The sequence below is a fragment of the Spirosoma radiotolerans genome, assembly GCF_000974425.1.
Taxonomy (GTDB): domain Bacteria; phylum Bacteroidota; class Bacteroidia; order Cytophagales; family Spirosomataceae; genus Spirosoma; species Spirosoma radiotolerans.
This window is the reverse complement of record NZ_CP010429.1, coordinates 4,208,863-4,266,533: the sequence shown is the minus strand read 5'-3', so window position 1 is coordinate 4,266,533 and position 57,671 is coordinate 4,208,863. Positions and strand designations below refer to the sequence as shown.

Below are 57,671 nucleotides of genomic sequence, written 5' to 3'. Positions count from 1 at the left end.
CGTGGCAACGGCCAGGAATAATGGTCTTACTTACGGTATTCAGGCGTCGGTACCCATTTTTAACGGATTCAACCAACGGCGGCTCAACCAGGTAGCTGCTGCCAACGCACTCTCAGCTGAGTATCAGGCCAATGATCAGCGTGTACAGCTCGATCTGGCCCTAACGCAAACCTATCAGCAGTATAAAACCAACTTACAATTGCTATCGCTTGAAATTCAGAACTTTAAGATTACCACCCAGAACGTAGACATTGCCTATGACCGTTATCGCCTGGGAACGCTGACCGCTGTTGGCTTTCGCGACGTGCAGCGTAACCTGTTAGATGCCCAGCTTCGGTTGATTGATGCCGAGTTCAATGCCAAAACTGCCGAGATTGAACTGCTGCGGTTAAGCAGTACCATTACCCAGGAGCTTGGCCGCTAGATAACCCGTTCAATCGGTTCGGGCGTTCATTCGTTAAGAGGTTTGTTAGTGAATAGAATAGGTACGAACTCCTTAACGTGTGATCGACATGCCCTGGACAAAGAAAGAATACCCTGTTTCGTTGAAGAACTTTATGGCGCCGGTTCGGAATAAAGCCATTGATATTGCCAACGCCTTGCTGGCAGAAGGTACGGAAGAACAACGTGCTATTGCCATTGCAACGGCCAAAGCAGAAGAGTGGGCTTCAAACCGAGGCATAAAAGTCCGTAAGGACAATGCGCCGGAAGTAAAAAAATAAAGGTTGTCTGTCTCCTCGGCCCGTGTCCTCACGGGCCGTATATCCGACGAGCAAATCTGCTTAATAGGAAATAGTGGTCCGTGAGGACACGGACCGAGGAAACGGTTGTCTTTCTTCGGTCCGTCAACCTGCTTTATTTTTCAACCGTCTTCTTGATCTGGTCTTTCAGAAATTTAAGAAGTAATTTCTCAATGCCGTCGAGTCCATAGGGACTACTCTGCCTGAAGCGGGCTTTTTGCTTGATGTATGGGTTTAAATCCTGGCACTCATATGCTTCCAGAATTTGCGGATGTACGTAGTGTTTCCGGCAAACGGTCCGGGTATTGCCCAGTTTATGAGACACTTCGTCTAAAACGGTGTTGACGTTTTTCTTTAACTCCTTTTCGGTTTCGCAGGGTTCCAGTTCGGCCAGAAGCCGCAGCGCGTTTACCGTACCGGCCCAGGTGCGGAAATCTTTTGCCGAAAAATCGTCGCCCATGGTTTCATGCAGGTAAGCATTGACCATACCCGAGTCAATCGGATGTCGGTCGCCATTCTCGTCAAAATATTGAAACAGCTCTTTTCCCGGAATATCGCGGCACGCTTTCACCAGGCGGGACAACCGCCGATCATGCAGGGTAATGTCATGATAAATTCCTTTTTTGCCCTTGAAGCTAAAGCGCATTTCAGTACCTTCCAGCTTCACGTGCCTGTCTTTAAGGGTCGTTAGGCCATAAGAACCATACTCCTTTTCATAAGCCGCATTGCCTACCCGGATCAGGGTTTGCTCCATCACGCTGAGGGCAATGGCAATCACTTTTTCGCGCGCAAGCTCAGGTTTCTTCAAATCCTTCGCCAACCGTTCACGAAGCAGGGGCAGGGCTTCGCCGAAGGCCACCATCCGAAAGAATTTCGTCTGGCTCCGAATGGCATTCCATTTCGGATGATAACGGTATTGCTTTCTATTTTTGGTATCAATGCCCGTTGCCTGCAAGTGCCCATTTGCTTTTGGACTAATCCAGACATTTTGCCAGGCGGGCGGTAATATCAGGCTGCGGATGCGAGCTAGTGTATCAGGATTGTCAATGACGTTGCCGTGTGTATCGACATAGTTAAACTGATCCTTCGCCTGCTGGCGGCTGATTCCCGGCATTGTATCGCTCATATAGACCAGGCGGGCTGCCCTGGCCGTTTCGACTGGGTCGTGAGCTAATTCCAATAAATCCACGTTCGTTGAGTATAGGTCTTAAGTGATTGAGTAACTGGTTTGGTAAGGGATTAGTTAACTGGTTAGGCAACTTTTTGCCCATCTCGGGTGCCGAAGGTTCCCGTTGTTTTCACTTACTGATTCCAGCCCGCCAGTCAGATGCCTTTCCAAAAAACCACAACGCCAGCGTGGTGGCATAATGATAGAAATCTGTTGGATGAATGAAGCCGTCAAATGAGTCGGCTTTCGTCGCCAATCCCATCATCATAGCAGCCAGAACGACCCAAAGCCCTCGCTTATTTCGCTGGAGAAGCGAAAAAACAGCCAGCAACATGAGTATTAAAATTCCCATAGAAGGAACGATTGGCGTAAATACGCGAACATCGGGCAACAACAGGCTGATGAACAGAAACAAGCCAAAAAGCACCGTAGTTACGAAGGAAATCAGGGTAAGCGTCTGTTGATTTAATAGAGCGTAAACTGCCGTGACAACGCACACAACACCCAGTGAATCAGCCAGTACGATCATGGACCGATGCAGCGGTTCGAGTGATTCATTCCCGGCGAAATGAAGAACGCCAATGAGGGCCGCAACGGAGGTTGTCAGCAGAAAGAAACCCCAGAGAAGCCGGTTAAACAAAGAAATGCGTCCAAAAAAGTGCCAGAACACTCCGACGCCCGCCCCGGCCAGAATGGAGCCGGAAAGGATGTGCGAAAAAATCATCACGTAATTTACGAAGTTTCGGCTACTTTTGCCCAACTTTTTAAGCGGAATAAGGCTACTGAACCAAACAGAAAAGAAGGTGACTCGTCACAAAATGCGTTCTAGTTTGTTAGGCAGGCTTTTTTGCAATTAACCGTATCGCCAACGATTTACAAACCGTCATGAGTGTTTTAGTCAACAAAGACTCCAAAGTTATCGTCCAGGGCTTTACCGGCTCGGAAGGCAGTTTCCATGCCCAGCAGATGATTGAATACGGCACCAACGTTGTTGGGGGTGTAACACCTGGTAAAGGTGGCCAGACGCACCTTGATCGGCCCGTATTTAATACAGTTCTGCAGGCTGTCGAGCAGGCAGGCGCCAATGTTTCCATTATTTTCGTACCGCCAGCTTTTGCGGCCGATGCCATCATGGAAGCCGCCGAAGCGGGTATTAAGGTGATCATTTGTATCACTGAAGGTATCCCGACGGAAGACATGGTAGCTGTAAAAAATTACCTGTCAGACAAAGACGTTCGGCTGATTGGCCCGAACTGTCCGGGTGTCATGACGGCTGAGGAGTGCAAAGTGGGAATCATGCCTGGGTTCATCTTCAAGAAAGGTACTATCGGTATCGTTTCTAAATCCGGTACGCTGACTTACGAAGCGGTTGACCAACTGACGAAAGCGGGTTTAGGCCAGTCGACGGCTATTGGTATTGGAGGAGACCCAATCATCGGGACGACGACGAAAGAAGCCGTCGAATTGCTGATGAACGACCCTGATACGGAAGCCATCGTTATGATTGGTGAAATTGGAGGTGGTATGGAAGCCGAAGCTGCCCGCTGGATCAAAGCAGATGGCAACCGTAAGCCCGTTGTCGGCTTCATTGCAGGCCAAACGGCACCAAAAGGACGCCGGATGGGACACGCCGGAGCTATTGTTGGCGGTGCTGACGATACGGCAGCGGCCAAAATGGCGATCATGCAGGAGTGTGGCATTCACGTTGTGGAATCGCCCGCCCTCATTGGCGACACAATGCTCAAGGCATTAGGGAAATAAAAGACTAAAAGAGTGAAAGAGCGAAAGAATGAAAGAGTGGCTATACTGAGGTGGAATTTTAGCCTCATCGCACCCTTTCATTCTTTCGCTTTTTCTATATCCGTCGCGTCACTCGTTCACTCATTCGCTCTTTCGCTTTTTCTCTTTTTCCCCGCCACTGCCCAGCCCCGCGTTACGGGCGTTGGCCCCGAAGGACGGTATTATCCTGTTCACGATTTTCGCGACGATTTTCAGGTGTATGATGAAGGAGCTAAAGCGTACATTCCATACATACTTGAGCAACACGCAGGTCAGACGGCCTTAAGCGCCTACGTTGATCTGGAAAGCAACCGACATTATAGCTTGCTGATTTCTACCCGACGGGACGGGTATTTATTCATCAATGCTGCGCTCAAGCGCAAACTTATCGCCGACCGGTGGGAGGTTCTCAGCATTGATAGTTTATTCAGAGTGTATCGTCAACCGGAAATTTTCCTCACAATTTATGGGGCGCCCGGTCTAGATGACAAGCGGGTATTTATTGGCTATCCCAAGTCGGCTACCCAGAAACAGGTTGTGCTGGGGGACGACAATCTGAGCGTTCGGCCTCGTCCACAAACGATCTACGATAATTTTCTGAGCCTCGGTCTGTTGTTTTTGCTAGCCACCCATGCCTGTCTGTTTGCCCTTTATCACCGGGCTTTTCTGCGGTTTTACAGCTTGCAGGATCTGATCTCTTTTCGAGCGCAGGAAGAGTCATTTCTTATTAACAGACCGTTGAGTAGCACGAACCTGCTGTTCACGCTCAACCTCGGCTTCGTTATTGGGTACCTGATCATATTCGTACAAAGCCGCAACCTCGATGTTTTTGCTTCACGCACCTTACTGCTTGGCGAACAGCATTTTGGCTGGCTCATTGGTGAGTTCTTTCTGGTCAGTGGCGTAGCTTTTTTAAGCCTCATCGGGAAATATGTTTTGCTGGAAGTGATGGGCGGTTTATACAAACTACAGGACATAATTCATGTTCATTACTTCAAGATAATACAGTCGTCGTTGTTGTTTTTTACGGCGCTGGCGCTCCTGTTGTCCATCATTCAGTTCAATGCGCCCATGTTACCATGGGTGCCCAACATGCTGCTTTTACCCTTGATTGGGTTCTATCTGGGCCGTCTATTCCTGCTTTACCTTGTGATCCGAAGCCTTGAACCTATCAAGAATCTTTATTTATTTTCGTACCTTTGCATCGTTGAATTGATTCCACTCATAATCGGTTTGCGCTTCGCGCTTTGAGAAAAAGTGGTCAGTGATAAGTGAGCTATATTCACTTTTAAGTATTCTTGAATGCGTTAAAGGAGAAAATTAGCTGTTGAACCCAGTAGAGATTCAATGAACGAACCCAGCATGCAATCCACCGAAAACCGGCTCACGAAAGTAAACCGGATGTTAGTGACCCAATCCCGACCAGCCGACGAGAAATCTCCTTATTTTGATTTAGTTAGCAAGTACAACCTTCAAATCGATTTTCGGCCTTTTATTCAGATTCAGGGCGAGTCGTTCAAGGATTTTCGGCGTCAGAAGATTAATATATTAGCGCATACGGCCATTATTTTTACCAGCCGGAATGCTATTGATCATTTTTTCCGGATCTGCCAGGAAGGTCGCGTTGAGGTGCCTGCCGATATGAAGTACTTTTGTATTTCGGAGCAAACGGCCAACTACCTTCAGAAATACATCGTCATCCGGAAGCGCAAAATCTTCAACGGTACCAAGACAGCTTCCGAATTATTTGATTTGATCAAGAAACACAAGAACGAAAAGTTTCTGTTTCCCTGTTCAAACATCCGTCGGAATGATATTCCGGAATTTATGGATACAAGTGGTCTTCACTTTACGGAGGCCGTCATGTACGATACCGTACCCACCGATTTATCGGACCTCGATATTCAGAGTTACGATATAATCGCCTTCTTTAGTCCATCGGGTGTCAGTTCGCTGTTGAGCAATTTTCCGAACTTTAATCAGAATGGCACTCGCATGGCTGCGTTCGGCCCAACAACGGCCAAAGCAATCAAAGAGGCAGGCCTAACGCTCGATATTGAAGCGCCATTGCCGAATGCGCCGTCCATGACAGGTGCCCTGGACCTGTATCTAAAAAAGGCTAACAATCAATAAACCGTAGCCGTTATACGAAAAGCTAAATGCCGGAACGGAGTAATAGGCTCACGTCCGGCATTTAGCCTTTAATTGAGGCAAATAATTTGGCTTTGCAGGCGTTTAGTTGTAAACTGTGATATTGTTTACTGGAACGCTGGTTTAATTGATAACCCTTGTTCTGAATTTTGGTCAGGTCGTATGATTCGCACACTCTACGTTTTTGCTTTTATCCTGCTAACGATTGTTGCTCCAACCGCCTTTGCTCAGCAGGACCCGCAATTTAGCTTGTACATGTATAATCCGCTCTATTACAACCCAGCCGCGGCCGGGTCGGAGGGGGTATCGCGTATTCAAATCACGCAACGGACACAATATCTGGGTTATCAGACCAGCGGTACTGGCGACGAGAGTGCTGCGCAAAGCACACAAATGCTGTCGTTCAATATGCCACTCGCCAGCATTAAAAGTGGCATTGGGATTTATGCGTTGAATGATAAATACGGGCCCTCTATTAATCAGGCAGTGCAGCTATCGTATGCTTATCGACTTGCTCTGAAAAGTGGGACGTTGTCGATAGGCGTTCAGGCCGGTATGTTTAATCGGGGATATGATTTTAACCAATTTCGTCCCGGTGATCCGGGTGACCCATTGCTACCTAGCGGCCGAATCAATCAATTTAAACCAGACATTGGCGCAGGCGTATATTATAATACGACCGATTACTGGCTGGGTGTAAGTATGACACACTTAAACAAGGCCAAATACAGTTATGTAGCTGATCGGTTAACCGACCCTTCCGACAGTAAGGCGTATCTAACGGCAGGTTACAGGCTTGGAATGGGGTACAATATTGATTTACAACCATCGATTTTAGTACAGTACAGTACAGCTGCTGGCCTTCCAGGATCTACAGTTGCGCTAAATCTGCTAGGAACGTATGACAATCGGATATGGGCGGGGCTGGGATATCGGTTGAAAGACGCTATTATGGTCACCGCAGGAATAAACTTAATGCGGAACAACGCGTTGAGAGTTGGATACGCATTGGATATTGTGACGAGTGGCAGCCAGGTAAAAAGCCCGACATCACACGAAATTCTTTTATCGTATGCATTGCCTGCACCGGATGCTCGTAAAAAGCCTATTATTAGGACACCACGTTTCCGCTACTAGGTAATCCATAGAGTAATTAATTTCTTGGATAAGTTTAACGTAAAGTGCCTATTTGGCAATATTCTTGTTAGGCAGTTTGCAGTGTGAATCTTATTTTTGACCGAATTGATGGCGTTCTGATTATAAATCTCTGATTCGCACAAAAATGATGCAGAGAAAATACATTGAACCCGAATTTAACATACAATAACCAAACAGATTTTCGTTTTTAGTCTGGTCTCGCACAAGAAGAAGGTAAAAGTTCGACAATGATGAAGTATAACTGGTTAACAGTCAACGCAACCCGGTTAGTGATGGGCGCAGCAGTAGTACTGCTTATGCAAGGTTGTGGCTTTCTGAAGTCAAAATTTGGCGGTAGTGGTGGTAAAGGAGGAGAAGTAGGCATTACAAACGGTGAGATCACAGCTACCGGGCGTAAAGGCTGGAAACAACCAACCCCCTTTGGCATGGTGCTGGTACCCTCAGGTTCGTTTATTATGGGGCAGGCAGATGAAGATGTAGCCGCCACACAAATCAACATGAACCGGCAGGTTACAATTAGTTCGTTTTATATGGACGATGCTGAAATCTCGAATCACGAGTATCGGCAATATGTAAATGCCCTGCTGGCTGACTCCGTTTCGACATTGGGCGAAGAGGAGATAATGTCAAAATACTACCCCGATACAACGGTATGGAAAAACGACTTTACTTATCACAACGGTGATCCGATGCTTGAGCATTATTATGGACACCCGGCTTTCGATACGTATCCTGTCGTTGGTGTAAGTTGGATAGCTGCCAAGCATTTCTGTAAGTGGCGCACCAATACACTCGATGATTTCCGGACAAAAGATGGTGGCTATAAATCGTTTGGTTTCCGGCTCCCATCGGAGGCTGAGTGGGAGTGGGCTGCACGGGGTGGTAAAAACGGCGCGAAATATCCATGGGGTAACCCGTACGTAGCGAATGGTAAAGGTTGTTACCTCGCTAACTTTAAACCCCAACGCGGTAATTTTGATGCAGATGGTTATCCGTATACAGCTCCGGCAACCGCCTACAATCCAAACGATTACGGGCTGTATAACATGGCGGGTAACGTAGCTGAATGGTGCCGTGATGCTTATGCTGACAATACCAATGCCATTGTTTGGGATATGAACCCGGACAACCAGAATGCCGACGAACCACGGAAAGTCGTTCGTGGTGGTTCCTGGAAAGACATTGCCTACTATCTGGAAACAGGTACTCGTTACTATGAATACGAAGATCAGAAGCGCTCTTATATTGGTTTCCGGTGTGTAATGGATAACCTGGAAGGACGTACGGCTTCTGGACGAGTTGGCGGTGGCGGTAAGAGCAAAGCGCCTAAGAAAGCTTCGGCCAAAAAGGCTTAAGCGATAACAGCATATCGATCATTCTTCAGCGTACAATAAAACAGTACCCACCTGAGTTAATTACCTATTCCAACCAACAATAGTTTATCATGGCAGCAGCAAAGTCATCAAGTTTTTTTTGGGATCGTTTAGTACCAACCATTTATAGTGCCGGAGCGGCCGTCGTAATCGCCGGAGCTTGGGCCAAAATTACCCACAATGAACAATTCGGTTGGCTCTTAACCGCCGGCCTTTTAACGGAAGTAGTAATCTTTATTTTGTATGCTGTTCAGAGTTTTACAATGCCTGCTACAGCGGACGACGGTTATGCCTGGGAACGTGTTTATCCAGAATTGGCTGATGACTACAAAGGAGAAGCCCGCAAACCTGCACCGCAGGCAAATGGTCTGACCGGAAACATGGATCAGATGTTGGCACAAGCGAAAGTGACACCAGACGTATTCGAACGGCTAGGCTCAGGGTTCCGCAATTTGAACGAGACGGTGTCGAAGTTAACCGATCTTACCGATGCCACCGTTGCGACCAACGATTACGCCCGCAACGTTAAATCGGCGTCTAACTCGATTGGGGAAATGAATAAGTCATACGGTACGGCAATCACCGCAATGAACTCAATGGCGGATGCCACAACAGACGCTAAAGATTACCGTGATCAGTTCCAGAAAGTAACTAAGAATATGGGCGCTTTAAATGCCGTATACGAACTGGAGTTACAGGATACCAACAAGCATTTGAAGGCAATGAACGCTTTTTATGGTAGCTTGTCTGCTGCCATGGAGAACATGAGTGACGCGAGCCGGGATACACAGCAGTTTAAAAACGAACTGGCTAAATTAACGGGTAATCTAGCCTCACTAAATGGCGTTTATGGCAGCATGTTGACAGCCATGCGTGGCAACTAAGAAGAATTGTATTGTAGCGTGTAGCGTTGTCAGATACTGAATTAAACATCCGTAACTGACAACGTTACCCTTACTTTGTCCCAACTGTATAACCGCTACGGCGGACCTTTCCACAACTTATATTATTACTACCATAGTTTATGGCAGGCACAAAAGAGACACCCCGTCAGAAGATGATCGGGATGATGTATCTGGTTTTGACCGCATTACTGGCTCTGCAAGTCACGTCGGCCATTCTGGAAAAATTCGTTTTAATTAACAATAGTCTGGAGCAGTCGATCGGCGCTGTCAGCAAGGTAAACCAATCTACATTTGATAACATCCGGGCAACTGTTGAAAAATCTGGTAACCGGGCTGCGGATTTAGCTATCGTTAAGCAAGCCGATGAAGTACGCAAGTTGACCGCTGAGATGAGTGGCGAACTTGATAAGCTTAAAGACCAGATTGTAACGACGAGTGGTGGCCGTGACGAATCCGGTAACATCAAAAATCTAAGCGAAGAGGAATCAGTAGCTCAACTCATGATCGGTACTAACCGGAATGGAGCTGCCTTCAAGCTAAAAGATCAACTAAATAATTATACTGAAAACCTTTCCCGGCTTTCAGGAAATAAGTATGCCCCAATGGCGCTTGATGGCAAGGATGATCCCATTGCCAGTCTTTCTCCAGATCAGAAGAGAAAAGATTTCGCTGAATTAAACTTTGCTCAAACTCCCGTACCAGCTGCCTTAGCCGTGATAAGCCAGAAGCAGGCCGACGTTCGTCGTCTCGAAGGTGAAGTGCTGGACGTGCTTGCCAGTAAGGTTGGTGCGCAGGACGTTAAGTTTGATAAGATCATTGCGATGCTAAGCATGGACTCGAAGGTTGTTGTGGCGGGTACGAAGTTTAAAGGCCAAATGTTTCTGGCTGCTTCATCATCGGGCATTCAGCCCCGGATGAGTCTGAATGGTGGAGCCGTTCGGGTTCAGGATGGACAAGGTCTTATTGAGTTCACCGCTCAGGGTGGTGCTTACGATAAAAATGGCCTGGCGCGCCGGACACTGACTGGATCGATCGCTTACCAGACGGCAGCCGGTTTGAAAACGGTTCCTCTGTCGGCTGAATATTATGTCGCGAAGCCATCTTATCAGATCGAGACGGGTACAATGCCTCCTTTGTATCTGGGTTGCGCTAACAAGCTTAGCATTCAAAGTCCGCAGTTAGGTGCTTTATGGAATCCAAGTTTCTCTGCTGATGGTGCTTCAGTTGTATCATCAGGAGAAAAAGGAAAGATCACAGTTGTGCCAAGTTCAGCGAACGTATCATTGAACATCAGTAACTCAGGAAGTTTACTGGGTACCGAGCGTTTCCGGGTCAATAAGGTACCTAGGCCAACCTTAGAAGTTTTTGTTGGTGGTACTCGCGCCAATGATCCACGCGGGGTTCCTGTATCATCGGCACGCAGTGTACGGATTCAGGCCGTTCCTGATCCTAGCTTTGCGGCTTACTCTCCTGATGATGCTAAATTTCGTACAAGTAGCTCTACTGTGTCGCTGGTACGTGGTACCAAACGGGTTCAATTCGTAACCGTTGGTCCTGGAGGTGGTTCTATTGCTTCGTTAGCTGCTGAAGCACAGCCTGGTGACCGACTCGTTATTCAAATTGAAGGCGTACAGCGTCAAAACTTCAGAGGTGAAGTTAGTGACGTACCAATGGGTAATACACTGGTACAGGTTTCGCTCTATTGATGCACTAAAGCGGTCAATTGGCCGTTAACTAACTGAATTGACAACAAGTAGTAGCCATGACACAAAATAGAACGATAGGATATGCTGGTGTGCTAGCCGTAGCTGCGCTGGCGCTGGCAGGAGGGGAGGCCCTGGCTCAGGAAAAGGCGAACACTGGCGTAAACGCAAATTCTGTTCGTGCCATTAATGAGAATGACATCATGATGAAGAAGACCCTTTGGCGTCGGATTGACCTGAAGGAGAAACAAAATCAATCGATGTTCTCGAAGAATAACGAGATCTCCAAATATTTGATAGAGGCTGTGAAAGCTGGCTTGATAGATGCCTACACGAATGATTCGTGTACGACAAAAATATCAGCGGATAAATTTCACGAAAACATGCTGATTCCTAACACCGGTGGCGGCTTATCTGCAGAGGAAAAAGCAGCTGGCTTTACGGAAGATGGTAAAACAGCTGGTGCTGACGATGGCTGGGGCGGTCCTGCCAAAGACAAGAAAAAGCCAGCTGATGACGGTTGGGGAACGCCTAAAAAAGCAGCTGCTCAACCAGCGGATGATGGCTGGGGAGCGCCGAAGAAAAAATCGGTAGCCAGTACTAAGAAAGGTAAGAAAGGTAAAGTTGTCGCTCCTCCAGTTGTTGAAGAAGTGAAGAAGGATACGGTTGCCGCAGCTGCACCGGCCTTCTCTGGGGATGAATATTTTCCTAAAGAATTAAATATTCTTGAAGTAAAGGAAGACTGGATTTTTGACCGCAAACGGTCACGTTTGTATTACGATATGCAAACGGTGACCCTGCTGTTACCCGCCGATAAAAACCAGGCTGGTTACGAAAAACCAATTGCTTCGTTCAAGTATAAAGACCTGGATAAGCTGTTTCGTAGTGATCCGAAGAAATTCATCTGGTATAACCCGCAAAATCAGGCCCAGCACAAAAACCTGGCCGACGCATTCGACTTACGGTTATTCTACGGTCGGATTACGAAAGTAGCTAACCCGGGTGATACGGATCTTGTCGGTATGTACGGTGACCGCGAAGGCTTGCTGAAATCCTATCAGACAGAATACGAATTAATGGAAACCGAGCACGGTCTGTGGGAATATTAAGACGGGTTTGCTAATAGCTAAGTTAATAAAAAGGCATCTGATTCGTTCAGATGCCTTTTTTATTACCCTTGATTGACATACAAGAGAGGTTGCTACTGCTCAATGGCGTCGAAGTATTGCTTTAGTTTGTCAGCGCGGTCTTTGCCAACAACTTCGGCTACTTCATCGAGAGAGGCTTCCCGAATTTTTGTAACACCTTTAAAATGCTTGAGAAGTTTGGCCGCCGTTTTCTTCCCAACTCCTTCTACATTTTCTAACTCACTGATCAGACTATTCCGGCTGCGTTTGTCCCGGTGATACGTAATCGCGAAACGGTGCGCTTCATCCCGAATTCGCTGAATAAGTTTGAGCGACTCTGATTTCTTGTCAATATAAAGTGGGAGGTTATCCTCGGGAAAATAAATTTCTTCCAGCCGTTTGGCAATGCCTATAATCGGTACCTTACCGTATAAATCCAGGGCCTTAAGAGCATCACAGGCAGCACTCAACTGGCCTTTACCGCCGTCAATAACAATCAGATCAGGTAGACCCGTATCCTCGGTTAGAACGCGTGAATAACGCCGGGTAACGACTTCATACATACTGGCAAAATCGTTGGGACCAACAACGGTTTTTATAGAGAAATGCCGGTATTCCTTATTCGCTGGTTTGCCACCAATGAAGCACACCATAGCCGATACAGGGTTAGTGCCTTGGATATTGGAGTTATCGAAACATTCGATTCGGTTTGGTAGTGATTTTAACTGTAAATCCTGCTTAAGCCGAATGAGTACTCGATCTTTCTTGCTGGCATTGGCGGTTGCTTCAGCGGCTGTCCGTTCCTGACGTTCGCGCCGGAAGTACAGCACATTCTTCAGCGACATATCCAGTAATTTCTTTTTGTCACCGATCTGCGGAACAGTCACCTCTGCCTTCAGGTCAACATCAAGTGGAATATTAGAAATTATTTCCTTTGCCGGACTTCCATATTGATTCCGAAACTCGACGATCATCATGGCCAACAAGTCAGGGTCAGTCTCGTCGAGCTTTTTCTTAATCTCCACGGTATGCGCCTGAACGATCGTGCCATTGACTACTTTCATAAAATTAATGTACGCAGCTGACTCGTCGGAGGCAATGGAGAACACGTCGGCATCGGCAATTTTGGGGTTAACAACGGTTGATTTACTTTGAAACCGTTGCAGAACGTCCATCTTCTCTTTGTATTTCTGCGCCTGTTCAAAGGCCAAATCGTTGGCTGCTTCAACCATACGATCTTTGAAGTACTCCTGGGCTGGTTTAAGATTACCCTTTAGAATATGATGTACCTGTTCAATATCACTGTTGTAATCACTCTCGTCCTGCTTTCCCTCACAAGGCCCTTTGCAATTACCAATGTGGTATTCCAAACAAACTTTGTATTTACCTGCTTCAATGTTCTCGGGAGCCAGGTTGTAATTACAGGTGCGGATTGTGAAAAGCTGACTAAACATATCCAGCACCGTGTACATGGGTTTCAGGTTCGCGAAGGGGCCATAAAATGTGCCTTGTTTGCGATCGATACGGCGGGTGGTTATAACACGCGGGAAATGCTCATTAGTAACACAGACAAAAGGGTACGTTTTGTCATCCCGAAGCAGAATATTGAACTTCGGCTGGTATCGTTTGATGAGCTGGTTTTCAAGCAACAGAGCGTCAAACTCCGTGTTTACGATGGTGAACTCAATTTTTCGGATCTGGCTAACCAACCGTATCGTTTTCCGGTCGTGTCCTTTCGAATTTGTGAAATAACTACTGACCCGATTTTTAAGGTCTTTTGCCTTCCCTACATAAATTACCTCACCCGTAGCATCGAAATACCGGTAGACGCCCGGTTCATGCGGAACCTTACTTAATTCTGTTTTATAATCGAATTCGGGCATACGATAAAATTGACCGGATTGGTTAGCTATTAATTATGCTATTGTGACCAGTGTTGAGTACTATAAAACAAGCAACACAGCCTAAAGGTTGCTTGTTATAACGAACAAAAAAGGCCAGCGATTTGCTGGCCTAACTGATTTATTGTAAGATTTCCTCTTCGCCTTCAGGCACAACCTTCGGTGGAATATACCGCTGCGAAGAGTCGATGTGGTAACCGCCACAATCAATCTTAAAGTTATTTGGTTTTCGGAAGGGTTCTGGCCGATATTGGGTTAGTGTCGGATCGTTGTAAATTTTCTGCATGTACATGGCCCAGGCGGGCATGGCAAGTCGGCCACCTTGTCCTAATTCAATCGACCGAAAGTGAATCGGCCGATCATCGCCACCAACCCACAGGCCCGAAACCAGGTGCTGTGTCATGCCCATGAACCAGGCGTCTGAATAGTTGGATGTAGTTCCGGTTTTGGCCGCAATTTCATTGCCACCCTCCAGCAGTTTGTATTGTGTTCGTAACCGTTGTGCCGTTCCGTTCGGATCTTCGACGGCTCCGCGCATCAGATGCAACATTTCATAGGCGCGGTTGGCGCTAATTACCTGTTTGGCATCCGGTGTAAAGTTCTTCAGCACGTTCCCATTTTTGTCTGTAATCTGAATGAGCATCATCGGTCGAACGCGGGTACCACCGTTGGCAAAGGCGCAATAAGCCGATACCATTTCATACACGGACACATCGCCCGTGCCCAGGCAAAGCGTTGGGTTATCGGGCAAATCTTTACTTTCGATGCCCATGTCATGGGCATAATTAATAACAGCTGCTGCCCGAGTCTTCTTAATCAATTGGGCACTCACTGTATTGATGGATTGCCCCAAGGCTTCCCGTAGTGATAAACTCTGCCCACTATACCGTCCAGTCGAATTTTTGGGCATCCACGGTGGTCCATTGTTATTATCTTCCCCATGCGCAAACACGGTGGGCTGATCCGTAATATGACTGCAGGGCGTTACAAATCCCTGATCCATCGCTGTTAAATAAACGAAGGGCTTGAAGGTGGAACCCGGCTGACGTCGGCTCTGGCGAACGTGGTCAAATTTCATGTATTTGAAATTAATGCCGCCCACCCAGGCCTTTACATAGCCATAGCGCGGGTCCATAGACATAAAACCCGTGTTGAGGAGTCGCTTGTAATACCGGATCGAATCCAGCGGACTCATCGTCGTATCCTTGTCGTTGCGTCGGCCGCCATACACAAAAACCTTCATTTTTATAGGCTTGCGCATCTCCTGCCAGATCGCTTTCTCGTCGTCGCCATAAGCCGCTTTCAGTTGTTTGTACCGAATCGTTCGGCGGGCTACTGATTCGATGAAGCCAGGTATCTCTTTGTATTTTTTAGTGCGAGGGTCTTTCTGGACCCAGGGATTCCGACCGCGCCAGTGCTCATAAAACTTCTTTTGCTGATCGCGCATGTTGGTCATAACGGCCTCTTCAGCATAAGCCTGCATGCGGGAGTCGATGGTGGTATAAATTTTCAGGCCGCTGGTGTACAGATCCAGATCGGCGCCTGGATTTTCTTCATTATACTGGCGTATCCACTTTTTTATATCGTCCCGAATAACGGACCTGAAATAAGCGGCCATACCTGTATTCTGGTTCTCAACACTAAAGTCAAGTTTCAGCGGCTTATTCTTATACATGAAGAACTGCTCCTGCGACAGTAGTTTGTACTTTTTCATTTGGCCCAGCACCACATTCCGCCGTTCTCTCGTGCGATCCTCAAACAAGCGGGGGTTGTAGAACGTAGGGTTTTTGAGCATACCGACCAGCAGCGCGGCCTCTTCAACATTCAGATTCCAGGGCTCCTTGCTAAAGTAAGTTTTAGCGGCTGTCTTAATGCCATAGGTATTGTTGCCAAACGAAACCGTGTTGAGGTACATCATCATTACCTCCTGCTTGGTGTAGTTTCGCTCCAAACGCACGGCCAGAATCCACTCTTTCGTTTTGGCGATAATCAGCCCAACGACAGGAATGTAGCCCAAGACACCCCGCAGTTCTTCCTGACGGGTGTCGAATAAGTTCTTGGCCGTTTGTTGGGTCAGCGTACTGCCTCCCCCCGAACTCGATGCATCTTTGAACGTCAGGAAGCCCCCCACCGCCCGAAAGAGTGAGCGTGGATCAATACCGGAGTGTTTAATGAAACGAGCATCTTCAGTAGCCAGAAGCGCCGAAGTTACATTCGGTGATACCTGCGAAATCTCGATGGGTGTACGGTTTTCAACGTAATATTTACCCAGTAGCTGGTGGTCGGCTGTGTATACTTCAGACGCTTCTTCGCTTTTTGGGTTCTCCAGCGCCTTCAGACTGGGCATACCGCCAAAGAGCCACAAAAAATTGTAACTAACAGCGAGGACATACAAGACTAACAGAACAATGCCTAGGAGCGAGAACCGCCAGAGGCTTCGGATTATCTTCCGGTAACGACCAGGAGCAAAGTCAATCATTCGTTTTTTAATCAGTTATTTCAGGATGCACATTGCCAAGAAGGAAGCGTAGTGCCTTTAACCTCGAGTTGTACTATATAAACTCATTTTCTCTTCGCTGTTAACAGATCGGCAGCTGCCTGCATTTCCTTCACACGAGGCAATAGCTGGCTACCTGGATAATCGCGAATAAACTCATTCATTGCCTGCCGATAATCATCTACGCTTTTTACTTTACCGACTAACATAAGCCTTAGTAAAGCCAGCTTATCTTCCAACTGGCTCCCGGCAAAACTACCAAGCGCTGCATCGGCACGAGTAAGTGCTTCAACGTTGTTATTTGCCTTGTAAAGTTCATAAATAGTGGTGTATGTTTTCAGGGCCTGCGCTTCGGAATCGGTTGTCTGGGCGGCTACCTTTCCCGTTAAACGGGCGTAGGACGTATTTGGATACTCGGCCAGTAGTTTATCTTTCCAGGGAGATGTTTTCCCAAGTTGCTCATTGGAGAGATGCAACAAATAATAAACTTCCGGTTTTTGAAGCGTATTCGGGTAGCGCGTTAAGAGTTGCTCAAACGTTGGGATCGCATCGGCGGGCTGGTTGAGTTCAAATTTGTAGAGCTTGCCTAGTTTATACAACGCATTCTCGATCCGTTGGTTTGCCATCGCCTGAGCTTCTTTTGAGAAAGGAACTTTAGCCCTCATCGCGTCTTTCTGCGCTTTCTGTGTAGCGGCAGGGCTATTTAGGGCAACAGGTATACCGCCTACTGTTGCATCCGCCGGTTGTAAAGGAGCGTTCGGATTCACTGAATTGGCCGGCGACGCACCATTCAATGGACTATTATCTGCTGCCATGGCTCCCGATGTTTCTTTATTGCTCCGACGCCAATTGTCTTCGAGGGGTCTGTTTCCCCAGCGCACCGCGAATTCCTGTTTTCCCTGGCTCAGGGCAACCGGATTGTAAAGTACCCAACGTTCAGCCGGTTGCAGGTTTGAGTTCGTTGCACCCGGCATTGAACTACCACCACCTCGGGTGGCCTGGTCAATGATCTGCTGGGCCAGTGCCGCCTGGGCTTTATCTTCTTTTTCTCGTTGAGCGATGGTCTTGTCAAATACGCGATCAAGCGCTGCGGCATCTAATTTTGACAACGCCAGCAAACTATCCTCGGTTTGTATCGTCGTTTTGTACAGAACAAAATCGTCGAGTATTTTTTTGCGATTTAATAAGGCGGCATAGTCCGGCGATTGCTTGGGCATGAGCGCCAAAGCACTGTCGTAATACACCTTCGCGTGATTGTAATCGGATTTCTTTTCGAAATACAGCTTGCCAATCTCTAAGTAGGTGTAAGGCACCTGAGTTGTATTGGTGCCTGCCGCCTGAATGGACTGGCTATAATACTTAATGGCCTTATCAACACGACCACTGCGCGCTTCGAGCAGACCCATGGTAAAGTAGACTTTATCTTTCAGGTCAACGTTCTTCCGGTCATTGAGAAGATTTTCGAACGTTTCGGCCGACTGGGCTATTCGCTTCTGATCACCCGTCAGGCCGTTGCTTTGAATGGCGTAGAGGTTTGCGTAGAATGACTGGTCATACGTGGGCCGGGATTTTAGCACCTGTCGGTAATGATCAACAGCTTTAGTGGGCTGGCCGATCAAATCATATAATTGACCGGCAATAAGGTGAAGCCGTGCCGTCGACTCTCCTTTTTTCAACATCGGAAACGTAGCGTCCAGAATACCAGCCGCGACGGCATACTCGCCCTGTCGTTCGTGCAAATAGGCTTTTGTCAGGTAAAAATCGCGGGTATTTAGTTTGTTAAGCGGCTGGTTGCGAAGGTACTCCGCCACATTCAGCGCATTGGTGTAATCATTTCCCTCCACATAGGCCCGCATCAACCCAACCAGTGCCGTATGTTTATCGTCTTCGTTGGTTCCTTTGGTATTGACGTACTTAAATACTTCTATCGCATTTGGCAAATCCTGTTTTATCAGCCGTGCCCGACCAATCAGCACATAGGCGTCATCGAGCCATTTGCTATTCTGATGTCGTTCGGGAATAATGGATGCTTTCTTGATCGCGTCGTCGATCTGGGGCTTCACCGGCTGCATACCCATCGAATCGACCGGGAGGAGAATGGGCATCAGTTGGTTATAATTCTCCTGTCTCGCCTTGAAGATGATCTGTTCGGCCTGGTTGATCTGGTCCCGCGCAATCACGTACGCATTAAAATGGGCCGTTAGGTTATGATATCCTTTGCTAACGGGCTTTGTACTGTACTGCGAGCATGACACCAGGCCAGCAGTCAGAAAAAGTACCGCTGGAAGTAGTAGAAAGGGGACGGTGCGTAAATAGCGGGACATTCGAAAAATAACACGTGGTCACTCGTACTAAAACGTTTCCAGGTGTCCTGATAATATGGAACCTTAGCCCAAATTAACGAATTTTGCATGGTATATAACATGACTGGTACGAATTCTATGGAAAACACACCCGACCAACCCAACCACAATCCTGCGGATAAACCTGTTCGGGAAGAGGGTTCACTGAGAAAGGCCACCGAGAAAACAACATCGTTTGTTCAGTTTAGCGGAATTGCCTTCCAGATGCTGGGCACAATTGGACTGGGTGTTTATGCCGGTATGAAGATAGATGCCTGGCAAAATAATCATCGGCCTGTCTGGACAATTGTTCTATCCTTAACGGCCATTGGCGCTTCTCTCTACTTATTTATTCGCCAATTAACAAAAAGATAGGGTATCTATTATAGCCTTTTACTTATCGAAAATGTCATACAATTGCCCCGCATGATTCGAGTTAGTTTGTTCACCGCCTTTTTGGCAATTGTATTTTTCGTAGCCGAACGATATTCGGCCGCTGCCTGGGTACATCCAAACTGGAAGGTACTACTGCTCTTTTTTCTGAGTGTCTCTTTTTTAACGCATCGCCTGGTAGAGACTGGTTTACAGGGCGATCAGGAACGATTCATTCCGCTTTACATGGCCGCAACAGTAGCCCGTCTGATACTGGGGCTGGCTCTGGTTGGTTTTTTTCTATTCAACCACATTGAGCAGCGTCGAATCTTTATTTTGGACTTTCTTGTACTATATATATGTTATACAGGTTTTGAGATTTGGACCGTTACTCGTAACTTGCGACGCGATTCGTAAAATGGATCTGTCACATCATATGATGCGTTCGACAATTAAGAAAGTTTTGTTAGCAACGGCTCTCATTCTGAGTTCGTTAGTAGGTGCACAGGCACAGGAGCATGACCACGAGGGTGAAGCGCATGCCAAACAGGAAGGCGAAGCACACGCCACGAATAAGAAATTCGATGTGGGATCGATGATCATGCACCACATTAAAGACGATCACGGTTGGGAGTTCGCCCACGGTGTTACGCTGCCATTACCCGTCATTCTGTATTCTAAGGATCGTGGTCTGGAAGTCTTTTCTTCGGCAAACTTAGCCCACGAAGCTACTTACAATGGCTACAAGAATGTACACGGCAAAATTCACCGGGTCAATGAAGCGGGCGAGGTTGATCACGAAGCGAAAGTCTATAACTTCTCGATCACTAAGAACGTAGCGTCGTTGTTATTAAGCGCTGTTATTATGTTGCTTGTTTTCTCGGCAGTTAGCCGGGGTTATGCAAAAAATAAGGGCAAAGCTCCCAGTGGAATTCAGTCGTTTCTGGAGCCGATCATCCTGTTCGTTCGGGACGAAATTGCCAAGCCAAGCATTGGGCCTAAGTACACCAAATATCTGCCCTACCTATTGACGTTGTTCTTCTTCATTCTGGTGAACAACCTCCTCGGTCTGCTGCCCGGTGCGGCTAACCTGACAGGTAACATTACGGTTACGCTGGTTCTGGCGGTTATTACCTTCCTGATCGTTACGTTCAGTGGTAACAAGCATTACTGGATGCACATCCTGAAGCCAACGGGTGTTCCGGTCGCGCTGCTGCCGATCATGATCCCGGTTGAGATCGTCGGTGTGTTCATGAAGCCTTTGTCGCTCATGATCCGGTTATTTGCCAACATTACAGCGGGTCACATTATCATCCTGAGTTTGCTGGGTCTTATTTTCATGGCCAACAACATGGGTGGTATGGGAACAAGTGTGGCGATTAGCCCCGTCGTTCTGTTCTTTACACTGTTCCTGAACCTGATCGAACTGCTGGTCGCTTTTCTACAGGCGTTTATTTTCACGCTGCTTACCGCCATGTATATCGGTAGTGCGGTAGAGGATCACCACGAAGCTGATCATGGTATCGGTTTTGAAGGCACAACGTCGGAGTTAGGGTAAGGCTATCGCCTGCGGTAATGGTTTCTTTCTGAAGGACCAGTACTGACAATCAATTTGCAATCTTTTGTTTTACTAATAAATACGTTGATTACTATGTTCGCAATGTTGTTTTCTATGCTGTTAGAAGCTACGGGTAGTGTTTCAGTTATGGGTGCTGCCATTGGCGCTGGTTTAGCGGCTATCGGTGCTGGTCTTGGTATCGGTAAAATTGGTGGTAGCGCTATGGAAGGTATTGCTCGTCAGCCAGAAGCGGCTGGTCGTATCCAAACGGCCATGCTGATCATCGCGGCTCTTATCGAAGCCGTGGCTCTGTTCGCAGCTGTAATTTGTCTGCTTGTTGCTACGGCTTAATCCGGCCCAGGCAAGACACCAAATCCGAGTAGGCTGGTTGCATTAGGCACTGGCATCCCTGCTCATCTGATTTCTGGAAAACGTTCGCCCGTTTGGGATTGCCGGCAGGCGAACGTTTTCTAACAAAAGATTGACTCAATCCAAACTTATTCGACTTATCCATATTTCACACGCATGGACTTACTTACCCCCGATTTAGGTCTTTTATTCTGGCAGGTAGTTGTTTTCCTTGGCCTGTTCCTCATCCTTCGTGCTTTTGCCTGGAAACCCATTACGGAGAGCCTGAGCGAACGCGAAAATAACATTCAAAGTGCGCTTGACCTGGCCGAAAAAACCCGGCTCGAAATGACGGCTTTGAAAGCGGACAACGAAAAATTGCTGGCCCAGGCTCGTGTCGAGCGGGATGCTATCCTGCGTGGCGCGAAAGAAGCCGCTGACAAAATGATCGCCGATTCTCGTGATAAAGCATCTGTCGAAGGACAACGGATTCTGGAGCAGGCGCGCGAGTCGATGAATAACGAGCGTCAGGCATTGATCGCCCAAATGAAAAAAGAAGTCGTTACGCTTTCCCTCGACATTGCTGAAAAAGTACTTCGTAAAGAACTCAGCGATAAATCATCGCAGGAGAAACTGGTAACGGACCTGGTCTCTAATTCACGCTTAAACTAATTCGGTCATGGCAATTGATACAGTAGCGGCTCGCTACGCCAAGTCGTTGTTAGATCTGGCGCAAGAACAGGGGCTGACCGAGACGATGTATAAGGACATGCAGTTCTTCAAAAACACAGTTGACCAAAGCCGTCCGCTGATGTTAATGCTGAAGAACCCAATCGTTCGTGCTGAGAAAAAAAGTGCCGTCATTAAAGCGGCTTTCACCAATCGGGTGAACCCGGTCACGATGGCGTTTTTTGAGATTATCGCCAAGAAAAATCGGGAAGGTATCATGGATGCCGTTGCCGAGCAGTTCATTAAGCAGTACAATAAATTGAAGAGTATCGAGCGGGCTACCGTCATAACGACAGTGCCATTGACAGCTCCCCAACGGGAGAAATTCAAGGCAATGGTTCTTCAATCGACAGGTGGTAAACTGGTTGAATTAGAAGAAAAATTAGATTCAAACTTAATTGGTGGATACGTTCTTCGCTTAGGTGATCGGCAGGTTGACGGTTCAATCCGCAGCCAGTTGAACGATCTACGATTGAAGTTTTTGAATTAACAGTCAATTCGGATTACCCGAATTATGATAAAAGCGGCCGATTTCTCCCGGGAGAAATCGGCCGCTTTGGGTTTATGAGTTACCAGCCTACCACCACTTTTCGTAGCCTGGTGCTGGTTTCCAGGTCGACTTCGGCTCAAAATGATGCCATAGAATGGCCGAGACAGTGCGTAAGAGCACGAACCCTTCATTCGTACGCTCCCAGGTTTCATCTTTCTGGTTTTTGGTCATGATGCAATAAACGTATTCGCCATGCGGGGCATGCACAAACACAACTTCCGAACGGGACTGGTTGACCGCCCCATTCTTACAGGCCGTTTTTATCTCGGGCGGAATTTGGGATAAACCGTCATTGTCCCAAAATTGACGTCCCAGATTTCTGTACATTTCTTCACTGGCATCGGGGCTAACCGCGCGGCCTTGTCGAATGTAGGTCATCAGGTCAGCCATTTCGCGTGGGGTCGTTTGGCCCCACCCATAGCGGGTTCGGTGGGCTTCGCGGCCTGGGGTTCGGGAGTTAACGCGCGTCTGGTGAAACCCGTTGGCATCGAGCCAGGCGTTAATCGTTGAACCTCCTCCCGCAAGCGCCTGGCACCAGAGGCTACCGGTGTTATCACTGACAGTTTCCATAAGCATAACTACCTCATTAAGTGGGATTTTGGCCCCATCTTTCAGGGAACCAACAATCCCGTCATCGTAATGTAACGAGTCTTTATAAACGATTGGATTACCGTACTTCAGTTCGCCTTTATGAATTTTGTCAAACAGACCGCATTGAATGGGAATCTTAATCGTGCTGGCGGTCGGAAACAGCGTATCGGCGTTGATGGCGACGGTTTTTCCGGTTCGTAAATTATGGACGTAAATACCGGCCTCACCCCGAAAGCCAGTCAGGGCCGCCCGGAGCTGGCGTTCAAGCGTTACGTCACGCGTTGAGGAGGATTGCCCATTCGTCAGAAGAGCATTTGTTATGAACAGCAGGCACAGGAACGTAAAGCGCATCAGGCGTGTAGGGGTTTAACTAGTTTAAGGTGCGTTCGGATAAATAGTTCGCGTTCGTAAAATCGGATTGTATCGAGACGCTTTTGGTTGGTCGTCACTTCCAGATTGATGAAGTTTTCCTGTAGCGCTAGCATATTCAGCGCGGCCACAAGTTGGCGCCCAATGCCCTGACTTCGAAGCTCCGGCCGAACGAACAGTTCCTGTATTTCGCCAACTTTACCGGTATGATGTAGTAGGTATTGTACATGGCAACTCACAAAGCCGAGCACTACGCCCGATCGTTCGGCCACTAAATAATGGACATTCGGGTTGGCAAGATTGTGCTGGTAAATAGCGTTGAACGCGTTTACATCCAGGATACTATCTTCCAGCAAACAGATAAAGTCATAAATAATGGAAGCGTCCTGTTCAGTAGCGTCCCGGACGTATACATCCGTTGGTAAAGTAGATTGGGTAGGCACTGTGATTTATATTGATAGACACTTTAGAGCGCCCTGAAGCGATCAAGTTCGTCATTTTTTGCCTTGCTACTTGTATGACCATGCACAAAATTATTGCTTTTGTTTGGCTGGGTTTAGTCGTGGCTTGTTCGGGCCGGAAGTCGGCAACCAGCGATGCGCAAACCAATAGCCCCACAATGGAAACCAAATCACCTGATTCCAGCGCGTACGCCGAAGACCGGCGGTTTTTGCAGAAACACCATCCGGATTTGGTCGAGCTACAGCTTGGCGAGGCACATGCGCTTGTTTGTCCGGCTTATCAGGGCCGGGTGATGACCAGTAGTGCAGATGGAAAAGCCAGTTATGGCTGGATTAACTATGACCTGATTGAGTCTGGCAAATTGCTGCCGCACATGAATGCGTTCGGGGGCGAAGATCGGTTCTGGCTCGGTCCCGAAGGTGGTCAGTTCGCCTTATATTTCAAAAAAGGGGATCCGTTCGACGCGGCCCATTGGCAAACACCAGCGGCTATTGATTCGGAGCCATTTAGGCTGATAGCCAACACAAATACTTCTGCCACGTTTTCCCGCGATGTATCACTGACTAATTATTCCGGAACCCGCTTTGACATTAACATCGAGCGAACCGTTCGGTTATTGAATAAAGCAGCCATTGATAAGTTGTTAGCTACAAATACAGATTCGCTTAAGGTCGTTGGCATTCAATCCGATAATGTCATCACAAACAAAGGCAAACAGGCCTGGACACCCGAAACGGGTATGCCATCTATCTGGATTTTGGGAATGATGAATGCGTCCCCCAAGGCAACGATTATTGTACCATTTCGGCCAGGAGCGGGGCAACCCATTAACGACTCGTATTTTGGCAAAGTACCGTCAGATCGACTGCGCGTGGGGAAAACGTCGGCGTTATTTACGGCCGATGCCGGGTACCGGAGTAAGATTGGCGTATCGCCCATGCGGGCGACCAATTGGCTGGGCAGTTACGATCCGAAGACAGAAACGTTGACGCTGGTAAATTACGACTTCGACCCAAAAGACCGACAATATGTGAATTCGGCCTGGGCGCAGCAAAAAGAACCGTTTGCGGGCGATGTAATCAATGCCTATAATGATGGTCCGATGAAGCCCGGTCAACCGCAAATGGGTACCTTTTATGAGTTAGAATCCTCATCGCCAGCGGCACAGGCCGCACCCGGTGGTAAGCAGCAGCATCGGCATACTACAATTCATATTCAGGGTGATCGAAGCCAGCTAAGTAAACTGGCTACCCAGTACCTGGCGACCGATTTGTCAACCTTATAAACAAAAGGTTAGAAATCGACCGATTTAGGTACAACCCATTGTATTCTTACGGGGTCTTGTGGGTAAATAAACCCCTATGCCATGAGACCATTTTTGCTCGTCGTTTTAGTCGCTCTCAGTTTAAGTTGCCAAAAAGATTTTGACAATCATGACCGGCTTTACGGTAAATGGCTTTTACTAGGTGGATCAGCGTTGCAGTGGAGACAGGCTATTGTTAAACAGCCAATTTATTTTACGTTTTCATCGACGGGTAGCGTTGAATCAAACTGGTCAAGCTGCTATTCATACAAATTTGGAAACCCAGGTGAATTGCTGGTTCGTAATGGGTGCGTCGATTGCGCCGTCGTCGGTTGTGATGAGTCGGTTTGGCACTATACGTTTACGCCAGTCAATGGGTTAAGCATCGAATTTAAGGCGGGCGATACCGGTATTTTACAAAGGCAGTAAATGCCTTAAAAATTCTGCAAAACGTCTGATTCGAAAATATGCTTGCCCGTCAAGCCTTCCTGGGTAGTTGTAATCATGGCTGTCGCCACTTTAGCGGCATCAATGCCTCTGTATTTAGCCGGAATCAGGGGTTTGAATAACCGCATTGCGCCTTCTGCCAAACGTTCGCCTAATCGGTTCTCTCCGCGGTTCCCAATCAGAAGAGAGGGTCTGTAAATCAGCAGGGTTGGGTAGTTCAGACGGGCCAGATCACGCTCGACTTCACCTTTGACCCGATTATAAAAAAAGGATGATTCAGGGTCAGCGCCCATCGACGTAACAATAGCAAATTGTTGAGCCCCATTTTCTAAACCCAAACGAGCGATTTCAAGCGGATATTTATAATCTACTTTTTGGAAAGCATCTTTTGAACCGGCTTTTTTCATGGTTGTTCCCAGGCAGCAAAAAATATCATCAGCCTGCGTCAAAAGTCCATTGGGGTGATCAAATTCAAATTGAATTTCCTGTAAACGAGGGTGTTGCCAGGTTAACGATTTGCGGACCAAAACTTTAATATTGGTGTAAATAGGTGAATTGACCAACTGTCTGGTTAAAAGATTACCGATCAGACCTGTTGCACCGAGGATTAGAGCTGTTTTTTGGGTAGGTATAGTCATGTTTAAAAGAGGGTATTTTTGCTAAATTAGGCACTTCATTGAAAAGAACGTATCCATCACCAATTTCTATTTTATGCGTTTGGCTGGTTTTCGCACAACTGGATGGCTATTTATTTTAACGGTTATTTCATTTGTTTCTTTTCGACCTTACAATGATGAATTCATCCAACGATTAGTCGAACAATTTCGTCTTTATAGCAGCCAGCATCCTACCGAGAAAGTGTATATTCATATCGACCGGGATGCGTACCTGATTGGCGAAACTGTCTGGTTGAAAGGCTACATTTTTGATGGGAAAACCCACGAAGCCGACACGCTTAGTAACGTTTTATATGTCGATCTGGTTGATCTGAAAGCCCGGCGGGTTCGGCTGCGAATGCAGCTTAGGGCTACCAATAGTTACGCGCCCGGCCAACTCCTGCTGCCCGATTCGCTGCCTTCAGGTTCTTACCAACTCCGGGGCTATACCAACTTCATGCGGAATTACCCGGATGCCTTTTTCTTTACAAAAACGGTAACCATTCTGCGGGCGGATGAGCCAGGTACGGCGCTACGTAACCCAACCATAATCCCCAAACCTGATGTGCAATTTCTGCCCGAAGGCGGGCAATTGGTCAATGGGCTAACGAGTCGTGTTGCGTTTAAAGTGGTTAACTCGGCGGGGCATGGGCTGGCCGTAAAAGGATTCGTGCTCGATGCTAAAAAAGATACGGTTATCGGTTTTAAAACTACCCATTTGGGGATGGGTTATTTTATGGTCAAGCCGGAACCCAATCAAGTATATACGGCCTTCGTGCCCCTCGCCGACGGAACCCTGGCTAGTTATCCAATGCCTCCAGCGCAGGAGCAGGGCGTGGTGATGCAGGTTGAAAACCTGACTAATAAAGACAATGTCCTGGTCTATCTGATGAACAACAAAACGGTCATCGATTCGTCGGCTACGTTGACACTCGTGGCTCAGGCACGCGGGCATATCATTCAGGCGGCCAAAGTGCCTTTATCCCGCAAAACGGCGATGATCCGGTTACCGAGGGCCGCCTTCCCCGAAGGTGTGGCGCAGCTAACGGTATTCGACGAGGCCCACAAGCCGGTTTGTGAACGGCTGGTGTTTATCAATAAAAATGAGCAATTGAATGTTGCGGTAGTTGCTGATAAAGCCGTCTACAAAAATCGTGAACAGGTTAATTTAACCATTACAACCCAAAACGCGGACGGCAAGCCCGTTCCGGCGAACCTGTCGCTGGCGGCTGTTGATGCCAAACTCGCACCCGAAGCTGATTCAAATGGCGCAACGATTCGGTCGCATCTGCTGCTGTCGTCAGATCTGACTGGTACCATCGAACAGCCCGATATATACTTTAATCCGGCTAATAGAGACCGGTGGCTGCAACTGGATTTACTACTGTTGACCCAAGGCTGGCGTCGGTTTGCCTGGACGGATGTGCTGGCCGGAACCGTGCCCCCAAACCAATATCCAATAGAAAGAGGGCTATCCTTGACGGGGCGGGTGGTACGCCCTAATCAGAAAGACATTGGCGGAAAAGTGAAGCTGACGTTTATTATCGCTAAAAAAGACAGCACCCGGGATGTGCTCGCGGGCGACACAGATGAATCCGGGAAGTTTATGGCCTATGGGCTGGATTTTACCGATACCACAACCGTGCTGATTCAGGGCTTGAAAGGAAGCGCCAATCGAAACCTGGTTATCACCCTCGATCAACTCCTGAAGCCAACGGTCACCCTCATTCAGGTTCCGTATAACCCGATGGAGTTCCGGGCTGATGAACTAGCCGAGTTTATCCGGCGAACGAAAGAATACCAGGAAATCGAGCGTCAGATAAAGCGGAATGGCGAAGTTCTGTTGCAGGCGGTTACGGTGAAAGCGAAAAAAGCGGAAGAACGCGATTCGCGGGTTATTTACGGCACACCCGACGCGACAATTAAGTTTGACCAGATGAACACGGCCGGGCGACTGACCATTCTGGACGTAATCCAGGGGCGAATTGCGGGTGTACAGGTAACAGGAAATGGATTTAATGCCAGAGTGCAGATTCGCGGAGCTGCTAATTTCAATGGACCCGTAGAACCTCTGTTTGTACTGGATGGAATGCCTATGGATCTACAGGCAATTATGGGTATTTCGGTACAGGATGTGGATCGTGTGGATGTGCTGAAAGGCGCATCGGCGGCTATTTACGGCTCAAGGGCGTCAGGGGGCGTTATTTCTATTCTTACCAAACGAGGGAAGGTCGACTATGATTTATCAAAAGAGGTAGTGCCGGGTACATTGCTTGCTAAACTGCCCGGCTATGCGCCCGTCCGCGCGTTTTATGCACCCCGCTACGATGTTAAAAAGCCGGAACACATCAGGCCCGACTATCGAACGACGTTGTTCTGGAGCCCCATGATTCAGACTGATGCAGAGGGAAAAGCAACTGTCTCCTTCTTCGCATCCGATGCGAAAACAGACCTGCGCATTCGGGTTGAGGGAGCCACGTTTGCCGGAATGCCAGGTGTGGGGAAACATAACGTGCGGGTCGAATAATTAAAAGGTCTGTGCTGCATGATTGCATTCCGTGGGCCGTGTCCTCATGGCCCACGAATTAGTCGAATAAAAAAGGGTATCGGTTAACCGACACCCTTTTTTATTCGACTAATTTATGACTTAAACAGCCCCCAGAATTTGCATTTTGATGGGGTCCCAACTAACGGCTTTCTTTTGCGCAAAGCTCATGTTGCCACACTGTGTCGGTCCGCAGGCACGAAGGCCAAACGTAGCATCTTCAACATTGGGCGCGTTTGTCCGCACCGAATTGAAGAAGTTGACAAAGTGCTCATAGCGGTCGCCCTTGTAATCTTTAGGAAATGCATACTTGAACTCTTTAGGGCCTTCCAGCTCAGGGTGTGGCGGATACAATTTGTTGTATTCCTTCACATACAATTCTTTCTGGTCTTTCGGGAAATTGTCAATCGACATACCCGGTGCTTTGGGGAATTTATTCCGGTGAACAGTCAGGCTATCAAAGCCTAGGGATAAATCGCCTTCGGTACCCACAATCCGAACGAGGTAATTGCCACCGCCACCATCAACGAAGTTGGAGCGCGTAGTCAGGTTAAATTCAGGATGCTCGGCTGTTTTTGGGTAATCGTAGATACTGAGTTGAATATCAGGCACATCGCGCCCATCTTTCCAGTAACGGGTTCCGCCACTTGAATAGACGCGGGTTGGGCCTTTTGATCCGGTAATGCAGTGCAGCGAGGTGAGCAGGTGAACGTAAAGGTCACCGGCAATGCCAGTGCCGTAATCCTGATAATTGCGCCACCGGAAAAAACGGAGCGGGTCCCATGGCCGTTTGGGTGCGCTGCCCAAATAAGTATCCCAGTCAACAGTTTGCGGAGAAGCATCGGGCGGAATCGAATACTGCCAGGCACCCATGGCACTGTGGCGGTCGTAGATGGCTTCGGCAAAAACGAGTTCGCCAATATCACCGGCTTTCATCAGTTCACGTGCTTTGGCGATCAGGAGCGAGCTGGCAAACTGGCTGCCCACCTGGAAAACCTTACCCGTTTCTTTAGAAACCTTTATGAGCGTATGGCCATCTTCAACTTTCTGCACCATCGGCTTTTCGCAGTACACGTGTTTGCCTTTGCGCATGGCGTCCGACGATATTTTTTCGTGCCAGTGGTCCGTTGTTGCGTTGATCACCGCGTCGATGTCTTTCCGTTCGAGGATCTCCCGATAATCCTTGGTGACCGGAAGCTGATCCCCCCACAGCTCTTTCGCCCGGCGCAGGCGTCCGTCATAGAGATCACAGGCCGCCACCATTTCGATGCCATCAACCATCAGTGCCGTTTGGGTGTCGCCAATGCCCATCCCGCCGGTGCCAATGAGCGCAATACGAACTTTATCGTTGGCAGCCGTACTCGAATGGCTTCGAACTAAATTAAGGTATTGTGGAATGCCTGCCGAGGTGGTTTCAGCCAGGGCCACCGGGGCTGTTGCCACCGCTGTTCCGGCCAGACCAAGGGTCTTCAGAAACGACCGCCGGGAATTACCTTCCGGCGTGGTTGATGAAGCCGCTCGTTTTTTATCGTTCATAACAAAATCGGATTGGGGATTGGAAAACCACTTAAAAATAAGCGAATTTGTAATATTAATTAAAAAGTCTGCTCAAACTACTTTCTCCCCTTGTGAGCTGCTAAAATTCGTTGTAGCATTAAGGATTATTCCTAAAACTGTATGAACCTATACGCTATTTTACGCACGGCCCTGCTGGTCTGTCTGTTGGGACCAGCCGTTGCTCAGCAGCCCCCATACCCAACCATTGGCCAGGTCGTTCGAGTCGATCCTCGGCTGGATAAACTTATTCCGGCTGATGCCAAAGTTGAGGTACTGGCGAGTGGCTTTGTCTGGACAGAAGGCCCCATTTGGATCAAAGACCAGGCCTGTCTGCTTTTTTCCGACGTACCGCAGAACACTATTTTCAAGTGGACTGAGAAAGAAGGGGTTACCCCCTTTTTAAAACCGTCGGGCTACACGGGACTAGGGCCGTATAGTGACGAACCCGGCTCAAACGGCCTGACGCTCGACCGGCAGGGACGGCTTATTGCCTGTGAACACGGCGACCGGCGCGTAACGGCCATGGTGCTGAATGGGAGTGGTGGCAAGCGCACGTTGGCCGATAATTTCAACGGGAAACGATTCAACAGCCCTAACGATGTAGTGGCTCACTCGAATGGAAGCTACTACTTTACAGATCCGCCTTATGGAATGCCCAAAAAGGAAAAAGATCCCGGAAAGGAAACCGAGGGCTGGGGCGTTTACCGGATTGGTCCCGAGCGGGCAGGCGTACCCGGCCCGGTATCGATCGTTGTTAGTGACCTTACTCGCCCCAACGGCATCGCCCTGTCGCCCGACGAGAAAACGTTGTATGTGGCCCAGTCCGATCCACTCCGGCCTGTCGTGATGGCGTATCCCTTACAGGCTGATGGTACCGTAGGGAAGGGGCGCGTCATTTTTGGAGCCGACGGGATGAAGAAATTAGGGCTGGATGGTGGTTTCGATGGCATGAAAGTAGACCTGGACGGTCATTTATGGGTAACCGGTGGCGGTGGTGTATTGGTGTTGTCGGCAGCCGGTGAATGCCTGGGTCAGATTAAGATTGGCGCTGCTACGGCAAACTGTGCCTGGGGAGACGACGGCTCAACGTTGTACATAACCGCCGATATGTATCTCTGCCGGATTCGAACATCGGCCAAAGGCTGGTGATATAAAAGGATGAAGTAGGAATGATTAAAGATGCGAAAAAGCGTTGATCGCAGCCGTGCGTCTCTAGTCATAATTTATCATTCATAATTCATCATTGACAACCGAACTCGTCGTTATTAAACTAACTTTGTATAGAGTACGTAGCTTGATTGAAAGGAGTTTATTCTCATGTTAGAGAATCGAAAGTGGGTTATTATCGGCGTTTTTTGCCTGGTTGGATTAACGTATCTGGCCCGATTGTTTTATTTACAGGTGCTGGACGACACCTACTCGCTGGGGGCGTCCAAGAATTCCATTAAGCGAGTGGTCGAGATTCCCTACCGAGGGCAGGTCTACGACCGGAACAACCAACTCATCGTTTACAACACCCCCGTTTACGACCTGTATGTTACGCCCAAACAGGTCAGAATTCCGGACACGCTGGCTTTTTGCCGCATGATGAACTTGAGTTTGTCCGAATTTGACAGCATCATGGGGCTGGCCAAGAATTACTCGCCGGTTAAGCCGTCGCTATTTCTGCGGCAGCTCTCCAAAGAAGATTTTGCCCGGATTCAGGATGCACTGGTCGATTACCGGGGCTTTGAGCCCGTCATTAGTTCCATGCGTACATACCCGGCCCACACGCTGGCAAACGCATTGGGCTACGTGAGTGAAATCAGCAAAAAACAACTCGAAAATCAGGATATCCTTTACTACCGTCAGGGCGACTACATTGGCCACAACGGGCTGGAAGAGCAATATGAAGAGCAGTTGCGCGGAAAACGGGGCGTTAAGTTCATGATGCAGAATGTCCGGGGGGTTAACAAAGGTTCCTGGAAAAATGGCGAATTCGATACCCTGGCCGTAGCGGGGCAGAACCTGATTACGGGCATTGACGTCGAGGTGCAGAAGTACGCTGATAGCCTGATGCAGAATAAAGTAGGGGCTGTGCTGGCGGTAGAACCAGCAACGGGCGAAGTGCTGGTGTCAGTGTCGGCGCCAACCTATGACCCTAATCTGTTGTCGAGTCGGTTTTTCTCCAAAAACTACCGGGCCTTGATCAAGAATCCGTATAAGCCGCTGATCAACCGGCCTGTTATGGCCAGCTACCGGCCTGGTTCAACGTTTAAGCTAATTCAGGCCTTGATTGCCCAGCAACAGGGGTCCCTTCTGCCAACGACCGTCTATGGGCATGCTGGCTCGCCCATGCGCTGCCACTGTCGCGGGGGTAATAATCTACGTGGGGCGGTTCAGAACTCCTGCAACCCCTATTTCTATTATGTATTCCGGAAGTTTCTTTACTTCAACGGTGAGCACAACACCTTCAAGGCATCGGCAATCGGCTTACGGCAGTGGCACGATATGGCCGAGAAATTCGGGATTGCTGATCGACTTGGCATTGATTTGCCAACCGAACGGAAAGGCAATCTGCCAACACCGGAATACTACGATAAGGCCTATGGCGGGTCGTTGCGTTGGAAGTTTTCGAACGTTTATTCATTAAGTATTGGCGAAGGTGAGTTGTTGATCAGCCCGCTGAAACTGGTTAACCTGGCCGCCACCATTGCCAATCGGGGCTGGTACATTACACCCCACTTTATCAAAGGCTTTGACAAACCGGGTGTTGGCGTACCGGACGAGTATCGTAAACACCACGAAACAGGCATCGACTATAAATATTATTTACCCGTCATTGACGGCATGCGGGGCGCGGTTGCGCATGGCACGGTAACACCGCTGGCAAACATTGACGGTATTGATCTGTGTGGTAAAACGGGTACGTCGCAGAACAACAAGTTCGGGCATAAATTCGACCATTCTATTTTCATCGGGTTTGCTCCGATGAACAACCCGAAAATTGCGGTAGCGGTATTCGTCGAAAATGCGGGCTGGGGTGGTAAAGCGGCTGCTTCCGTAGCGGCTCTGGTAGCCGAACGCTATCTGAAGCGGAAAACCGAGGCCAAGAAGCTGGACGAGCAAGTCAAAGCGTCCAACTACCTGCCACCCGTTGGTGGAGTTCCGGTTTACAAGAAGCCCGTTGCACCCAAAAAAGATACGACAGATCAAAAACCGGCTGCCCCCAAACCCCTAATGACCGCTACTAAGTCGAGGCCGGTCGTAGCCGCTATTTTAAATTGAAAGAGGAATAGGTTTGAGGTTTGTGGCGGTCCGTCGCTATAGTTGGCTGACGCATGAATGGCTGTCGCCGGACCGCCACAAACCTCAAACCTCATTCAAAAACCGTAAACCAAATTGGCCCGTAATAACGACCCTTTTTCACAAAATATTGACTGGCTCACGTTGCTGCTCTATTTCGGCTGTGTAACGATGGGCTGGCTGAATGTCTATGCCGCTGTCTATAGTCCCGAAGACCATACCAGCCTGTTCGATATGACCACCAATGCCGGTAAACAGATGATGTGGATCGGTACAACTGTAATCCTGATTATTTGTATTCTGGTCGTCAACCATACCTTTTTCGACACATTTGCCTTTGTTTTTTATGGCTTTATGATCCTGATGTTGATTCTGGTTCTTTTTGCCGGAACCAACATCAATGGGTCGAGGTCATGGTTTAAGTTTGGATCGTTTACCATTCAACCCGCTGAATTTACTAAGGTTGCCACATCCCTTGCGTTGGCCAAATACCTGGATGTGCCGGGTATCAACCTGGCCAAGCGAAAGGATTTGATGTTTATCGGAGGGATTATTGTCCTGCCCTGTATTCTTATTCTGGCATCGAACGAAACGGGCTCAACGCTGGTATTTGCTTCATTTGTGATCATGCTGTATCGGGAGGGCCTACCCAGTTGGATTCCCGCCGTTGGTATTACGGCAGCTGCTTTGTTTGTGCTGGCGCTGGTCTTCCCAAAGCTGTACATTTTTATTGGCATCGGCGTGTTGCTCGCGCTGGTTATTTTGCTTATGCCCCGCTACAACCGCACCCTGACCAATTTACTGGCGATGGGGCTGGTCGGTATTGTTATGATCGGGTACGTCACAGGCGTTGATTTCTTCGTGAACAATGTCCTGCAAAAGCACCAGCGCAACCGGATCAAAGTGCTGGTTGACCCAAAAATTGATCCACTTGGCGTGGGCTGGAATGTAACCCAGGCAAAGATCGCCATTGGTTCCGGGCGGCTTCAGGGAAAGGGGTTTCTGGAAGGAACGCAAACGAAGTTTGACTTTGTACCCGAGCAGAGCACTGATTTTATTTTTTGCACCATCGGTGAAGAGCATGGCTTCGTGGGTGCGTTTGTTGTAATTGCCCTGTTTATCGGGCTGGTTTCCCGCATTGTTGTGCTGGCTGAAAAACAACGGACGAAGTTTGCCCGCGTCTATGGCTATTGTGTGGCGGGAATTATCTTTTTCCACGTCATGGTCAATATCGGCATGACCATCGGCCTTATGCCCGTTATCGGGATTCCCTTGCCATTTTTCAGCTATGGAGGCTCGTCGCTCTGGTCATTTTCCATTTTGCTGTTCATTTTTCTTAAACTCGACTCCCGCCGGACGGCCCTGACGAGGAGGTAACTTGCTGCCGTTGAGAACTGTGACGCTTGATTGTTAGAGCGATCAGCTTTGTGAACCTTCAATTTAATTCTACATTATTTACGTGAATAGTAGATAGCAGTTATTGTCATCCCTCCTGCGTCGGGATGACAAAACTTTCTCATAATGGACTGTTGATAAGGTCCTTAAGTCATTAGTTGACCATTCCCTACATCGTATCCGCCGTTTCTTACCTGAGAAACGGCGGATACGATGTAGGGATCACACCGACCTAACTGACGCCCTGCGCTTCAACAACGGCAATGGCAACCATGTTGACGATCTCACGCTCCGACGAACCAAGCTGAAGCACATAGACCGGTTTCCGCATGCCCAGCAGAATGGGGCCAATGGCATCGAAGCCAACCGAGCGAGGGCCAGCGGCTTCCCGCATGAGGTTATAAGCGATGTTAGCCGCTGACAGGTTAGGAAATATCAGCGTGTTCGCCCCTTCGTCTACCAGTTTACTGAGTGGGTAATTTTGCCGCAATAAGTCTACATTGAAGGCCAGATGCGCCTGCATGGAACCATCTACAACCATGTCGGGGTGTTTGGCCTGGAGAATCTCAGCGGCCAGTTGCATTTTGTCAGCGTCTTCGCCTTTGGCACTGCCAAAGTTTGAATACGTAACCAGTGCAATACGCGGCTTGATATTGAACCGTTCGACGGCGCGGGCCGTCAGTTCCGTAATTTCGACAATGTCTTCCGCAGACGGGTTTACGTTGACGGTGGTGTCAGAGAAAAACAGCGGCCCCCGATTCGTAAGCAGGATATACATACCCGCCACTTTCTGAACGCCCGGTTCTTTGCCAATCACTTGCAGGGCGGGCCGTATGGTATCGGGGTAGCTCTGCGTCAGGCCTGAAATGAGCGCGTCGGCCTGACCTGTTTCGACCATCATGGCACCAAAATAATTCCTCGACAGCATCCGTTTCCGTGCTTCGGCTGCACTCACCCCTTTGCGGTAACGCTTCCGGTAAAACAATTCGCCAAACTGCTCGATCAACTCATGTTGTTCAGGAGCGCGCGGATCGATGATTGTCGCATCGGCCAGGTCCAGGTTATTTTGTGTAATCATATCCTGAATCATAGCCGTTTCTCCCAGTAAAATGGGTTGGGCAATGCCTTCATCTTTCACCTGCTGAGCGGCTTTCAGCACCTTCAGGTTCTCGGCATCGGCAAAAACGACCCGTTTCGGATTGGTCCGCGCTTTGTTGTTGATAACCCGTGAAATGCGCGTATCCTGACCCAATCGGCGGGCCAGTTGACTTTCGTAAGCTTCCCAGTCTGTAATGGGTTGCCTGGCCACACCCGACTCCATCGCTGCTTTGGCCACAGCCGGGGCAACGGTTTCCAGCAAGCGGGGATCAACGGGTTTAGGAATGATGTAATGTCGGCCAAACATCAGATTGTCTGTGCCATAAGCCATGTTAACGAGGTCGGGAACTGGTTTCTTCGCCATATCCGCCAGCGAATGAACGGCCGCCAGCTTCATAGCTTCATTGATTTCCGTGGCGCGTACATCGAGGGCTCCGCGGAAGATGTACGGGAACCCCAGTACATTATTGACCTGATTGGGGTAGTCAGACCGACCGGTCGCCATGATAATATCGGGGCGGGCAGCAATGGCTTCTTCATAACTTATTTCGGGTGTGGGGTTGGCCATCGCAAACACAATCGGGTCATTGGCCATCGAGCGCACCATGTCCTGATTGACGGTGTTCCCCTTAGAGAGTCCGACAAATACATCGGCACCCACAAAAGCCTCTTCGAGGGTATGCAGATTGCGGGAAGTCGCGAATAAGCACTTTCGCTCATCCAGATCGGTGCGATCAGCCCGGATAACGCCCTTACTGTCGCACATGACCACATTTTCGACCTTGGCACCCAATGATACATAGAGTTTGGTACAGGAGATCGCCGATGCACCGGCACCATTGATCAGAATTCGGACCTCCTGAATGTTTTTACCGACGATGTCAAGCGCATTTAGCAGAGCAGCCGCCGAGATAATGGCCGTGCCATGCTGATCGTCGTGCATGATCGGAATGTTTAGATCGGCTTTGAGTCGTTCTTCGATTTCGAAGCACTCCGGGGCTTTAATATCTTCCAGATTGACCCCGCCAAACGTAGGTTCCAGAATCTTGACCATCCGGACAAACTCATCGACGTTTTTTGTATCCAGTTCAATATCAAATACATCGATGTCGGCGTAAATTTTAAACAGAAGCCCTTTGCCTTCCATCACGGGCTTACTGGCTTCCGGCCCAATATCACCCAGGCCAAGGACGGCCGTTCCATTGCTGATTACGGCGACAAGGTTACCTTTGGCCGTGTATTTATAGACGTCTTCGCGATTCTCAGCGATGGCCAGACAGGGCTCTGCTACGCCGGGGGAATAGGCCAGGGATAAGTCAGCCTGCGTGCTATAATCTTTAGTTGGAATAACTTCGAGCTTTCCAGGGCGGCCCTTAGCATGATACGCAAGCGCATCTTCACGACGTATTTTTTGTTGCATAAATTCGTGTTTTAGTTATCTTTTTTGGGGCTTGCAAGATAAGGGAGAGTTCTGAAATATCGGTAAGAATAATTCGTTGAACGAGTGTCTGTTCAGGAGTATGAAAATTTGTTTGGCCAAGTGCAGCCTCGTCTGAATTCAAGCCTTTTGGTTATGACCAGGTTGGCTCAAAGCGTACGGGAATACCGCTTTGGCATTCAATTCATTATACATTATCTTTGGACAGTGCCGAAATTTGGCTTTTCTTTTATGAGTAGTCCACTCTGTCGTTTCGCAATAGGTAACGCAATCCTCCTGATAAAACTCATTTTTAGACAGCAGGGTAAGCGTTTACTAGTGCTATTGACAAGCTGCCTGCTATTGGGAAACTGTCAATCAAGAACGCAGCCCGAGATTTATAAAATCGGATTTTCGCAGTGCACCGGGGGCGATGAGTGGCGGAAAACGATGCTCAACGATATGAAACGGGAATTGACGTTTCACCCCAATTACACCCTCCTCTACGAAGATGCTGGTAATAGTACCGCCAGACAAATAAGTCAGGTGCAATCGCTAGTCGATCAGGGGATTGATTTGCTGATTATTTCCCCTAACGAAACGACTCCATTTACCAAGGTTATCGAAGCCGTTTTCAAAAAAGGAATACCGGTTATTTTGCTGGATCGAAAAATTAAGACTGAGTCCTATAACGCCTACATTGGCGGTGACAATGTCGAGATTGGTCGACTGGCCGGTACGTTTATTGGCAATTACCTGAAAGGGCGGGGGCGCGTTGTCGAAGTATGGGGATTACCCAGTTCATCCCCTGCGCAGGAGCGGCATCGGGGCTTTCGGGAAGAGCTACGGAAGTTTCCGAACATACGGGTCGTTAAAGAATTGAATGGACAGTGGGAGCGGGATACTGTCCGGCACGTTGTTGCGTCTGAGCTAAAGGCGTTGAAGGAAGCGGACGTCTTGTTTGCGCACAACGATGTGATGGCGCTCGGCGCTTCCGAAGTCTGGAAGCAAAACGGCCTTCAGCATCAACTGGACTTTGTGGGTATCGACGCCCTCCCTGGCCCAAATGCGGGTATGCAGGCGATTACGAATGGTGTATTAAGAGCCAGTTTTTTATATCCGACCGGTGGTGAGGAAGCCATTGAAACGGCCACCCGAGTTCTTGAAGGAAAATCCGTTAAGCGAGAGCAAATCCTGAATTCGATTCAGGTGGATGCGTCGAACATACGGGCGCTCAAAGCACAAAGCGATAAGTTATTGGCCCAACAGGTTGATATTGAGCGGCAAAGTCAGCGCATTGATAAACTCACCGAGACATACACATCCCAGAAAAACACGCTGTATTTCACCCTGGCCAGTTTGCTTGTCGTAATCTTGTTGGGTGGCTGGGCTTTATACCTGTTCCGGTCAAAACAAGTAGCGTACCGAACGCTCGAGAATCAGAACGGAGAAATTCGGAAACAGAAAGACAAAATTGAAGCTGTATCCCAGCAGGCGCGCCTGGCAACGGAAGAAAAACTTCGGTTTTACTCCTACATCTCCCACGAATTCAACACGCCCTTAAGCCTGATTCTGACGCCGACAGAAGACTTGCTGAGCAAAAGGACGGTGAGCACACATGAACTGAAAAGCAATTTGACGTTGATTCAGAAAAATGCGTACCGCCTGTTGCGGCTCATCGATCAGATGCTGGATCTGCGAAAAACGGATGCCGGGAAACAACAGCTGCATACGGCTGAACAGGACCTGATTGCCTTTATTGACGACATCGTTCAGGATTTCAAACGGAAGGCCGAAAAAAAACGCATCGATCTTCAATTTATCCCGGCCAAGCCTACACTACCCGTTTGGTTCGATAGCGAGAAGTTAGATAAGGTAATTGTGAATCTGCTGTCGAATGCATTTAAATACACACCCAAAGGGGGACTTATCCATGTTCGGCTGGACGTGGTGAACCAGCAGGTTCGAATTCAGGTGCAGGACAATGGCGAAGGCATGACACCCGATGAGCAGGCGCATGCCTTTGACTTGTTTTTCAGCGGAACCAGGCCGTTTAATCTCTCGAAGGGACTGGGACTCGCGCTCTCGATGGAGTTTATTCAATTGCACCAGGGTGAAATCAATGTACTTTCTGAAAAAGATAAGGGAACCACATTCACGATTCTGCTGCCGCTGGGTAACGCCCATTTATCCCCTGAAGAAATGAGTGGTTCGGTAGCCCGGAACCCGCTTAATCCAAGCAGTCCAGTCTCACAGCGGCTGTTGGCTGATCTGGATGAGGACGAGAACGAGGCTATTGCTCCCGGTAACTTATCGGCCGGGCAATCGGGTACCTTATTGGTTGTCGAAGATAACGATGACTTACGAACGTTTCTCGCTGCCCGTCTGGACCACGAGTTCGACATTGTGTCGGAAAATACAGGAGAAAGTGGCTGGGAGCGTGCCCTTGAAATCATTCCGGACTTAATCATCAGTGATATTATGTTGCCGGGGATGGATGGGCTGCAACTGACGCAGCGGGTTAAAGCCGACCTGCGTACATCCCATATTCCGGTTTTGTTATTGACTGCCCAAGGCCAGATCGAACAGCGAATAGAGGGGACTCGGGCCGGCGCCGACGCCTACATTACCAAACCGTTTAATACCGCTTACCTGCTCGAAGTTATCCGCACAACCTTAGCCAATCGCGAAAAGTGGCAACGGCGTTACGCATCGGATTTTCTGGCCCAGTCGGCTGGAGGAAACCGGCAGGACAAGAAGTTTCTGAATGAGCTGACAGGCCTGATCGAACAGGGCTTAACTGATGCCACTTTCGGTGTTGAACGGCTTAGTCGGGATATGGGGCTTTCGCGGGTGCAGCTTTACCGGAAAGTACAGGCACTGCTCGACATGAATGTGATCGATTATATCGCCGAGATTCGCCTGAAAAAAGCCCGGCGGTTGCTGTCGGAGAGCACAAAGTCAATGGCCGAAATTGCCTACGAAACGGGCTTTAGTTCACCCGCTTACTTCACAACGTTTTTTAAGCAGCATACGCAGAAAACGCCTTCCGAATACCGGAAATCACCGACGGGTGTGTAGGTTGAGGTTGGTTTACGAGTGGCTGAAAGAAAGGTCATTCCAACGATCAGTAAGTTCAATGAGTCCTGTTATTTGGTAACTATGCCACCTTAACGATGATTCAAATGAGAACCTATCTTACGTTCATTATCCTCATCGGTCTAACGTCTCCAGGCTGTAAAAGTGATACGATATCCAAGGGGACACCTGAATGTATCGTGAGTATGATCAACCAAATTAAGAGTCAAGATAAATGGAGCCCTCCGGCTAAGGTTTTTAGCTACTCATATAAAGGGCAATTGGTTTATTTTATCCCTCAACGCTGTTGTGATATTCCGAGCATCCTACTGGATGAGCAATGCCATATTGTCTGTTCGCCAGATGGTGGCATTAGTGGTGGGGGAGATGGGAAGTGTACAGACTTTTTCGCTTCTCGAAGAGAAGAAAAACTGATTTGGCAAGATTCCAGGTAATAAACAAAGCTAGTAATTTCAGATTTGTATAATTAACGTGGCTTTGTGATCATAAATCCAAAGCAAGCCGCCACAGACCAGACTAATACCAGTTGTCTATTGCATCAGTTAAAACAACGTCCTAATAATTTCTTTGCTGTAAAGGCTGGTCGCAAACGTGGCCGTTAGGACAAATGGCTATAAGCCAATGACATACGCGCCGTAATAGCCGTGGTGGCTGATGCTGACAGGTAGGGTTGCTGAATTATTAATGGCCAAAACAGGTATGCCCAGACTGTCTTTATCTATACAAATCTTGTGTGGGGACGTCTGGAACAACGCTGAACCATGTTGCCTTAGCTTCTGTCGTAGAAGATCGGAATGGCGCTGATAATCAGCCGTGTCAAAGGGAATAATTACCTGGCTGTAAGAAGGGGTCGTGTTAGCGGCAAAGGCCACTGTGGCGATATACCGAGATGTGATAAGGGACTTGGTTTGGTAGCTTTCCCCATACAGGACGTACCCTTCGGCGGCTGCTTCCGCTGATACGTTAACTGAACACTCAAGCTTTACGGGCGCAAAAGCCCGATTTTTTGTCTGACGAACGGCCAGTTTATACGCACTCTCCTTCATGCTCCACAACAGCCAGACCATGCGATCAGGATCGGGTGCGCCGAAGATGAGTTGTTGTTCGTGACGCGTAAACAGTTTATCGATATATCCCTTCCGACGCCAGTTGCTTTCCCGGCTGGCCTGCTCCAGATCGACAATATCATTGCCAATCATAATTTTTCGGCTAGTTTCTGAGTAATGATGTCGATGGATGAACCAACCGTAAGCATACGTTCCATGGCCTCATTATCAATCACGATATCGAATTCTTCTTCAACATCCAGGGCAATATCGACCAGGTTAGCCGAATTTATTTTCAAGTCGTTCAGAAAATCCGTATTCTCGGTGACGTGCGCAAACGCCTGTTCATCCTGAACGTAAGGTTTAACAATTCTCTTCAGCGTATCGATTAGTTCGTCTTTAGTTTGCATACTACTTATTTACAACTTGAACTTCTGTAAGATAACACACGCATTTACGTCGCCAAAGCCAAAGTTAGCCTTCGCAACCACATTAATGTCTTTTCTGAGTAGCTGATGGGGAATTTTATCCGGTGCAAGTAAGGTCGCAATGTCGGGGTGCAGGTCGTCGCAGTTGATGGATGGGTAAATAAAGCCATGTTTCAATTCCAGCACCGCAGCCACGCACTCAATGCTGCCAGCTGCACTCAGGCAATGTCCTACCATGGATTTGAGGGAGTTGATGTACGGGAAATCAGTACCCTTCCGACCCAGAGCCTCGCACCAGGCGCTTACTTCGGCTGCATCTTTGCTAGTGGCTGTCAGGTGACCATCAATCAGATCAACAGCCTCGGGGCGTACATTGGCGGCTACTAATGCTTGCTGAATACAACGTTTGACGGCTGATGAATTGGGCGCAGTCATGGAACCTCCGCCCCGCTGGCCACCTGAATTCAAATGACCGCCCAGAATTTCTGCATAAATAGTCGCCTTTCGTTCCAGAGCCGATTCCAGCAATTCTAAAACCAGTGCACCGGCTCCGCTGCCGGGAACAAACCCACTTGCCGTGGCGCTCAGCGGTCTCGATGCCCGTTCGGGCGTGTCGTTGAACTGATACGGCATAACGCGCATGGCGTCGAAGCCGCCCCAAATGTAAGGCCCGTGATCGCTGCAACTGCCAGCCAGCACCCGTTTTGCCTGGCCATTTACAATGCGCTCATAACCGAGCAGCAGAGCTTCCGTGCCGGTCGCGCAGGCCGACGAATTCGCGGTTAACTGGTTGCCGCAACCGATCATACCCCCCAGAAAGGCACTAACACCACTCGTCATGGTTTGGACAACAACCGTACTGCCCAACCGCCTGACCTGCCCGTCATCGACTTTATAGATTGATTCTCTGAACTTGTCAATGCCTAAAATGCCGGTGCCAAAGACAACGCCACTGTCCCAGTCAGGTTCATCGCTGGCAATCGGAAGGCCGGCGTTTTGCCAGGCTTCCATACCGGCAATGACGCCATAAATAATGCCGCTACTGTTGAGCTGACGGAGTTGTAATTCGGTAAAATACTGTTGCTTGATGGCGTCTGTAACAGGTGGAATACCGCCAATTTGACACGAGAATTTAAGTTCAGCCAGGTTTTGCTGAAAGGCAATGCCACTTCGCCCTGCCTGAATAGCCTCTAAAAAGGAAGGAATGCCCACCCCGTTGGGAGCGGCTACACCCAGACCCGTAATAACAACTCGTTTACGCATGATTGTTCGGTTTCATCATTCCCGAAATAGTGCCCCGGCAAACCAGTTCGCCCCGGCTGTTCAGCATCTCGACTTTACACCTTAACTTCTGAAATCGAAAATACTCTTTTGTTGATCGAACCATAACGGTTTCTGCCGGAAAAACGGGCTTATAAAAGTCAATTTGCGTACTTGTCATGGCAATACCAATAGCATCGGTCAGCGTTTGATCGAGCAAAAAAATGCCGAGGCAAACGACGCCGATCTGCGCCATGACTTCCGTCAGGATGACACCGGGCGTGACGGGCCCCTGTTTGAAATGCCCTTGGTAAAAAAAAGAATCCTCCGGAAACGTATAGCTGCCTTCCACCCCGTTTTCATCCACATGATGCAGCGAATCGACAAACAAAAAAGGCTTGGCGTAAGGTAGTTTTCGCTGAATGTATGTAAAGTCCTGCACAGGGTATACGTTTATTGAAGGTGTTCTCCGCCATTGACCGGAATCACAGTACCGTTGATCCAGGCAGCCTCGTCTTTGCACAACAAATACGCTACATTGGCCACGTCGTCGGGGGTAGTTAGCCGTGAAAAGGGGTTCCGTTGCAGGCTGTGGTTCAGTAACGCATCGGCACCCGGAATAAGTCGCAGGGAAGCGGTGTCCGTAACACCTGCCATGATGCAATTGGCCCGAATGCCAAACGGGGCCAATTCCAGCGCAATGCTTCTGGATATCGCTTCCAGGGCAGCTTTGGCCGCCGAAACAGCCGCATAATTGGCCCAGGCTTTCTGACTGCCCTCACTGGTGAAACTGATAACACGAGCATCGGACGAGAATAAATCAGCCGCGAAAAGTGCTTTAGTCCAGTCGTACAAGCTAATTGCCATGGCGTCGATAGTCAGGACGAAGTCGTCGTGCTGAAGTGGCCGCAGCTCCGTTGAGACGATGGGTTTTAAATTGCCTTTGGCAATGCTGTGCACTAGGGCTCTGACTTTTCCCGCTTCGCCCAGAGCGTCGGTCAGGGCGTCGATGACACTTGTTCGCTTCTCGGGGTTGGTGGCATCAAGGTTGTAGTGTTTGAGCAAAATGCCTTTAGCTTCCAGTTCGGAAAAAGCACGACTGACGTCGGGTAAATCGGTTTTCCGGGTTCGGTGTACAAGGCAGAGATTCATGCCGTGTTTAGCTAGTTTCCGGGCCGTAGCCAGCCCTAAGCCAGTACTGCCGCCCAGAATAACCGCCCAATAGTTACTGTCTTTAAAGTCGTTTACCACTGTAACAAAACGCGTTGCGCCGTAAAGCCTGGACCAAAACTTAGCATAAGCCCATAATCGCCATCGGTCAGGGGTTTATCCATAAAGCGCTCCAGCACATAAAGTACCGTAGCGCTCGACATATTTCCGTAAAGCCTCAACACCTCTTTGGTATCGTCGATGTTTTTGCCCAGTTTACCGAATAACTCCTGCACAACTTCAACAATTTTGCGTCCGCCGGGGTGAAAAATCAGGTGGGTGATATCGTTGATAACCAGCCCGTTCTTCGCCAGAAAAGGGTGGACAATCGCCGGAAAATGGGCCGCAATATTTTCCGTAACGGCTTTATCGAGCACCATTTGCAAGCCACTATTTGTCAGATTGAAACCCATCATATGCGTGGCATCATAGAAGTGATACATTTCTTCCGAAACCACTTCCGGGCCACGATCATCTTCGTGAGACGACAGCAGTACGCAGGCCGCACCATCGCCAAAGATAGCCGCACTAACGATGTTAGCCATCGAGAAGTCATCCAACTGGAAGGTAGCCGTGGGCGATTCAACCGCGAGCAGGGCCGCCCGCTTTCCCGGATTCGCTTTCAAAAAGTTCTTCGCGTAGATAATGCCCGAAACGCCCGCCACACAGCCCATTTCCGTGACGGGTAACCGAACGATGTCCTGTCTCAACTGGAGGCTGTTGATCAAATAGGCATCCAGCGACGGAATCATGATGCCTGTGCAGCTTACCGTAATGAGGTAGTCAATGTCGGTCGTTTTCCAATTTACTTTAGCCAGGGCTTTGGTTAAGGCATCTTCGCCTAATTTAATGCACTCACGGCTATAAATGGCGTTTTTTTCTTCAAAAGACGTTTCGGAAAATACTTCGGTTGGGCTCATAATGGAGTAACGCCGATCAACAGCCGCGTTCTCGAAAATCTTCTTTACTTTCCGTTGAAACCGGGTTTCCTGTCCGTCGAGCCAGGCATCCAGAAACGGTAAAATATCATTTGTATCCCGCCAGTTCTGGGGTAATGATTTTGCAACGGCCGCTATGCGTACACTCATATGTTTTTGATAATCCATTGATAGCGGAAAGCCCACCGCCAGGTAACACGATAGGTTTTTACCCGTAATTGTTCTGAAAAAGACACTAATTCCGGCTTTTTGAACCCGCGTAAAATGGACGTCAAACCATCTTCGCGGGACATGTCGTTGAGCCGAAAAACAAAGCAAATGAGTTGGAATAACCGGTAAGCTAAGGCCGAGCGCTGCAAGTCGTTGACCACGACGCCAAGTCTAGCTTTTTTCGCAAACAGACCCATCAGGTACAAAATTTCTTTGTCACTAAAATGGTGCAGGGTCAGCGTGCACAACGCAATATCATAATCGGCAGCCGTAAACTCATCATCGAATATATTCTGTACGGCATACGCTATCGTTGAATAACCCGTTGAGCAAGCCCGGGCGTGATTGATGGTGTACGCATTCGCATCGATCCCCAAGATCTGAACCGTAAGCCCTTCCTGTTTGGCAAAATTGGCCACGGCCCGACACATATCCCCGTTGCCGCAGCCCACATCAACTATGGAAAGCGCTTTTTCTTTAGGCCAGTCTTTGATCAGCTCCTTAATCCCATCGAGGGTAATGCTGTTGCCACCCAACCACTGATTAATGACTGCAATTTTATCCAACGCGTCGCGCAACACATCGCCTTCTAACGAAAAGTCATCCATAATCTCTTCTTTGGATGTGCGCTGTGCGGTACTTAAAAACATGCGAATGTGTTTATGGACGTTACAATGAGTTACTCGCCGAAACCGGCTTTTGGTTAACCAACAAAGGCTGGCCGTGGGTTTGCTTGATAATAAGCGGCAACAGGCCGGGAGCTAGCTGCAAGCCTGTTAGCAAAGCAGATGTAACTCCCGGCGAGGTTAAAATTGACTGCACAATTCGCCCGGTCAGAAGCCGCCCTTTAAACTCTGCCGACCAGGCTGCGGCATACTGCGTCTCCAGCGATAGGCGATTGGGTAGCTCCCCCTCGAAAAACCGGACGATCAATTCAGAGGCCAGTTTGGCGCTATGAATCGCCATGGCCATGCCGTTGCCGCAAAGTGGATGGATCAGCCCGGCGGTATCTCCGCACATGAGCACATGATTTTCAATGGGCTGTTTCCGTGAAAACGAAATCTGGCTGATGGTCAGGGGTTTATCGAACAAAGGGGTGGCTTCGGTAAAAAAATCGCGAAGAAATGGGTTTTTGCTAAGTACCTGTTTCTGAAACGCGTCGATGTGCTTAAACGACTTGAAACTGCGGTAATTTGCCAGATAACAGGCATTGATAATTCCGTTCTCAACCTGAGACAGCCCGCAATAGCCACCCTCAAAGTTATGCAGGGCCACCTGGTCATTGGGAAGAGTAGCCCGGTAGTGCGCTTTTATGCCCAGCCAGAGCGATTCCTGTTGGAAAAACGGTCGTTGCAGCCGTTTGTCCAACTGAGAGCGCTTTCCATAGGCACCAATGACGATGGTCGCCGTGTAGTTTTTTTTCGCCGATGTCGTGACGGTAAAAGCATCGTTTGCGAACGTAACATCCGTTACCTCCGTCTGCTGTTCAAGAACAACGCCTGCCCGGCGGGCGGTATTGGCTAAGAAATGGTCGAGCGCGTGTCGACTAACCCCAAATCCGCCCAGGGGAAGTTTGCTCTCAACGGTCTTTCCAGTAGCTGTACTCAGTAGAAAACGGTGAATGCGGGCTGGCGATAGTTCATCAATGTCTATGCCGAGGTGTTGCAGGTAGGGGAGGACTTCATTCGAGACATACTCCCCGCACACTTTGTGCTGGGGATAGGTGTATTTTTCCAGCAGTATGACGCGCAACTCTGATTTGGCCAAATGAATAGCAGCCGTTAAGCCTGCCAGGCCTCCGCCAATAATCAGTACATCTGCATCATATATCATTCCTGGCGGCCTCATTGCAGGTAAAACGAGCGTGATAGGAAATAGGTTTTAATTTTTAAATGACTTGTTCAAGTGACTAGACAGGTCTGATTTTACGACTAAAATTTTCCTGAAACAAAATCGAAATTCCGTGTATCAAAAGTAGAAGTAATTTTATTGAGGTTGGGCTAATTGATTGTAAACCAATACATTACTCAATTTGACTTATTTCGAAAGTATTTGAACGATTCCCGAAAGCCTGCCTTTTAGCCATCCGTTAGTTTTGACTCGAAGTTACTCGGACAACCATCCGCTTTGCATTAGCTATGAGTCAGAAACAACGAATCTTTTTTTGGTCAATTACCGCTGCTCTGGGCGGCTTTCTCTTCGGCTTCGACACGGCCGTTATTTCTGGGGTCGAGCAGTCGCTTCAATCGTTGTGGCACCTCAACGTATGGGAGCACGGACTCACCGTTTCCATTGCGCTGATCGGTACGGTGATCGGCTCCATGCTCGGAGGTATCCCAACCCAGAAGATAGGTCGTAAAAAAACGCTGTTCTGGATCGCTATCTTATACTTACTGGCCTCTATCGGAACGGCGCTCTCTACTGAATGGAGCGTTTTTCTTGTCTTTCGTTTTCTGGGTGGACTGGGTGTTGGGGCCTCCTCGGTAGCCGCGCCTATGTACATAACGGAAATTTCGCCCGCGAAGTCTCGGGGCAAATTGGTTGGCCTCTTTCAATTTAATGTTGTACTCGGCATTCTGATCGCTTACCTGTCAAATTACCTGTTGCAGGGCATTGGTGAGGAGTCGTGGCGCTGGATGCTGGGGGTGCAGGCCTTGCCATCGCTGATCTTCCTGATTGCCGTGCTGAACATTCCCGAAAGTCCACGCTGGTTGCTGCTCGAAAAAGGGGACCGGTCCGGCGATTCGGTGGCAGAAGCCCGCGAAGTGTTGAATATGATTGACCCCGCGACAGCCGAACAAACGCTGGCCGACATTCAGGCCAGTCATCAGGCGAAAAAGGCATCGACCGGGTTGTTTTCTGGGAACTACAAAACGCCGGTCATGCTGGCCGTGTTGTTCGCTGTTTTCAACCAGGTATCTGGTATCAACGCCATTATTTATTACGCCCCCCGAATTTTTGAAATGACGGGACTGGGCAAAAGTTCGGCGCTTCTGTCATCGACGGGTATTGGGTTGATCAATCTCATTTTTACCATGATCTCGATGAACCTGATTGATCGGTATGGTCGGCGGACGTTGATGAAAATTGGGTCTGTGGGGCTGATTGTGACGTTGGGGTTGGTCGCCAGGGCTTTTTATGGAGAAGACTTCAGCGGCATGACCGTGCCCCTGTTGCTGTTCGGCTACATTGCCTTTTTCGGTTTTTCACAGGGGGCCGTAATCTGGGTGTTTATCTCCGAAATATTTCCCAACGAAGTGCGCTCCAGCGGGCAAGCCCTTGGGAGCTTTACGCACTGGTTGATGGCGGCCATTATCACCTTCACGTTCCCGTATCTGGCTGAGCACTTCGGCGGGGGAAACACATTTCTCTTCTTCACCATCATGATGATCCTCCAACTCCTGTTTGTTGTCCGGCTCATGCCCGAAACGAAAGGCACCAGTCTGGAGCAGATTGAAAAAACATTCGTCGTTCACTAGTCCATAACTCAAATTTCTCTCGATGATGACCTCGACAATAACCTGTTTCGGCGAAATTTTGTGGGACGTCCTGCCAACCAGCAAACAGCCCGGTGGCGCGCCCATGAATGTCGCGGCCGATCTGCGAAACTTCGGTCTTAACGCTCAAATCATTAGTCGAGTCGGTAGCGACGACCTAGGCCGTGAACTGCTCGAATTTCTTGACCAGAAAGGCCTTCCACTCAACCTGGTTCAGATTGGCCAGACACACCTTACGGGGGTCGCCAAAGCCAATATATCGAATTCGAATGAAGTGACCTATAAGCTTGTCCAGCCCGTAGCCTGGGACTACATTCAACTCGAACCGGAGCTACCCGATGTCGTTCGAAACAGCGATTTCTTCGTTTATGGCAGTTTAGCGGCTCGAAGCCCGCAAACACACGAAACATTGATGGCCTTACTGGCCGTTGCTCCCCGGAAAGTATTCGACGTAAACCTGCGGGCACCCCATTACAACCGGGCTACGGTTGAGGAATTGCTTAGCCAGGCCACGATTGTCAAACTAAATGAACACGAGCTGGTCGAGCTGGCGAGTTGGTATGGCGCTGAAAACGATCTGCACCGGGCCATGCATCAGTTGCGCAGTCACTTCAAGCTGGATAAACTCATTGTCACGCTCGGCGAGCATGGAGCCGTGTTGCTGGATCAGGCAGGCTTGCATAGCCAAGTTGGTTTCCCGGTTGACGTAGCTGATACCATTGGCAGTGGCGATGCCTTTCTGGCTGCCTTCCTCTACCAAACCATCCGGGGAGCGTCTCCCCAGAAAACACTGGAGTTTGCCTGCGCCACAGGCTCTTACGTCGCTACGCAGCACGGGGCAACACCCGCTTTTACTGAGGAAACTATTGTATCCACTATACGATCCACCACCCCGATTTAATCCGGGATATCCATTTCGATTTAATCCACCTAAATCAATTTATGTATGCGCATGAAAAACTACCTGTTTACGTTCGCCATCCTGCTGTTAACCCTGCAACTAGCGTTGGCCCAGCGCACCCTCACAGGAAGCGTTCTCGATGCCAAAAACAAGGGAGCACTCCCCGGAGCCAGTATTGTCATTCGGGGAACAACAACGGGCACGGTTGCTGACGCCACCGGAAAGTTCAGCCTGTCGGTGCCACAAAATGCCACCAGCATAACAGTATCGTTTATTGGCTATGCCGCGCAGGAAGTACCCATCGTAAATACCAACAACGTTACGGTGTTACTGGCCGAGGGTGGTCAACTGGCCGAAGTTGTCGTGTTGGGCTATACCACATCCCGAAAGCAGGATCTGACCGGAGCCGTCGCCATCGTTGATGTGGCGACAACCAAAAATACCAGTTCGGGCAACCCCATGCAAGCCTTGCAGGGTCGCGTGCCGGGCCTATACATCGAGAAGTCGGGAACACCATCGGGCGAAGCCAGCCGTATTCTGATTCGGGGGGCCAACACGCTTGGGAATACCGATCCACTCTATATAATTGACGGTGTTCCAACGAAGGTTTCACAGGTATTTCAAAGCCTCAATCCATCCGCTATTCAGTCGATTCAGGTGTTGAAAGATGCCTCTTCGGCTTCTATTTACGGGTCGCGGGCATCCAACGGGGTCATTATCGTGACCACCAAAAATGGATTCAATACGGACGGGAAGCTGAATGTTCAATTCAATACCAGCATTTCGACACAGTCTGAAAAGTCGCAACGGTTCAAGATGCTGAATTCCGTTGATCGGGGTCGGGCTCTATGGCAGGCGTCGGTCAACGATGGCGTCGACCCGGCCGATGGTTTTGGTCAGATTTATAATTTTGACTGGAACAAGGATTATAAAAATCCAAAACTCAACAGTGTTACGGTACAACCCTTTGTTGGGGGTGACCCGAATGTCCCGTCTGGCGATACCGACTGGCAGAGCGTTATGTACAAAACGGGTATTGTTACCAATAACGACCTGACCATTTCGGGAGGGACGAAATCATCTTCCCTGCTGGTGAACGTGGGCTATCTGAACAATACAGGTATGCTGCGCTATACAGGCTATAACCGGGTTACGGGCCGTATCAATGGCCTGACCAGCAAATTCGACGGCCGATTTAAAATAGGTGTAAATCTGCAACTGACCTCGTCCAGAGAAACCCCCGTTGCCACTGATCTTGGCGGTGCGCCAACCCCCGGCCTGGCCGTTACCCTGGCGCCTACCATTCCCCTCTATACCAAAACGGGCGACTATGCCGGGCCCATCGGTGCAGGTTATTCGGATCGGAATAATCCACTGTATATGCAGTATATCAACCGCTGGGATAAAATCAATCGGACAATTGTCTTTGGGAATATCTTCACGGAGATCGAACCCGTCAGAGGGCTGATTTTTCGGTCATCCCTGGGCATGAACAGTACCAACTATTTCAATAAGAACATCGAACAGTCGTTCCAGAACGGATTTATTGCCCGATCGTTGAATAGCCTAACACTCAATACGAGCCAGTTCATGAGTCTTACCTGGACAAATACGTTGCGGTATAATTTTGATCTGGGTGCCCATCGCTTCAATGTACTGGCCGGTGTCGAAGCCATTAAAGACAACCAGAATGATGTAATCTCGTATCGGGAAAACTTTGCCGTCCAGACTGAGGATTATTTTGTCTTAAGTGCCGCTTCGGGGAATGCCAGCAGCAATGGAAGCGCGACCGGAAGCCGCCTGCTGTCTCAATTTGCCCGCATCGACTATGGTTTTGGTGATCGTTATTTAGCGGCACTGACCTTACGCCGGGATGGTTCCTCTCGCTTTGGCGAAAACAATCGATATGGCTTCTTCCCGGCGGCTTCGGTCGGCTGGCGTATCGATAAAGAGAACTTCATGCAGGGTGTAAAAGCCATCAGCAACCTCAAACTGCGGGCGGGTGTTGGCCGGATTGGTAATCAGGATATCGGTGATTTGGCCCGCTTTGGCTTATTCGAGCCGCGCTACGGCTTGCTGGCGTCACAAGTGCCCAACGGACACCAGAGTTTCTTCGATCAGTTTGCCAACGTGGGGACAGCCTACGACCTGAATGGGGCAAACTCGGGTACTCTGCCCTCAGGATTTGTGCAAACGCAGGGGGCAAACACGGCCCTCAAATGGGAAACAACCGACGAACTAAACCTTGGACTGGACTTTGCCTTCCTAAACGGTAGCCTGGCCGGTTCGTTTGACTACTTCACCCGCCGGACCAGCGATATTCTGATCAAACCGCCCGTTGCATCGGCGGTCGGTGAAGGGCAGTTACGGTACGTGAACGGCGCTACCAAGACCAACAAAGGGTTCGAACTTTCGCTGGCTTATACCGGCAAACCAATTGGTGATTTTACTTACAGCGTCTCAACGAATTTAGCCCGATTCCGGGATAAAATAACCGTGTTGCCGGAGGAAGTCCGCTCGGCCTACGCAGGCAACGCCGTGACAACGATCATCGGCCACTCCCAACTGGATTTGTTTGGTTACCGGACCGACGGCCTTTTTCAGAGTCAGGAAGAGGTAAACAATTCGGCCAAACAGCCCGGCGCGGCTCCGGGCCGGATTCGCTACCGTGACCTCAACGGCGATGGTAAAATCGATGCGCTCGATCAGGAATTCTTTGGTACTACGCTTCCTGGCCTGGAATACGGTATTCGCATCAATCTCGGCTACAAGAATTTTGACTTTTCAATTTTCGGCTCCGGCATTACGGGCCGGACAGGATTCGACACCTATACCTATTACAACAACTTTATCCGGGGGCGCGATAACATAGGGCCGGGCGTATTCAATGCCTGGACACCTCAGAATACAGCCTCACGAATTCCTGCCCTGACGCTGGCCGATGCCAATAATGAAACCCGCACCTCGGATTATTTTAACGTGAACACCTCGTACTTCAAAATCCGGAACATCCAGTTGGGCTATACCGTCCAGAAAGATGTGATTGGGAAACTTGGGTTGTCTGGCCTTCGGCTGTATGGCATGATCGAGAACGTGTTCTGGCTGAAAAGCAAAACCTTTCTGGGACCCGACCCCGAACGGACAGATGTTAACTCGATTCCAGTACCCCGCACATTCACGTTCGGTTTAAATGTCTCTTTCTAAAACGGAATCCACAATGAAAAATAAAATTCTTCTTTCGTTTCTCGTTCTGGCAGGTGGAAGCCTGTTCATATCGTGCAAAGACTTTCTGAACTATCAGCCCCAGGGAACGCTGTCGTCCGACAACATCAAGAGTGCTGATAATGCCGATGCACTCGTCACGGCGGCTTATGCTGCCATAGGTAACGGTGAAATGATTGGCCCCATCGCCAGCATGTGGGTATATGGGAGTGTTCGCTCCGACGACGCCTACAAAGGCGGTGGTGGCGTGGGTGATGTACAGGATATCAATTTGTACGAGCATTACAATCTGACACAGCCTCAGCAGGGCGATGGGTGGATGCACCCCTACACCTGGGAGGAATATTACCGGGTTATTTCCCGTGCCAACGTTGCCCTGCGGTCAATTAATGACCTGACGGATACTCAGTTTCCTCTGAAGAAGATACGTACGGCAGAGTTACGTTTTCTGCGGGGACACGCTCATTTCATGCTGAAAATGTTGTTCAAATACATTCCCTACGTTGACGAAACCCTGTCGAGCGACCAGATTCTGGCTACCTCCAATCGAGCTCTGACGAACGACCAGCTTTGGGATAAAATCGCGACAGATTTCCAGTTTGCCATGGACAACTTACCCCTAACGCAGACTCAGGTAGGCCGGGCCAACAAATTGTCAGCGGCTGCGTATTTAGCTAAACTTCGGTTGTATCAGGCGTATGAGCAGGACGATAACAACAAGGTTGTCAACATAAATAAAGACAAATTGCAACAGGTCGTCACCCTGACCAATATGGTCATCAACTCGGGTAAGTACAGCTTACAGCCTGATTTTGCCGAAAACTTCCTGCCTGAATTTGATAATGGCGTCGAATCCATCTTTGCGGTTCAATATTCGATCAATGACGGAACGACGGTAGGCCGGCTTAATTTTGAGACGGGTCTAAACTATCCTCATGGCGCACCACAATACGGGTGTTGCGGCTTCCACCAGCCGAGCCAGAACCTGGCCAATGCATTTGGTACGGATGCCAATGGCCTTCCCAAATTCGATACGTTTAATGAGGGAATTATTGACTTCAAAACCGCCACCGTCGATCCCCGCGTTGATCATAGTATTGGCATCGATGGCCATCCTTACAAGTACAATGCATCGCTGCCTTTCAGTACCAGCTGGATACGGGATGCCGGTACGTATGGGTTTTTTCAGAGCATGAAAGAGCAGCAACTGGCGACCAGTTCATCGTACAAGAAAAGTGGCCCCTTTATTGGTAGCTCGAAAAATATCGACATTATTCGCTATGCCGATGTGTTGCTTTGGCAGGCCGAAGCGTATATCGAACTAGGGCAACAGGCTCAGGCGTTGCCACTGATCAATGCAATTCGCGCCAGAGCTGCGGCCAGTACCGGACGCACCAAAAAAGCAGACGGGACTGACCCTTCGAATTATCTCATTAAGCCTTATGATGCTGCTAAATGGACCCAGTCCTACGCCCGCAGAGCGCTCCAGTGGGAACGCAGGCTTGAGTTTGCTCTGGAAAGTCCACGTTTCTTCGATCTGGTTCGGTGGGGTATTGCCGAACCAACGCTGAACGCGTATCTGGCAAAAGAAATACCCCGGCGATCTTTTCTGAGTGGTGGGAAATTTACCGCGGGCCGCGATGAATACCTGCCGATTCCACAGCGGGAAATTAACTTTACAAAAGGCCTTTACAAGCAAAATCCCGGCTTTTAATCAATCCACGAAGGACGTTAATTTGTACCAGCCAAGACCAGGATGAAACGGCCGCGGCCAACTGTCCCGCACAATACAACTGGGTTAAGCCTTTGCGTTAAGCGGTCGACCGCTGCCGTTTCAATCCCGTTCTGGCTGGTAACTTCCACATTATCCTCGAATTAACTCACGTACATATCATGCGAAACCTGCTCCTATACTCTTTTCTGCTGGCTTTACTTCGTCATTTCTCCTATGGCCAGGCGAACCACACGGCCCTGAAACCCGAGTTGTACCGACCTCAATACCATTTTTCGCCTAAGGCACACTGGATGAATGACCCAAACGGGATGGTCTATTTTAAAGGAACGTATCATCTGTTTTTTCAATACTACCCGGATGGGACTACCTGGGGACCTATGCACTGGGGACACGCCACCAGCAAAGATATGGTTCGCTGGCAGGAGCAGCCTATTGCCTTGTATCCGGACAGTTTAGGGTGGATTTTCTCCGGTAGCGCAGTGGTTGATGTTGCCAATACCAGTAGGTTTGGAAAAAATGGGCAGACCCCATTAGTCGCCATTTTTACACATCATAATTCCAGATTAGAGAAAGAGAAATCGGATAAGTTTCAATACCAGAGTCTGGCCTATAGCCTCGATGAAGGAAAAACCTGGACCAAATATGCCGGTAATCCCGTGTTGCCCAATCCCGGCATAACGGATTTTCGTGATCCTAAAGTGCGGTGGTTCGAGCCGCAGAAGAAATGGATCATGACGCTGGCTACCAAAGATCGTGTCACCTTTTATTCGTCGCCAGATCTTAAAAATTGGTCCAGAGAAAGTGATTTCGGGCAGCATCTGGGTGCGCATGGAGGGGTATGGGAGTGCCCGGATTTATTTCCATTGGAACATAACGGCAAGAAGAGTTGGGTGTTGCTGGTGAGTGTCAATCCCGGCGGACCAAATGGCGGCTCGGCTACGCAGTATTTTGTGGGCGATTTTGATGGCAAGAGCTTTAAACCGTATTCCAGCAAAACGAAATGGATGGATTACGGAACCGATAATTATGCCGGAGTGACGTTCGCCAATACGGGTGATCGAACGATATTGATGGGCTGGATGAGCAACTGGCAGTATGCCGGCGTTGTGCCTACCTCTCCCTGGCGCAGCGCCATGACTGTGCCCCGGACACTTGGTTTAAATGAAGTCAACAAAGAGCTTTACCTTACATCTACTCCCGTTAACGAGTTGGATGTGCTCAATGGTCCGGCGGTGTCAGTAAAGAATGTACCCGTGAAAGGCCAGTATGATTTGACCCCTAAAACAAAAAATGATTCCGGTGTATTCAAACTGGATTTGACTACCCAAAACACCACTGATTTTTCCATTGTGTTGGCTAATGACCAGGGTAACGAAGTAGTAATCGGCTATGATAAAGCCGGGAAAGGTTACTACCTCGACCGTAGCCGTTCGGGTAAGACAGACTTCGAAAAGGGATTTGGTAAACGTCATACAGCCCCACGCTTGTCGCTGGAAACCAAAATTTCACTTACCCTCCTGGTCGATGCGGCTTCTGTCGAGGTATTTGCCGATAATGGGCTTACCGTAATGACGGATATTTTCTTTCCCGATAAGCCAATGAGCAGGCTATTTATCAAATCGGCTACCGGGATTACGGTTAGTAATTTGACTTATACCAGGCTGACGGCTGTGAGCCAGTCGGGGCTTTAACCCTTGCCTGCTGAGCGATGGCTAATCTGGATTTATTGTTGGCTGTCAGCGTGTCGCATCGACTGCTTCCGGGGCAGTCGTTTCCTCTGGCTGTTGGGTGTTATTTTGCTGGCGGAGGCTCTTGGCTATTGCTGTAATTTGATCGCCTAGTGGACCTTGCTCTTCAATGGGGGCCTGGTCGTACATGATCTGTCGTTTTGGCTCCCAATAGAAAAGCTCAGTCTTTGCATCGTAGATGCCAATCGGCTCATGATCTTTTTGCGTGAGCAAGTGCTGTAGAACAGTTTCTGCTTCGGCTTGCGTCGTACTATATATATGGTGAAACTGCTGCCTGAGCAGGTAGATAACGGAAAAACGATTCATGATGCTGTTACTGGTAAGATGAAGTTAAAGAGGACACTGGTCAGGTATGGTGCAGGCAGTTGTTATGAGTACCCTTATGGTTGCCTTATGTATCAGTAAGTAATTAGCCTATCATTAATTTACTAATGATAGGCTAATTAGTTTATAATCAAACCTTGATAGTATTCAGACTTCTATTTGATGAGAAGGTAACTAGTCACTTAGGTGAAATAGTTTTCATTTATTGGTATAGTGCAATAAGTGCTTCTGATGGTTCATTAGTAGGGAAGTATAGACTATAAATTAAGTTGAACAGGTAGTACAAGTTGTGAGCCTATTGTCATAGGAGAAGAATCGGTACAGGCGTACTTGTTGATGGATTTTGTTGAAGGGCTAGCTTAAATCTGATTAGGTCATGACCTGTGCCAACTCGGCTAAGAGTTTAATTCAATTGTGCTGAAATTCGATGGTGTGCCGTACGGCTCCCTCTTTCTGCGCTTCATCGAATACCCAGGTCATGGTTGTGCCGCTCAATTGTAAATCATACTCTCTACGATTCCCTTTCCC

49 protein-coding genes (2 of these 49 only partly in view) are annotated in these 57,671 nt (G+C 48.8%); 29 read left to right on the top strand and 20 right to left on the bottom strand.

Translation table 11 applies throughout. The annotated features are described in order from the left end of the window. Both SD10_RS17365 and SD10_RS17360 read left to right on the top strand, forming a co-directional pair. Nucleotides 1–424, top strand: partial view of a TolC family protein gene (locus SD10_RS17365; RefSeq protein ID WP_046575442.1) — the 3' portion only. The gene continues 968 nt to the left of window position 1, outside the view; the window shows 424 of its 1,392 coding nt (coding positions 969–1,392); the start codon falls outside the window, past its left edge; its stop codon occupies nt 422–424. 88 nt (nt 425–512) lie between these two features. After that, the gene (locus SD10_RS17360) at nt 513–722 is read left to right on the top strand and encodes a DUF2188 domain-containing protein (protein ID WP_046575441.1); all 210 of its coding nucleotides are present in this window, start codon (nt 513–515) and stop codon (nt 720–722) included. Between the two features lie 133 nt (nt 723–855). Here SD10_RS17360 and SD10_RS17355 read toward each other — a convergent pair whose 3' ends face one another. Further along, entirely contained in the window at nt 856–1,929 is a 1,074-nt protein-coding gene (locus tag SD10_RS17355; protein WP_046575440.1) for a DNA topoisomerase IB, read from the bottom strand. 109 nt (nt 1,930–2,038) lie between these two features. After that, nucleotides 2,039–2,632, bottom strand: coding sequence for a DUF6962 family protein (locus SD10_RS17350; protein WP_046579695.1), 594 nt, complete (start codon nt 2,630–2,632; stop codon nt 2,039–2,041). A gap of 161 nt (nt 2,633–2,793) precedes the next feature. Between SD10_RS17350 and sucD the strand changes: the two genes are divergently transcribed. The 8 genes from sucD to porN all read left to right on the top strand — a co-directional run bounded on the left by sucD (nt 2,794) and on the right by porN (nt 12,086). Then, nucleotides 2,794–3,669, top strand: coding sequence for a succinate--CoA ligase subunit alpha (gene sucD / locus SD10_RS17345; RefSeq protein ID WP_046575437.1), 876 nt, complete (start codon nt 2,794–2,796; stop codon nt 3,667–3,669). A gap of 12 nt (nt 3,670–3,681) precedes the next feature. Further along, entirely contained in the window at nt 3,682–4,938 is a 1,257-nt protein-coding gene (locus SD10_RS17340) for a DUF4271 domain-containing protein (protein WP_082111626.1), read from the top strand. A gap of 96 nt (nt 4,939–5,034) precedes the next feature. Beyond that, entirely contained in the window at nt 5,035–5,820 is a 786-nt protein-coding gene (locus SD10_RS17335) for a uroporphyrinogen-III synthase (protein WP_046575436.1), read from the top strand. 180 nt (nt 5,821–6,000) lie between these two features. Beyond that, nucleotides 6,001–6,975 (top strand): PorP/SprF family type IX secretion system membrane protein, encoded by a 975-nt coding sequence (locus SD10_RS17330; RefSeq protein WP_046575435.1) that lies wholly within the window; start codon nt 6,001–6,003, stop codon nt 6,973–6,975. Between the two features lie 248 nt (nt 6,976–7,223). After that, nucleotides 7,224–8,351: a T9SS ring complex lipoprotein PorK/GldK gene (gene porK, locus SD10_RS17325; protein WP_046575434.1), complete on the top strand. Its 1,128-nt coding sequence runs from the start codon at nt 7,224–7,226 to the stop codon at nt 8,349–8,351. Between the two features lie 89 nt (nt 8,352–8,440). Continuing rightward, on the top strand, nt 8,441–9,253 hold the full coding sequence (gene porL / locus SD10_RS17320; RefSeq protein ID WP_046575433.1) for a type IX secretion system motor protein PorL/GldL: 813 nt from the start codon (nt 8,441–8,443) through the stop codon (nt 9,251–9,253). Nucleotides 9,254–9,393: 140 nt separating this feature from the next. Beyond that, nucleotides 9,394–10,980, top strand: a complete 1,587-nt coding sequence (porM, locus tag SD10_RS17315; protein WP_046575432.1) for a type IX secretion system motor protein PorM/GldM — start codon at nt 9,394–9,396, stop codon at nt 10,978–10,980. A gap of 56 nt (nt 10,981–11,036) precedes the next feature. Beyond that, on the top strand, nt 11,037–12,086 hold the full coding sequence (gene porN / locus SD10_RS17310; protein ID WP_046575430.1) for a type IX secretion system ring subunit PorN/GldN: 1,050 nt from the start codon (nt 11,037–11,039) through the stop codon (nt 12,084–12,086). Nucleotides 12,087–12,178: 92 nt separating this feature from the next. Here the strand turns inward: porN and uvrC are convergent, their stop codons facing one another. The 3 genes from uvrC to porW all read right to left on the bottom strand — a co-directional run bounded on the left by uvrC (nt 12,179) and on the right by porW (nt 18,826). After that, the gene (uvrC, locus tag SD10_RS17305) at nt 12,179–13,987 is read right to left on the bottom strand and encodes an excinuclease ABC subunit UvrC (RefSeq protein WP_046575427.1); all 1,809 of its coding nucleotides are present in this window, start codon (nt 13,985–13,987) and stop codon (nt 12,179–12,181) included. 139 nt (nt 13,988–14,126) lie between these two features. Then, complete coding sequence (locus SD10_RS17300) at nt 14,127–16,484, bottom strand: penicillin-binding protein 1A (RefSeq protein ID WP_046575426.1); 2,358 nt, start codon at nt 16,482–16,484, stop codon at nt 14,127–14,129. 83 nt (nt 16,485–16,567) lie between these two features. Continuing rightward, entirely contained in the window at nt 16,568–18,826 is a 2,259-nt protein-coding gene (gene porW / locus SD10_RS17295) for a type IX secretion system periplasmic lipoprotein PorW/SprE (RefSeq protein ID WP_046575424.1), read from the bottom strand. Nucleotides 18,827–18,943: 117 nt separating this feature from the next. On the opposite strand from porW, the gene SD10_RS17290 reads away from it, so the two are divergent. The 6 genes from SD10_RS17290 to atpH all read left to right on the top strand — a co-directional run bounded on the left by SD10_RS17290 (nt 18,944) and on the right by atpH (nt 22,341). Beyond that, nucleotides 18,944–19,219, top strand: a complete 276-nt coding sequence (locus SD10_RS17290; protein WP_046579692.1) for an AtpZ/AtpI family protein — start codon at nt 18,944–18,946, stop codon at nt 19,217–19,219. Between the two features lie 51 nt (nt 19,220–19,270). Further along, on the top strand, nt 19,271–19,633 hold the full coding sequence (locus SD10_RS17285; protein ID WP_046575422.1) for a hypothetical protein: 363 nt from the start codon (nt 19,271–19,273) through the stop codon (nt 19,631–19,633). 19 nt (nt 19,634–19,652) lie between these two features. Next, on the top strand, nt 19,653–20,774 hold the full coding sequence (gene atpB / locus SD10_RS17280; protein WP_046579690.1) for a F0F1 ATP synthase subunit A: 1,122 nt from the start codon (nt 19,653–19,655) through the stop codon (nt 20,772–20,774). 93 nt (nt 20,775–20,867) lie between these two features. Further along, complete coding sequence (atpE, locus tag SD10_RS17275; protein ID WP_082111625.1) at nt 20,868–21,125, top strand: ATP synthase F0 subunit C; 258 nt, start codon at nt 20,868–20,870, stop codon at nt 21,123–21,125. A 174-nt stretch (nt 21,126–21,299) separates the two neighbouring features. After that, on the top strand, nt 21,300–21,794 hold the full coding sequence (locus SD10_RS17270) for a F0F1 ATP synthase subunit B (RefSeq protein ID WP_046575418.1): 495 nt from the start codon (nt 21,300–21,302) through the stop codon (nt 21,792–21,794). A gap of 7 nt (nt 21,795–21,801) precedes the next feature. Then, nucleotides 21,802–22,341, top strand: coding sequence for an ATP synthase F1 subunit delta (gene atpH, locus SD10_RS17265; protein ID WP_046575416.1), 540 nt, complete (start codon nt 21,802–21,804; stop codon nt 22,339–22,341). A gap of 87 nt (nt 22,342–22,428) precedes the next feature. Here atpH and SD10_RS17260 read toward each other — a convergent pair whose 3' ends face one another. Together SD10_RS17260 and SD10_RS17255 are read right to left on the bottom strand one after the other, a co-directional pair. Next, entirely contained in the window at nt 22,429–23,343 is a 915-nt protein-coding gene (locus SD10_RS17260; RefSeq protein ID WP_046575414.1) for a serine hydrolase, read from the bottom strand. Then, nucleotides 23,343–23,804 carry a GNAT family N-acetyltransferase gene (locus SD10_RS17255; protein ID WP_046575412.1) on the bottom strand — a complete coding sequence of 154 codons (462 nt, stop codon included), beginning with the start codon at nt 23,802–23,804 and terminating at the stop codon, nt 23,343–23,345. Before SD10_RS17255 ends, SD10_RS17260 begins: the two co-directional genes overlap by 1 nt. An 80-nt stretch (nt 23,805–23,884) precedes the next feature. On the opposite strand from SD10_RS17255, the gene SD10_RS17250 reads away from it, so the two are divergent. Further along, complete coding sequence (locus SD10_RS17250) at nt 23,885–25,108, top strand: DUF6786 family protein (protein WP_046579688.1); 1,224 nt, start codon at nt 23,885–23,887, stop codon at nt 25,106–25,108. 81 nt (nt 25,109–25,189) lie between these two features. Further along, complete coding sequence (locus tag SD10_RS17245) at nt 25,190–25,555, top strand: hypothetical protein (RefSeq protein WP_046575410.1); 366 nt, start codon at nt 25,190–25,192, stop codon at nt 25,553–25,555. Between the two features lie 5 nt (nt 25,556–25,560). Here the strand turns inward: SD10_RS17245 and SD10_RS17240 are convergent, their stop codons facing one another. After that, nucleotides 25,561–26,211 carry an oxidoreductase gene (locus tag SD10_RS17240; protein WP_046575408.1) on the bottom strand — a complete coding sequence of 217 codons (651 nt, stop codon included), beginning with the start codon at nt 26,209–26,211 and terminating at the stop codon, nt 25,561–25,563. 73 nt (nt 26,212–26,284) lie between these two features. On the opposite strand from SD10_RS17240, the gene SD10_RS17235 reads away from it, so the two are divergent. Next, nucleotides 26,285–28,756 (top strand): TonB-dependent receptor, encoded by a 2,472-nt coding sequence (locus SD10_RS17235; RefSeq protein WP_046575407.1) that lies wholly within the window; start codon nt 26,285–26,287, stop codon nt 28,754–28,756. A gap of 120 nt (nt 28,757–28,876) precedes the next feature. On the opposite strand, the gene SD10_RS17230 is transcribed toward SD10_RS17235, so the two are convergent. Then, nucleotides 28,877–30,310 (bottom strand): Gfo/Idh/MocA family oxidoreductase, encoded by a 1,434-nt coding sequence (locus tag SD10_RS17230; protein WP_046575405.1) that lies wholly within the window; start codon nt 30,308–30,310, stop codon nt 28,877–28,879. Nucleotides 30,311–30,451: 141 nt separating this feature from the next. Here SD10_RS17230 and SD10_RS17225 point away from each other — a divergent pair, with 141 nt between their 5' ends. The 3 genes from SD10_RS17225 (at nt 30,452) to rodA (ending at nt 34,993) form a co-directional block, all read left to right on the top strand. After that, a complete protein-coding gene (locus SD10_RS17225) occupies nt 30,452–31,480 on the top strand; it encodes an SMP-30/gluconolactonase/LRE family protein (RefSeq protein ID WP_046575403.1) in 1,029 nt (342 codons plus the stop codon). Nucleotides 31,481–31,648: 168 nt separating this feature from the next. Continuing rightward, complete coding sequence (locus tag SD10_RS17220) at nt 31,649–33,598, top strand: penicillin-binding transpeptidase domain-containing protein (RefSeq protein WP_046575401.1); 1,950 nt, start codon at nt 31,649–31,651, stop codon at nt 33,596–33,598. A gap of 114 nt (nt 33,599–33,712) precedes the next feature. After that, nucleotides 33,713–34,993 carry a rod shape-determining protein RodA gene (gene rodA / locus SD10_RS17215; RefSeq protein ID WP_046575399.1) on the top strand — a complete coding sequence of 427 codons (1,281 nt, stop codon included), beginning with the start codon at nt 33,713–33,715 and terminating at the stop codon, nt 34,991–34,993. 250 nt (nt 34,994–35,243) lie between these two features. On the opposite strand, the gene SD10_RS17210 is transcribed toward rodA, so the two are convergent. Beyond that, the gene (locus SD10_RS17210) at nt 35,244–37,529 is read right to left on the bottom strand and encodes an NADP-dependent malic enzyme (RefSeq protein ID WP_046575397.1); all 2,286 of its coding nucleotides are present in this window, start codon (nt 37,527–37,529) and stop codon (nt 35,244–35,246) included. Nucleotides 37,530–37,778: 249 nt separating this feature from the next. Between SD10_RS17210 and SD10_RS17205 the strand changes: the two genes are divergently transcribed. Beyond that, complete coding sequence (locus SD10_RS17205) at nt 37,779–40,607, top strand: substrate-binding domain-containing protein (protein ID WP_082111741.1); 2,829 nt, start codon at nt 37,779–37,781, stop codon at nt 40,605–40,607. Between the two features lie 95 nt (nt 40,608–40,702). Then, nucleotides 40,703–41,059 (top strand): DUF6970 domain-containing protein, encoded by a 357-nt coding sequence (locus SD10_RS30500; protein ID WP_394330445.1) that lies wholly within the window; start codon nt 40,703–40,705, stop codon nt 41,057–41,059. A gap of 177 nt (nt 41,060–41,236) precedes the next feature. Here the strand turns inward: SD10_RS30500 and SD10_RS17195 are convergent, their stop codons facing one another. Genes SD10_RS17195 through SD10_RS17160 form a run of 8 tightly spaced genes read right to left on the bottom strand, consistent with a single transcriptional unit; the run spans nt 41,237 to nt 47,549 of the window. Then, entirely contained in the window at nt 41,237–41,824 is a 588-nt protein-coding gene (locus SD10_RS17195) for a 4'-phosphopantetheinyl transferase family protein (protein ID WP_046575395.1), read from the bottom strand. Beyond that, nucleotides 41,821–42,081, bottom strand: coding sequence for an acyl carrier protein (locus SD10_RS17190; protein ID WP_046575393.1), 261 nt, complete (start codon nt 42,079–42,081; stop codon nt 41,821–41,823). The genes SD10_RS17195 and SD10_RS17190 overlap by 4 nt, the downstream gene beginning before the upstream one ends. Before the next feature lie 9 nt (nt 42,082–42,090). Further along, nucleotides 42,091–43,362 (bottom strand): beta-ketoacyl-[acyl-carrier-protein] synthase family protein, encoded by a 1,272-nt coding sequence (locus SD10_RS17185; protein ID WP_046575390.1) that lies wholly within the window; start codon nt 43,360–43,362, stop codon nt 42,091–42,093. Beyond that, nucleotides 43,355–43,801, bottom strand: coding sequence for a 3-hydroxyacyl-ACP dehydratase FabZ family protein (locus SD10_RS17180; RefSeq protein WP_046575388.1), 447 nt, complete (start codon nt 43,799–43,801; stop codon nt 43,355–43,357). The genes SD10_RS17185 and SD10_RS17180 overlap by 8 nt, the downstream gene beginning before the upstream one ends. Before the next feature lie 11 nt (nt 43,802–43,812). Further along, the gene (locus SD10_RS17175) at nt 43,813–44,610 is read right to left on the bottom strand and encodes an SDR family oxidoreductase (RefSeq protein WP_046575386.1); all 798 of its coding nucleotides are present in this window, start codon (nt 44,608–44,610) and stop codon (nt 43,813–43,815) included. Further along, nucleotides 44,604–45,656 (bottom strand): type III polyketide synthase, encoded by a 1,053-nt coding sequence (locus SD10_RS17170; RefSeq protein WP_046575385.1) that lies wholly within the window; start codon nt 45,654–45,656, stop codon nt 44,604–44,606. Before SD10_RS17170 ends, SD10_RS17175 begins: the two co-directional genes overlap by 7 nt. Next, nucleotides 45,653–46,366: a methyltransferase domain-containing protein gene (locus SD10_RS17165; RefSeq protein ID WP_046575383.1), complete on the bottom strand. Its 714-nt coding sequence runs from the start codon at nt 46,364–46,366 to the stop codon at nt 45,653–45,655. Before SD10_RS17165 ends, SD10_RS17170 begins: the two co-directional genes overlap by 4 nt. Nucleotides 46,367–46,385: 19 nt before the next feature. Further along, nucleotides 46,386–47,549, bottom strand: coding sequence for an NAD(P)/FAD-dependent oxidoreductase (locus SD10_RS17160; RefSeq protein WP_046575381.1), 1,164 nt, complete (start codon nt 47,547–47,549; stop codon nt 46,386–46,388). Nucleotides 47,550–47,854: 305 nt separating this feature from the next. On the opposite strand from SD10_RS17160, the gene SD10_RS17155 reads away from it, so the two are divergent. From SD10_RS17155 to SD10_RS17135, 5 genes are all read left to right on the top strand, one after another. Then, the gene (locus SD10_RS17155) at nt 47,855–49,195 is read left to right on the top strand and encodes a sugar porter family MFS transporter (protein WP_046575379.1); all 1,341 of its coding nucleotides are present in this window, start codon (nt 47,855–47,857) and stop codon (nt 49,193–49,195) included. Between the two features lie 25 nt (nt 49,196–49,220). Further along, the gene (locus SD10_RS17150) at nt 49,221–50,114 is read left to right on the top strand and encodes a carbohydrate kinase family protein (protein WP_046579682.1); all 894 of its coding nucleotides are present in this window, start codon (nt 49,221–49,223) and stop codon (nt 50,112–50,114) included. Nucleotides 50,115–50,165: 51 nt separating this feature from the next. Further along, entirely contained in the window at nt 50,166–53,318 is a 3,153-nt protein-coding gene (locus SD10_RS17145) for a SusC/RagA family TonB-linked outer membrane protein (protein WP_046579681.1), read from the top strand. A 13-nt stretch (nt 53,319–53,331) separates the two neighbouring features. Next, nucleotides 53,332–55,050, top strand: coding sequence for a RagB/SusD family nutrient uptake outer membrane protein (locus tag SD10_RS17140; RefSeq protein WP_046575376.1), 1,719 nt, complete (start codon nt 53,332–53,334; stop codon nt 55,048–55,050). Between the two features lie 179 nt (nt 55,051–55,229). Continuing rightward, the gene (locus SD10_RS17135) at nt 55,230–56,762 is read left to right on the top strand and encodes a glycoside hydrolase family 32 protein (protein WP_046575375.1); all 1,533 of its coding nucleotides are present in this window, start codon (nt 55,230–55,232) and stop codon (nt 56,760–56,762) included. Between the two features lie 45 nt (nt 56,763–56,807). On the opposite strand, the gene SD10_RS17130 is transcribed toward SD10_RS17135, so the two are convergent. Together SD10_RS17130 and SD10_RS17125 are read right to left on the bottom strand one after the other, a co-directional pair. Further along, a complete protein-coding gene (locus tag SD10_RS17130; protein WP_046575373.1) occupies nt 56,808–57,125 on the bottom strand; it encodes a hypothetical protein in 318 nt (105 codons plus the stop codon). A gap of 426 nt (nt 57,126–57,551) precedes the next feature. Further along, nucleotides 57,552–57,671: the 3' end of a hypothetical protein gene (locus SD10_RS17125; RefSeq protein ID WP_046575371.1), read on the bottom strand. It continues 345 nt past the right edge of the window; the window shows 120 of its 465 coding nt (coding positions 346–465); the start codon falls outside the window, past its right edge; it ends in the stop codon at nt 57,552–57,554.

Coding starts and splice junctions, on each gene's coding strand:
- SD10_RS17360 (WP_046575441.1), top strand. CDS start 513: ATGCCCTGGACAAAGAAAGAATACCCTGTTTCGTTGAAGAACTTTATG.
- SD10_RS17350 (WP_046579695.1), bottom strand. CDS start 2,632: ATGATTTTTTCGCACATCCTTTCCGGCTCCATTCTGGCCGGGGCGGGC.
- sucD (WP_046575437.1), top strand. CDS start 2,794: ATGAGTGTTTTAGTCAACAAAGACTCCAAAGTTATCGTCCAGGGCTTT.
- SD10_RS17335 (WP_046575436.1), top strand. CDS start 5,035: ATGAACGAACCCAGCATGCAATCCACCGAAAACCGGCTCACGAAAGTA.
- SD10_RS17330 (WP_046575435.1), top strand. CDS start 6,001: ATGATTCGCACACTCTACGTTTTTGCTTTTATCCTGCTAACGATTGTT.
- porK (WP_046575434.1), top strand. CDS start 7,224: ATGATGAAGTATAACTGGTTAACAGTCAACGCAACCCGGTTAGTGATG.
- porL (WP_046575433.1), top strand. CDS start 8,441: ATGGCAGCAGCAAAGTCATCAAGTTTTTTTTGGGATCGTTTAGTACCA.
- porM (WP_046575432.1), top strand. CDS start 9,394: ATGGCAGGCACAAAAGAGACACCCCGTCAGAAGATGATCGGGATGATG.
- porN (WP_046575430.1), top strand. CDS start 11,037: ATGACACAAAATAGAACGATAGGATATGCTGGTGTGCTAGCCGTAGCT.
- uvrC (WP_046575427.1), bottom strand. CDS start 13,987: ATGCCCGAATTCGATTATAAAACAGAATTAAGTAAGGTTCCGCATGAA.
- SD10_RS17300 (WP_046575426.1), bottom strand. CDS start 16,484: ATGATTGACTTTGCTCCTGGTCGTTACCGGAAGATAATCCGAAGCCTC.
- porW (WP_046575424.1), bottom strand. CDS start 18,826: ATGTCCCGCTATTTACGCACCGTCCCCTTTCTACTACTTCCAGCGGTA.
- SD10_RS17290 (WP_046579692.1), top strand. CDS start 18,944: ATGGAAAACACACCCGACCAACCCAACCACAATCCTGCGGATAAACCT.
- SD10_RS17285 (WP_046575422.1), top strand. CDS start 19,271: ATGATTCGAGTTAGTTTGTTCACCGCCTTTTTGGCAATTGTATTTTTC.
- atpB (WP_046579690.1), top strand. CDS start 19,653: ATGATGCGTTCGACAATTAAGAAAGTTTTGTTAGCAACGGCTCTCATT.
- atpE (WP_082111625.1), top strand. CDS start 20,868: ATGTTCGCAATGTTGTTTTCTATGCTGTTAGAAGCTACGGGTAGTGTT.
- SD10_RS17270 (WP_046575418.1), top strand. CDS start 21,300: ATGGACTTACTTACCCCCGATTTAGGTCTTTTATTCTGGCAGGTAGTT.
- atpH (WP_046575416.1), top strand. CDS start 21,802: ATGGCAATTGATACAGTAGCGGCTCGCTACGCCAAGTCGTTGTTAGAT.
- SD10_RS17260 (WP_046575414.1), bottom strand. CDS start 23,343: ATGCGCTTTACGTTCCTGTGCCTGCTGTTCATAACAAATGCTCTTCTG.
- SD10_RS17250 (WP_046579688.1), top strand. CDS start 23,885: ATGCACAAAATTATTGCTTTTGTTTGGCTGGGTTTAGTCGTGGCTTGT.
- SD10_RS17245 (WP_046575410.1), top strand. CDS start 25,190: ATGAGACCATTTTTGCTCGTCGTTTTAGTCGCTCTCAGTTTAAGTTGC.
- SD10_RS17240 (WP_046575408.1), bottom strand. CDS start 26,211: ATGACTATACCTACCCAAAAAACAGCTCTAATCCTCGGTGCAACAGGT.
- SD10_RS17235 (WP_046575407.1), top strand. CDS start 26,285: ATGCGTTTGGCTGGTTTTCGCACAACTGGATGGCTATTTATTTTAACG.
- SD10_RS17230 (WP_046575405.1), bottom strand. CDS start 30,310: ATGAACGATAAAAAACGAGCGGCTTCATCAACCACGCCGGAAGGTAAT.
- SD10_RS17225 (WP_046575403.1), top strand. CDS start 30,452: ATGAACCTATACGCTATTTTACGCACGGCCCTGCTGGTCTGTCTGTTG.
- SD10_RS17220 (WP_046575401.1), top strand. CDS start 31,649: ATGTTAGAGAATCGAAAGTGGGTTATTATCGGCGTTTTTTGCCTGGTT.
- SD10_RS17210 (WP_046575397.1), bottom strand. CDS start 37,529: ATGCAACAAAAAATACGTCGTGAAGATGCGCTTGCGTATCATGCTAAG.
- SD10_RS17205 (WP_082111741.1), top strand. CDS start 37,779: ATGAGTAGTCCACTCTGTCGTTTCGCAATAGGTAACGCAATCCTCCTG.
- SD10_RS30500 (WP_394330445.1), top strand. CDS start 40,703: ATGATTCAAATGAGAACCTATCTTACGTTCATTATCCTCATCGGTCTA.
- SD10_RS17195 (WP_046575395.1), bottom strand. CDS start 41,824: ATGATTGGCAATGATATTGTCGATCTGGAGCAGGCCAGCCGGGAAAGC.
- SD10_RS17190 (WP_046575393.1), bottom strand. CDS start 42,081: ATGCAAACTAAAGACGAACTAATCGATACGCTGAAGAGAATTGTTAAA.
- SD10_RS17185 (WP_046575390.1), bottom strand. CDS start 43,362: ATGCGTAAACGAGTTGTTATTACGGGTCTGGGTGTAGCCGCTCCCAAC.
- SD10_RS17170 (WP_046575385.1), bottom strand. CDS start 45,656: ATGAGTGTACGCATAGCGGCCGTTGCAAAATCATTACCCCAGAACTGG.
- SD10_RS17165 (WP_046575383.1), bottom strand. CDS start 46,366: ATGTTTTTAAGTACCGCACAGCGCACATCCAAAGAAGAGATTATGGAT.
- SD10_RS17160 (WP_046575381.1), bottom strand. CDS start 47,549: ATGATATATGATGCAGATGTACTGATTATTGGCGGAGGCCTGGCAGGC.
- SD10_RS17155 (WP_046575379.1), top strand. CDS start 47,855: ATGAGTCAGAAACAACGAATCTTTTTTTGGTCAATTACCGCTGCTCTG.
- SD10_RS17150 (WP_046579682.1), top strand. CDS start 49,221: ATGACCTCGACAATAACCTGTTTCGGCGAAATTTTGTGGGACGTCCTG.
- SD10_RS17145 (WP_046579681.1), top strand. CDS start 50,166: ATGAAAAACTACCTGTTTACGTTCGCCATCCTGCTGTTAACCCTGCAA.
- SD10_RS17140 (WP_046575376.1), top strand. CDS start 53,332: ATGAAAAATAAAATTCTTCTTTCGTTTCTCGTTCTGGCAGGTGGAAGC.
- SD10_RS17135 (WP_046575375.1), top strand. CDS start 55,230: ATGCGAAACCTGCTCCTATACTCTTTTCTGCTGGCTTTACTTCGTCAT.
- SD10_RS17130 (WP_046575373.1), bottom strand. CDS start 57,125: ATGAATCGTTTTTCCGTTATCTACCTGCTCAGGCAGCAGTTTCACCAT.